Below are 57,671 nucleotides of genomic sequence, written 5' to 3'. Positions count from 1 at the left end.
TGCATCAATTTCATAGTCGGCAACCATTCCATGCCAAACAGGTTCCTGATCAAAAAATTTATTACTGCCTTCTAAAATTAGCTCTTGCAGTATAACTTGATCGGCAGGACGAGTCGTTCCAGCAGTCCTGATATAGGTACCGTTAATCATTCCTTTGCTTTTAATAAAATATGGCCGTTCCATTCCCGACATTATCTCCATGATAATAATTTGCTTTTCATCTATTTCTCTAACCATTATATTAGGTATAATCATGGGTTCACAACTATCCGTTACGGCATTCGTCAACGCATCCATCGTTTGAAATAAGGTCTCGGCAGGTACACCAATAACCTTTTCGGTATTATCCTCAACGCCAAAGATAATTTGTCCGCCGTCACCATTAGCAAACGCTACAACAGATTTCATGTATTTTAAACTATCTTTCGGAACTTCCCGCTTATATTCTATGTACCGAGACTCGCCAAAAAACATAGCCATTTCACTCAAAACAATCGCCTCCTCTCATTCTTTTGCTATGGCAAACAAAATTCTATTCATTTATATTATACCATCAAAACATGGCAGGCATAACAACTATCTGCTTATCGCCAATCGTATCGCCAGCTTATATTCTCGCCAGAAGTTCCGACATGTCTTTTTCACTGCAAATGCACAATATCCGACAGCGCATAGCAAAGGCGGGGCAGATTCCCACTGCATCATGGAATCTGCCCCGCCGCGTTTATATATTAAAGAGGGGATATGAATATGTCAATCGAAGACGTACGTTTCGCCGTCGTCGGGGATATATACGTTGTCTAAGCCCTTAGCCTCCAAGACCAGGCGCAGGGAATACCTCGTCAAAGCCGCGTGGGCTACTGTGTCCATATGGCTGGCAATAATCCAGGCGTCGGGGCAAACCCGGCGAATCAGCTCAATGTCGTCGGCATTCATGATGAGGCGGCCGTTCTTTTTGAGGTACGCCGCGCAGGCGTTGACGACGATGACGGCGGGCCTATAGGTCCGAAGAGCCTGCTCTACGGCGTCAAACCAGACCGTGTCGCCGACGAGGTATACCGTCGGTTCGCCTTCGGCTTCCAAGACGACGCCGCACGACGGGCCGCAGGGCTCGATGGTGCCGTGCCGACCTTCGATCTTCGTCAACTTAACGCCCTGTACCGTCGTCCCTTGTTCCGATAGCAGGCGAACATCGGCAAACCCGGATGCCTTCATGACAGCGGCGTCGCCTTCATTCTGCACCCATATAGGCATATCATGGCAGAGCGGTTCGCCGCAGGTTCCGTCGGGGCCCATATCGATATGGTCCGGGTGCACGTGCGTCACGATATAGGCGTCGACGCCTTTTAATACTTCGTTGGCCGCCATGGGCAATCCGCACATAGGCATGGGAATATCGAGCTGTTCGTCCAGCATTGGGGAAAAGTCAGGATTATTGATCTGGCGAAACGAGCCCATAGCACCGGTATCAGCCAGCCACGGATCGACGAGGAACGTCGTTCCCCCGTACTCCAGCTTGGTCGTCGCATTGCGAATCTGTTGAAATTTCATAGTCTGTTCCTCCTAGGTTGTGTACGAATAACGCCCGGATGGCGTTGAGGACGGCAAGGATCATGACGCCGACGTCGGCGAAGATGGCCAGCCACATGTTGGCCAGGCCCACAGCTCCCAAGGCAAGGCAGAGGAGCTTGACGCCGATGGCAAAGACGATGTTTTGGTATACGATGCCCAGGCATTTGCGGGAAATGCGGATAGCCTTGGCGATTTTCAGCGGGTCGTCGTCCATGAGGACTACGTCGGCCGCCTCGATGGCCGCGTCGGAGCCCATGGCCCCCATGGCGATGCCGATATCAGCCCGGCGCAGGACCGGCGCGTCGTTGATGCCGTCGCCGACAAAGGCCAGCTTTTCCTTCTTCCCTTTCCGGCTCAGCAGCTCTTCTACCTTTGTCACCTTATCGGCCGGCAGGAGCTGGCTGAATACTTCGTCGATGCCTAAGAACGAGGCAACCTGTGCGGCCACAGCCTTGGCGTCGCCCGTCAGCATGACGGTCTTGCGAACGCCGGCGTCCTTCAAGGCCGCGATGGCTCGGCGGGACGTGGGCTTTACGACATCGGAAATGACGATATGGCCGGCATAGACCCCGTCGACGGCCATGTGGATAATCGTGCCGGCCTGATGGCAGGGAATGGCTTTGACGCCGAGCTTGGCCATGAGCTTGTCGTTGCCGGCGGCGACCTGCCGGCCGTCTACCATGGCTATGACGCCGTGGCCGCTGATTTCCTGAATATCCGTCGCGCGGCTTCTGTCGATCGGCTTGCCGTAAGCCTTTTGGAGGCTCTTGCTGATAGGATGGGACGAAGCGCTTTCAGCCAGGGCCGCCAGCTCGATGAGTTCGGCCTCATCCATGCCGCTGTGGTGAATGCCGTTGACTTCAAAGACGCCCTGGGTCAAGGTGCCCGTCTTATCAAAGACGACGATGTTCGTCTGGGACAGGGTTTCCAAATAGTTGGAGCCCTTGACGAGAACGCCTTCCTTGCTGGCCCCGCCGATACCGGCGAAGAAGCTCAGGGGAATGCTGATGACCAGCGCGCAGGGGCAGCTGATGACCAGGAAGGTCAGAGCCCGGTAAATCCACGTGCCCCATTCAGGCGCAAGGCCCATGGCGGCCATGCGGACGACAGGCGGCGCAATAGCCAGGACGAGGGCGCTGATGCAGACCGCCGGCGTATAGACGCGGGCGAACTTGGAAATGAAGTCTTCCGACTTGGACTTGCGGGAGCTGGCGTTTTCGACCAAATCCAAAATCTTCGATACTGTCGATTCGCCGAAGTCCTTCGTCGTCCGAATGCGCAGGACGCCGGTCATGTTGATGCAGCCGCTGATGATTTCGTCTCCTGGTGCGACGTCTCTCGGCAGGCTTTCGCCGGTCAGGGCGCTCGTATTCAAATTCGACATCCCTTCTGTGACAACGCCGTCGATGGGTACCTTTTCGCCGGGCTGGACGACGATGATGCTGCCGATTTCCACTTCGTCAGGATCGACCTGTTCCAGCTGGCCGTCTCTTTCTATATTGGCGTAATCGGGGCGGATATCCATAAGCTCGCTGATGTTGCGGCGGCTCTTGCCGACGGCGTAGCTCTGGAAGAGTTCGCCGATCTGATAAAAGAGCATGACGGCGACGGCTTCCGTATAGTCGCCGCTGCCGCTATATACAGCCAGCACGATGGCTCCGACCGTCGCTACGGCCATGAGGAAGTTTTCGTCGAAGACCTGACGGTTCTTGATGCCCTTCAGAGCCTTCCATAAAATATCATAGCCGACGAGCAGGTACGGCACGGTATACGCCACGAACCGGGCCGCTCCGTCGACAGGCGCAAAGGCCAAGGCCACCATGAGTATGGCCGCGGCGACGATGCGCAGGAGCATTTTTTTCTGTTTCTTATTCATAGTATGTCACCTCGTAAAGCAAACGCCGCCTTATCCCAGGCGGCTTCTGTGCATCAGATGAAAACTTCGCAGTCGTCTTCGACCTTTTTGCAGTTCTTGCGGACTTCCTCCATGACGGCCTTTACGTCGGCCCCTTCTTCGAATTCGACGATCATCTTCAAGGTCATGAAGTTTACCGTCGCCGCCGCGACACCTGCCGTATGGCGGGCCGCATCTTCCATCTTATTGGCGCAGTTCGCGCAGTCTACGTCGATTTTATAGGTCTTTTTCATGTGTAAGCTCTCCTCTCGTTGTATAGGTGTTTACGATTAAATAATTGTTTAATCGTTTTCTTGACTACATCATACCATAGAGGCGGCGAAAGTCAACGCGGCGCAGCCAGTCCGTTCCGTTTGGGCAAAAACCATTTCCAATCGGGCAAAATCGTCCGGCGTCGCCGCTTCCGCAACCTATCTTCCCGTTTTCTTCGGCAGCCCCCTATGATACAATAAGGGCGAAAGGAGACCCGATTCTATGGAACCGATTACGTTGCCGCACCATCACGGCCAGTCTATCGAGCATCTGGAGCACATGCCGGCCGTACAGGATTTTGAAACCGTATCGAATATATTTAAATTATTGGGCGACGCCAGCCGCCTGCGCATTTTCTGGCTGCTGTGCCACTGCGAAGAATGCGTCATCAATATTTCCGCCCTCGTCGGCATGAGCAGCCCCGCCGTATCCCATCACTTAAAGCTGCTGAAGGCCGGCGGCCTCATTACCAGCCGCCGCGACGGCAAAGAAGTATACTATCAGGCCGTACGAACCCGGCAAGCCGAAGCACTGCACGCCATGACGGAGCAACTCGTCGACATCGCCTGCCCGATGCCGGACAAGGAAGGTGATTCCTATGAATGACCGCCGGGCTCAGTTAGAAGACGCGCTGCGCTCTATTCCGGACGGCGTCTGCTCCATTCAGATACTGGAAACGGGCCTGCCGCCTATCCGCAGCGTGACCGTCCGCACAGAGGGCAAGGGATGCATGACGGCGGCGACGATATTTCCCGGCATCGAGCTGTCCTATTGGCAAATCCTCGCGCCGACCGTATCGTTCCGCCATGAAGCGCTGCACGACGCCATCGAAGTCACCTTCTGCCGCAGCGGCCGGGCCGGCTGGAACCTGACGAAGGGCTTCGTCTCTTACGTCGGCGCGGGAGCGACGGCAGCTCACATGATGGACTGCTGCGCCGATTCGGCCATGTCCCTGCCTTTAGGCTATTTTGAAGGGGCGGGACTGGCCGTCGATTTCCGCGCTCTGAATGGCACGCCGGCCGACATCATCGCCAGCGCCGGCACGACGGCGGAGAAACTCATCGAAAAATACGGTGCGGCGCCCGTCGTTTTCCCGCCGAATCAGGAGCTGGAACGTCTCTTTTCCTCCCTGTACGACACGCCGGAGCCCTTCCGCCCGGCGGCCTGCAAGATCGCCGCCCTGGAGCTGCTCCTGTATCTCGTCCGCGCCGACATCGACGCTCCCGCGGCCCAGCAAAGCTGCGACGCCCAGCTGGCGTCGGTCGTACAGGACATCCACGCCCTCATGACGGCGAATTTGGACAAGCGGTACACCATCGACGAATTAGCCAAGACGTATTTCATCAACACGTCGTCCCTGAAAACGACCTTCAAAGCCGTCTACGGCCAGCCCATCGCCGCCTACATGCGATCCTACCGAATCCGCCGGGCTATGGAGCTCCTGCAGCAGACGGACGACTCCATCGCCGCGATTGCCGCCGCCGTAGGCTACGAAACGCAGGGAAAATTCACCAAGGCCTTCAAGGAAGCGACGCAGCTTCTTCCCCGCGACTACAGAAAAACATACCGAAAGGCTCCTCGCTGAAGCCGTTTCGGAAACAAAGAAGACCATGCCTCGTTCGGCCGTTACGAACCGACGCTGCATGGTCTTTTACTATATTCTACAGAACACAGTTTACAAATAATTCATTTTCAATTTTGTTTCTACAATATGCATTACTTTTTCATCAACCATTTGGCGAAATTCCGGATTTGCCTTATATTCCCTTACTATGCCGTCATGTGTCTCTTGTTCATGACCGTAATCATGACAAACCAGCACCATATCGGCACCAGCTTTCAAGGCCATGACACCCATGTCGGAAAAGGCATAATGCTTGGCCATGGCGCCCATTTCCATATCGTCCGATACGATAAGGCCCTTGTAGCCATATGTCTCCCGCAACAAATCCGTCATAACCGTCTGCGATACGCATGCCGGATATTCCGCATCCAAAGAGGGAAAGGTAACATTCGACACCATAATGAGCATGGCATCAGCAGGTATTTGCCGTATAATCACTGCAAAGGGCTTCAGATCCTGCTGCATCAGCTCGTCTTTAGAAGCCGCAACGCTGTCTCCGTCTATATGCGGATCTGTCTGAACCTTGCCGATTCCGGGAAAGTGTTTAATAGCACACCAAATACCCGCCTCTGCATAGCCTTGACAAGCCTGTACTGCATATGCCGATACCATTTCCGGATCGCTGCCGTATGAGCGCTCTGCCGAAGAACCTAAATCGACAACGGGCGCAAAATTGACGTTAATCCCCATAGACTTCAATTCACGTCCTGTATCGGCAGCCCATTGTCTGGCTTTCCCAGGGCTGCCGCCGCGGCCGATTTCTTCCTGACTGGGAACAGGAAGAAACTGATCCCGCATGCGCAGTACCTGTCCGCCTTCTTGGTCAACAGCAATAAATGGCGCTATGCCGCATTGCCTTTCAATCGTTTGTTTCACTTCGCCGGACAAAGCCCGGACTTGCGCCGGCGACTGCATATTGCGGTCAAACAAAATGACGTTGCCGGCCCGGCAGATTGCCAGCTGCCGCAGGTCTTCAGGCTGCAGCTTCTCATTCATTAAACCGACCATCATCACCTGTCCGGCCTTATCTTCCGGCGACATGGCCGCAACGATGCGCGCAGCTCGTTCTTCCACTGTTTCGCTGCCAGATACATTTGCCTTTGTTTCCGGGGCCGGCTGACAGGCCGTAAGCAGCGCTGCTGCTACGAGAAAACCGACCCCGATTGTGATCCATCGATTTAACCTATTTTGCCAATTCATCATACACAAGCTCGCCGGCGATGACCGTCTGCTTCACGTGGAAATCGTTGCTGTCCAATACGACAACGTCGGCCTGCTTTCCTTCTTCCAGCGAGCCCAGGCGGTCGTACAGGCCCAAGTCCTTTGCCGGATTAGCTGAAGCCATGGCCACGACGTCGGGCAGGGACGCGCCGCTGTTGATGAGGAAGTTGAGCACGACCTGATTCATGACGGCTGTGCTTCCGGCCAGCGTACCGTCGGCCAGACGGGCCTGTCCGTCCTTGACGTATACGGCCTGGCCTCCCAATTCCGATTCGCCGTCGCCCTGCAGGCAGGCACGCATCGAATCGGTTATGAGAATAATGCCGTCGCGGCCTTTCAGCTGATAGGCCAGCTTCTGCGCCGCCGGATGAACATGCAGGTTGTCGCAGATCAACTCGCAGTGTACCTTCGGCGACAGCAGGGCCGCGCCGACGAGGCCGGGCTGCCGATGGTGGAAGGGAGCCATGGCGTTGTACAGGTGCGTCGCATGGCACAGTCCGCCGGCGTCGACGATTTCCATGACCTCTTCATACGTCGCCGCGCTGTGTCCCAGCGACACGAGAATCTGATGGTCCCGGCAATCCTTCAAAAAGTCTTTGTTCTTCAATACTTCCGGCGCTACGGTGACGATCTTCACGACGTCAGCATAGGGCGCAATCCAGGAAAAATCGGGAGCCGCGAGGTGCCCCGCCGCCTGGGCCCCCTTATAGGCTTCGCTCACGAAGGGTCCTTCCAGATGGGCGCCGAGAACCTGAGCGCCGCCCTGCTTGCCCATGGCCTGGCGAATGCGTTCCAGCGCCCCGGCCATCGCTTCCTTCGACTGGGTCATAGTCGTCGCCACAAAGGACGTGACGCCCGTAGCCGGCAGGGCCTTCCGCATCGTTTCCAAGGCCTGCCCGTCTTCGTCCATCACGTCGGCGCCGGCGCAGCCGTGGATGTGCTCGTTAATAAAGCCCGGCACGACAAAGCCGCCGTTGGCGTCAATCAATTCCGTGCACATGCCGGCGCGGAACTGGTGCCGCGGTACGATTTTCCATATGTCCTTTTCATACATCAGAATATGTCCCGTTACGATTTCATTAGACAATACGAGTAATCCGTCAATAATCGCTTTCATTTGTCTACTCCACTCCTACATATCAAATTCACTGCACACATTGTGGATAACTGGAAAATTTCACAGCCGGGAAACTCCCATACAGCCCGTATTTACCTGATTTTTTCCCTTTTCTTCAGATGTCCACAGGCTGTGCGTAAAAATTATCCACAATTCATCGTCAGTTATGCACATTGTAAACAAGTCTTTACATATCCCCAAGAACGGCGTAATCATGCGGTTTTTATGTTAACGCAAACGCTTGTTTTCATAGCCTGGCGTCCAGTTATACACATTTTGCCCGCTTCATCCGCCAAGTTATGCACCGCCGCGGACGGCGTATTTTCGCCGTTTGCAAAAAACATCCACATTCTAGCCACACCGCAGGGCACAGAATGTGGATATCTTGTGGACATGTCGTTTTCCCTCTCGTTTCGCCTTACCCTTCGACAGGGCGGCTCCAGTCGACGTGGACACCCAGAGCCAGCCAGATATAGCACAAGGCTAATTTCAGCGACTCTACGTCGTCCGTCGGCACGACGCTGACCGTTTCGTAGTACGATAAATCCGTAAAACGGTGCAGGGGCCGTTCCGTCGTCAAGTACTCCCGGACCTTGGCATTGATGTCTTCGTCGTTCAGATGGACGCCCAGCTCCTTCGTTTCCGTATCGTATTCGATGTATCCGTTGTTGTTGTCTCCCGTATGGGCTGCTACTTTAAAAATCGCCATGATATACACTCCTCGTTTATAGTATATGGTGCTTTAGTCTTTTTCATGAGACATTTCCCATAAAAATCCCTTCATGATAGCCTGGCGGCCAAACCGCTTCTGCAGCTTGTCGATGGCCTCGGCTACCTTGGCCTTCGTTTCCGAATCGTCGGAAAATAAATCGCACTGTACCTGCAGGGGCTGCAGCTGGCTGACGGACAATCCCAGCAGCCGGATAGGCTCTGCACCGCTACATTTATTGTACAGCCGCTTGGCCGAGAAATACAGCTGCTCTTCCGAGCAGGTCCCCATGCCGTCGATCGTCAGGGACCGCGTAATGGTGCGGAACGAGGCGAAGCGCACTTTGATCGTAATCGTCCGCCCCATCAGATGATTCTGCCGCAGCCGCCACGACACCTCGTTGGCCAGCAGGCGGAACTGCTCGTCCACTTCGTCGTCGCTGACCAAATCGTGGGCGTAGGTATGCTCGTTGCCGACAGATTGGGGACGGCGACTGACCTCCAGGGGCCGGTTGTCCTTGCCTAACGCCAGGTCGTGCAGCCGATGAGCCTGATTGCCGACAATGGGCATCAGCGCCTCCGGGCCGGCATCGGCAACGTCGCCGATGGTATGAAATCCAGCCCGCCGCAGGGCCTGCTCCGTCACCTTGCCGACGCCCCACAGGCGGCTCACCGGCAGGGGCGCCAGGATGGCCCGTTCCTCGCCGTAGGGAATCCACATCAGTCCATCGGGCTTTTTCAAATCCGACGCCAGCTTGGCCAAAAACTTATTCGGCCCGATGCCGGCCGAGGCGACGAGGCCCGTCGTCCGCCGGATATCCTGCTTGACCGCCTTGGCGATGTCGACGATGTTCGGATATTTCAGTCCCATGCCCGACACATCCAGAAAAGCTTCATCCAGCGCCAGGGGCTCTACGAAGGGCGAGTAATGGGACAGGATGAGCCGAATCTGGTGGGAAATACGCCGGTAATGGGACATGCGCACCGGCAGGAACACGCCGTTCGGGCACAGCCTGCGGGCCAGCTTCATGCTCATAGCCGAATGCACGCCGAACTGCCGCGCCTCGTACGACGCCGTCGCGACGACGCCGCGCCCCGTCAGTCCGCCGACGATGACCGGCATCCCCTGCAGGGCCGGATTGTCCCGCTGCTCGATAGACGCGTAAAACGCATCCATATCGACGTGCATGATCCAACGTACCGTCGTCATAGGCTCCTCCTTTTCGTCTCGTCTCTGTAAGTATTATACATCCTTTTGTCTCAGTAAAACAGAATCGTATCCATATTAAATTTTCCCACAAAAACCTGCGCCTGTCCACAGCCTGCGCTTAAAATCTCAGCATATCCCGCCGAAGTGATGAAATTCGGAAGGAATCGAAGGCAATTGTATTCTATTCTCTTTTGAAATATGGTACTATTAAGGATATTAATGCGAGGTGATATATAACTATGGATTTATTCCAGCTGACCTACTTCGTCGAAGTAGCCCAAAAAAAAAGCTTTACCAAAGCGTCCAAAGCGCTTCATATCAGTCAGCCTTCCATCAGCAAAGGCATCAAGGCGCTGGAAGAACATTGGAACATACGCCTCTTTGACCGCAAGGGAAAAAACGTCGAGCTGACGGAAATGGGCGCGTATCTCCTTCCCCGCATCGAAGGCATTTTAAACGACTTCACGGCCCTGAAGGAAGAAATGGAATCTCCGCAGCTGCTGAACGCCGGAAAACTGACCGTCGGCGTCCCGCCGATGATCGCGTCGTCTCTCATTTCGCCGTTTATCGGCCATTTCATCACGTCCTATCCGCAAATCGAGCTGGAGCTGACAGAGGTCGGCTCACTGGACATCGTCTCGGCCATCGACGACGGCCTCGTGCAGGTCGGCTTCGTCGCCTTGCCGATTACGACGGAAATGCCCTACGATTTCTTCATCTTCCACCGGGAACCGCTGGAAATCGTCATGCCTCCCGACCACCGGCTGGCGAAGGCCCGCGAGCTGACCCTCGACGACATCAAAGACGAGCCCCTCGTATACTATGCGCCGTCCTTTGCCCTCAATCCATACATACACTCGTTCTACCAGAACATCATGGCCCATCCCAAGATCATCTGCCAGAGCAACAACTGGGATTTGCAGATAGAAATGGTCATCGCCCGCATGGGCATCGCCCTGCTGCCGCGGAGCATCTGCCAACGCATCCCTTCCGGCAAAGCCGTCCATATCCCCCTCGTCGACCCGTCGATCTACTGGACCCTGGCCTTGATATGGAAGAGCAAGGGCTTCCTGTCTCATCCGGCCCGCACGTGGGTCCAATCCTTTAAAGACTATTTCAAAGACGTAAAAATTACTATCGACGACGAATCTCGCCATAAGGAGCATGATATCTAATGGCCCAGTCCTTATCGAAAGACGATATATCGGAAATATTTTCACGCCAGCAGGCTAACGGCCTGTTCAGCGCCTTAGCCGTGGAAACGGCCTGCCTGAACCGCATGGAACGGCTGAACCGGAGGCGCCTCGACCCATCCCTGCGGCCGGCGGAACGAAGCGCGGCCCGCCGGCGCCTCATCGACCTGGAAGGCAAGCTCGTCCGCTACATACGGGAAGAAACGCCGCTGAGCTACTTTGACGCCGACTTCCGCGACGAAGCGGAACGATACGTCATGATGCGCGAGATCTTCCTCAAGGCCGTGTCCTTCACCTTCAAGCGCCACCGCTTGGCCTTCCTGCTGGATTTGCTCCGGCTGTACGGCGATGACCCGTGCAGCCTCTTTCCCGAACGGGAATTCCTCAGGGAAAAGTGGGAGCACATCCTCCTCTACGATTACCTGCTCCTGGATATGGGCCTGAAAAACACGGAAGACATCGGCCGCGAAGCCGTGTCCAACGGCTATCACGAATGCGACTATACCCTGGAAATCGAAGACGTATGGAAGCAGCCCATGAAATCGGTGCCGCGGACCAATTTCCGCTACGTCGTCCAAAGCCTGCCCTGCAGCGTGGCGGCCCGCAGCACAGCCCGGTACATCCAGTCCCACGGCAAAGATATGAAGAAAACCCGCTGGACCGTCGATGCCAAGGCCATCGAACAGGCCATGACAACGGAGCTTCCCGGTCTTACCAAAGAAGAAGTGACATCCATCGAAACGACCTGTTATCGTTTCCGTCAATAAAATTCATATTTCATCAAATGAACGCAATCTGCGGCGATAAAGGGATACGCTTATTCCGTTTATCGCCGCGGCCTTTTCTTTGTCAGAAAAATTCCTACAACAAAATCAGACTTTTTCCGATACCGCATGGTTACTATGTTTTATTATAATAAATTCAACAAATAAGAACGACCAAACACAGGCAGTATGAAGAAAGGAGTTTTTCTGTATGTTGAATTTATTGTGGCAGTTCTTCAAAACCGGTCCGGATATCGCGCAGATCGCCGATTCGGAAGTCGTCAAGCGGAAGTTCAACAGCGTCCGCTGGCGCGTATTCGCCTCCATCACCATTGGCTATGCCTTTTACTACATCATCCGCCAGAGCTATTCGGTCATCAAAAAGCCGCTCCTGGCGTCGGGCATCGTCACGCCGACGGAAATCGGTATTATCGGTTCTATCTTCTTCGTCACGTACGGCTTAGGGAAATTTACCAACAGCTTCCTCGCCGACCGAATGAACAACAAGCGTTTCTTCTCCTTCGGTCTTTTCATTTCATCTCTTACGATGGTCGGCATGGGCCTGGTAAACTCCTTCGTCCCCTTAGCCGTATTATGGGGCCTCAACGGCTGGTTCCAGTCCTACGGCGCAGGCCCGTCCATCGTCGCCCTGAACCAGTGGTTCAGCAACAAGCAGCGCGGCACCTTGTACGGCGTATGGTTTACGAGCCATAACCTCGGTTCTTCCTTCGCCTATTTCGCCATCGCCGCCATCGTATCGGCCTACAACTGGTCCATGGGCTTCGTCGCCGCCGGTATCATTTCCCTGATCGGCACGATCTTCATTTACTTCGGCATGAGCGACCGTCCTGAAACGATGGGTCTTCCCAACGGCGCCGTCTACTACGGCGAAAAGACGCAGGAACAGGTCGACGCGGAAAAGAAAAAATCCGTCAGCTCCCAGCAGTGGAACGCCGTCGTCAAAAACCCGGCCGTCTGGATTCTCGGCTTGTCTTCCCTTTGCGTATACATCGCCCGCTACGCCGTCGAAAGCTGGGGCGTCATCTATCTCACGACGGAAAAGGGCTACGACATCATGGGCGCAGCCGGCGTCATGGCCTACATGCAGGTTGCCGGTATCTTCGGCGCTCTCCTGTGCGGCCTCATTTCCGACAAGTTCTTCAACCACAAGCGCAATAAACCGGCCCTGCTGTACGGCATCTTGTACTCCCTGTCCATCGCCGGCTTCGTCTGGGCTCCCCATTCCTTTACAGTCGACATGCTCTGCATGACCTTCTACGGATTTACGATGGGCGCTCTGGTCTGCTACATGGGCGGCCTCATGGCTGTCGACATCGTGCCGAAGCGCGTTACCGGCGCGGCTATGGGCATGATCGGCCTCCTGAGCTATGCCGGCGCGGCCATTCAGGAATTCGTCACAGGCAAGCTCATGACCATCACCGTCGTTGGCGGCGAAAAGGTATACGACTTCGGCTACGCTACGGAATTCTGGGTAGGCGCAGCTGTCGCCTCGACGCTCCTGGCTCTCCTCGTTTGGAACGCCAAACCGCAGGAAGATTAATCCCCCTTGCTTTCTCTCTTTCATATACATCTCAAAACTCTTCTAGGGAACTGCTCCGGCAGTTAGAAAAAGAAGCGAAGACATGGTTCTTTGCTTCTTTTTTTATACGGCGCCGTCAGTTTCTCTCTCTGTCATTTCATGATATGATACATATAAAGACTACGTATCATTCTGTGAAGGAGCTATGCTATGAAACGGAGCAAAACCTGGCTTCGCCTGCTCGCTGCGGCGGCGGCAGCCGTCCTGATGTGCTGCGCCGGCTGCGACCGGCCGGCGGGAAACATCGACTTTACCCAGACTCAGCCGCAGACGGCCCCGGCGGCGACGGCGTCGTCCGTCCAGCCCCTGCGCATCGCCTTCGCCTCGGTCATGTCGCCTAAGGAAACGCGCCAGTCGTACCAGCAGTTTGTCAACCACATTTCCCAGGAGCGGCAGAAGCCGGCAGTCCTCCTGCAGAAGCGCACCTATGAGGAATTGAACAAGCTCATGGACAACGGCGGCGCCGACATCGCCTTTTTCTCCACCGGGGCCTACTCGGCCTACCGGGGCAAAACGCCGATCGAGCTGCTGGCCATGACCCAGACCAACGGGTCCGTACTGTACCAGACCTATCTCATCGCCGCCTCGGACAGCGACATTACCGACTTCAGCCAGCTGCAGGGCCGGGTCTTCGCCTTTACGGATCCCCTCAGCTATTCGGGCCGGCAGGCCATCGACTTTCTTCTGCTGGACATGAATACGTCGGCTTCGGCCTATTTCAAATCGACCTTTTACACCTATAACCACGATAAATCCATTTGGGCCGTCGCCAACCACCTGGCCGACGCGGCCAGCGTCGACAGCCAGATTTACGACTTCGTAAACCGGCGGAATCCCCAGCTGTGCGAAAAGGTCCGGGTCTTCGCCGTCCTGCCGGCAGCTCCGACAGGGCCCGTCGTGATGCGCAGCGATTTGCCCGATGCCGAAAAGGCCGAGCTGCGCCGCATCTTCTACAGCATGGACCAGGACCCGGCGCTGCACGAGGCCATGCAGCGCACCCTCATCGACAAGTTCGTGCCGCCTGAGCCGGAATTGTACGCCGCCCTCCGCCATAAATACAGTATCCGCAACAACGTACCTGGAGAATAACCATGAGAAATTACAGCTTGTACGTAAAATTTAACGCCCTCATCGTCGGCACCATCTTCATCTGCGGCCTGCTCATCGGCAGCCTCCTGCTGTACACGACGAGCTCCGAAATGGAGCGGGAGCTCGACAAGTCGGGCGTCGAAATCGGCCAGACCATGAGCGCCGTCATCAGCAGCGACATTCTCCTGGACGACCGGTTTTCCATGACGGAGCGGCTCATGCAGATCCAGTCCCTGAACGACCAGATCCGCTACATCATCGTCTTTCATCCTAACGGACAGATTTTAGCCAGCACCTTCACGAACGGCATCCCCAAGGGCCTGCCCCTGGTGCGGGAGCCGAAGCCCGGCGTCGCCGTAGATACAGTGACCTTCGACAGCAACGAAGGGTATATCCGCGAAGTGCTCTGCCCCATCGACAACGGCCTGGTCGGCTATTTCCGCATCGGCCTGTCGGAAAAGACGATGATGCAGGTCATGCAGCGCCGCTTTCTGGAAATGATCATCCTCATCATCCTCATCTGCCTCGCCTCTTCGTGGCTGGCCACGCGCTACGCCCGCAGCTTCCTCAAGCCCATCCAGCAGATGGCCGCCGCCGTGCGCCAGCTGGGACGGGGCAATTATCAGGTAAAGGTGCCGGAAAAGACGCCTGATGACGTAGGCCGCCTGGCCCGGGCCTTCAACACCTTGTCGTCGCGCCTGTCCGCCCGCGAGCAGGAAAACTCGCGCCTGCTCCAGGCCCTGCAGGAAAAGGAAAAGATGCGGATGTGGCTCATCAGCCAGCTCTTTTCGGCCCGCGAAGACGAGCGGCGGCGCATTTCCCGGGAGCTCCACGATGAGACGAGCCAGTCCATGGTCACCATGCTGGCCTACCTGCGCATCATCATGGACAAGACGAGCGACGCCGATGCCAAAGAGCTCCTGTGCGGCGTCCGCGACCTGATGAAGGATACTCTGGAAGGGCTGCGCCACCTGGCCGTCAACCTGCACCCGCCCCTGCTCGACGACCTGGGACTCATCGTCGCTATGGAAAAATACCTCGACACGTTCCGCCGCGCCCAGCCGCACATTCACATTTCCTTTTCCCAAAGCGGCGATTTTTCCCACCTGTCCCATCCGATTTCCCTGCTGTGCTACCGCCTGATGCAGGAAGCCCTGACCAACATCGTCCGCCATTCCCAGGCCGATACGGTAGATATTACGATCAAAACCGACGACGATACCCTGACCCTGTCCATTACGGACAACGGCGTCGGCTTCAGCAAAGACACGCTGGAGCAGGCCCGCCTCGACAATCACCTGGGCATCGTCAGCATGCGCGAGCGGGCGGAGCTGCTCAACGGCCATTTTTATATCGACAGCTACCCCAACGACGGCACGTGCATCGTCATCACCTTGCCGCTGAAAGATTCATCTGACGAAGGAGGCGTCTCCCATGACCAAACCGATTAACATACTGCTCGCCGACGACCACCGCATCCTGCGCACGGGCCTCAAGCTGCTCCTGTCGTCCCAAGGCGATTTTCACGTCGCCGCCGAGGCCTCCAACGGCCGCGAGGTACTGGACATCTTAAAAACGACGCCTGTCGACGTCGTCCTGCTCGATCTGTCCATGCCGGTCATGAGCGGCCTCGACTGCCTGAAGGAAATCAAACGGCGCGGCCTGGCCGTCAAAATCCTGGTCCTCACCATGTACAGCGAGCAGCAGTACATCAAGGAGGTCATGACCCAGGGCGCCGACGGCTACATCTGCAAGGACGCCATCGACACGGAGCTGTTCCAGGCCCTGCGCACCGTCATGGACGGCCGCCGTTACCTCAGCGACGAAGACGCCCATACCCTCTTGAACAGCCTCATCGACCCGCCGAAGGACCCCGTCGACCTGTCGGCCCGCGAGCGGGAAGTCCTGACCTACCTCGTCCACGGCTATTCCCTGGCAGCCATCGCCGATACGCTCCACATTTCCATCAAGACCGTATCGACGTACAAGTCGCGACTCATGCAGAAACTGGGCTGCACGACGAAATCAGAGCTCGTCGACTACGCCTTAGCCCATAAACTGCTGAAATGACAAAACGCGCCCTTCTGTACCAGATAACTCTATCTGGCGCAGAAGGGCGCGCTGTATGTTGCCATATGAAATTCGTGCGGTTTATCCGTTGATGACCCGTTTGGCTCCTACGTAGCGGGACGCCCAGTAGCGGCTGTTGAGGTCGGCTACGCTGACGCCGTCGTTGGAGGCGTTGATGAACTGGCTGTCGCCGATGTAGATGCCTACGTGGGAAATGCCCGGTTCGTACGTCGAGAAGAATACCAGGTCGCCGGGCTGGAGGTTGGACATAGATACGTCGCTGCCGACGCTGTACTGTTCGTCGGCGCAGCGGGGCAGGCTGATGCCTACGGCCGAATAGACGTAGCGCGTAAAGCCTGAGCAGTCGAAGCCCGACGGCGTAGAGCCGCCGAAGACGTAGGGCACGCCCTTATACTGGTTGGCGATACCCAGGAGCTGCTTGGCGAGGCGGGAGTTGGCCGTGCCCGTCGCGCTGCCGTAGCCGCCGTTTCCGAAGCGGCGCAGGGGGCCGCCGGGCAGCGCTTCCCCTGTCAGGGCATAGAACGTCGCCTTGCCGACGACGCCGTCTACGTCGAGGCCGTTGTCAGCCTGGAATTTGCGGACGGCCTGTTCCGTGCCGACGCCGAAGACGCCGTCTACGTCGAGGTTATAGCCCTTATTGGCCAAGGCCTGCTGGACGACGCTGATGGCGTTATCCGCCGTGACCAGAGGAAACATGAGGTTTTCTTTCCCCTTGTTTTTAATCGCTTTTTTTTCAATAAAGTGGCTGCTCACGTTTTCCGGCATAGCCGCTCCCATGAGCGCTTCGTAGGTCTGGGCGCCGACAATGCCGTCTACGTCCAGGCCGTGCCGTTCCTGAAAGGCCTTGACGGCTTCCTGCGTCCCCGTGCCGTAATCGCCGTCGACGGCGATGTCGCTGCCGTTGCGGACTAAGGCGTTTTGAATCGCCACGATCTGATCGCCCCGGTCACCGGGATGAAACGTCGCGCCGACAACCGATACAGAAGTCATCATCATGAAACATATCATAGCTGCAATTTTTTTTCTCGTCTTCATCGAATACCCCATTTCACTACTACGTCATTACCGTTTACATCTTGTCTTATTAGCAGGTTATATATGATTTCACAAGAAACAAGCTATCCGCAACAGACCGAAACGCATCTTGCCGGATAGCCTTTTGTCGCTTTGTATATTTTTGTCGGGATATATTATATCACAATACTACAGGAGCGTCAAAAAACGCAGCTTCCCGATTGGGAAACTGCGTTTTGCACTTTGCGAATACGAAGCAATGCCGAATTAGAATTTGCCTTCCTTAGCCGCGCCTTCTACGGCTACGGCGACAGCGACGGACGCGCCGACCATGGGGTTGTTGCCCATGCCGAGGAAGCCCATCATTTCTACGTGAGCCGGTACGGAAGACGAGCCGGCAAACTGGGCGTCAGAGTGCATGCGGCCCATCGTGTCGGTCATGCCGTACGAAGCCGGGCCGGCGGCCATGTTGTCCGGATGGAGCGTGCGGCCCGTGCCGCCGCCGGAAGCGACGGAGAAGTACTTCTTGCCCATTTCGACGCATTCTTTCTTGTACGTGCCGGCAACGGGATGCTGGAAGCGGGTCGGGTTCGTCGAGTTGCCCGTAATGGATACGTCGACGCCTTCGTGATGCATGATGGCTACGCCTTCGCGGACGTCGTCGGCGCCGAAGCAGCGGACGTTGGCCCGTTCACCCTTGGAATAGGGGATTTCGCGGACGATGTGGAGTTCGCCCGTTCCGTAATCAAACTGGGTCTGTACGTACGTAAAGCCGTTGATGCGGGAAATAATCTGGGCGGCGTCCTTGCCGAGGCCGTTCAGGATAACGCGCAGGGGCACCTTGCGGGCCTTGTTGGCGTTGCGGACGATGCCGATAGCGCCTTCAGCGGCGGCGAAGGATTCGTGGCCGGCAAGGAAGCAGAAGCACTGCGTTTCGTCCTGGAGCAGCATAGCCGCCAGGTTGCCGTGGCCGAGGCCTACCTTGCGGTCGTCGGCGACGGAGCCGGGGATGCAGAAGGCCTGCAGGCCTTCGCCGATGGCTTTCGCCGCTTCTACAGCCGTGCGGGCGTTCTTCTTGATGGCGATGGCCGCGCCTACCGTATAGGCCCAGCCGGCGTTTTCAAAGGCGATGGGCTGAACGGTCTTTACGATCTGGTACGGGTCAATGCCTGCGGCGGCGCAGATGTCGCGGCATTCTTCCACGCTGCCGATGCCGTATTCTTTCAGCACGCCGAGGATTTTATCTATTCTTCTGTCGTAGCTTTCAAACAATTCCATGATGAGCCCTCCTTATTCTTTTCTCGGATCGATATACGAAGCTGCTTCGTCAAAGCGGCCGTAATGGCCTTTGGCGTCTTCCATGGCCTGCGCCGGTTCTACGCCTTTTTTGATAGCGTCCATCATCTTGCCGAGGTGGATGAATTCATAGCCGATGACCTGGTTTTCTTCGTCGAGAGCCATGCGGGTGACATAGCCTTCGGTCATTTCCAGATAGCGCGTGCCCTTGGCTTTCGTGCCGAGCATCGTGCCGACCTGGCTGCGCAGGCCCTTGCCCAAATCTTCCAGGCTGGCGCCGATGGGAAGGCCGCCTTCGGAGAAGGCCGTCTGCGTGCGGCCGTATACGATCTGCAGGAAGAGCTGGCGCATAGCTACGTTGATAGCGTCGCATACCAAGTCGGTATTCAGCGCTTCGAGGAGCGTCTTGCCCGGCAGGATTTCCGAAGCCATCGCTGCCGAATGGGTCATGCCGGAGCAACCGAGGGTTTCTACGAGGGCTTCTTCGATGATGCCGTCCTTTACGTTCAGCGTCAGCTTGCAGGCGCCCTGCTGAGGAGCGCACCAGCCTACGCCGTGAGTCAGACCGCTGATATCCTTAATTTCTTTGACCTGCACCCATTTGCCTTCTTCAGGAATCGGTGCCGGGCCGTGATACGCGCCCTTTTTTACGGGACACATATTCTTTACTTCTGTCGAATATAACATGATATTTCACCCTTTCAGAAAACATAACTACTACATCATGAATCAGCGACGCGTCCCTCAGCCTTTGAGCTGATTGTACATCTGCCGGAACATCGCGCTGTACATACTGCCTTTACGCCACAAAAACGTCACGGCGTGGGTAACGGAAAAATCGCGGATGGCGATTTCTTTGAGCCGTCCGTCGTTTACTTCCTGCCGCACGGACTTTTCATATAAAAAGGCGACGCCGCAGTTGCGGCACGTCAGTCCCTTTACGGCCTGGGGGCTCCCTACTTCATGGCGAAGGGGGAAATCGGAAATCGTCAGGCTGTGCTCGGCCAGGCTCCGTTCCAGAAGCTCCCGGGTACCGGCGCTTTTTTCCCTGACGATGAGCCGATAACGCATCAAGTCGGCCAAAGACATTTCCGACGGCGCGTCGTAATCGGGCCCGCATACGGCGATGAGCGGCTCGTTGGAAAACAGCAGCGTTTCGTACTGGTCCTGGTCGAAGAACCCTTCGACGATGGCAAAATCAATAATCCCCTCGTCGACGGCTTTCAGCAGCTTGTCCGTATCGGCGATCTTCATCCGGATGTTCACGTCGGCGTGCTCGTGGAGGAAGTCGGCCAGGCGGTCGATAATCTCGAATTCGCCGATCGTGTGGGTCGCCCCAAAGGCGACGGATTTATTGTTTTGCTGCAGGTCCTGCAGGCGCTGCTTGAGCATGACGTTGTCATGGCTGATCGTCGTCGCCGCGTTGAGCAGAATTTGACCGGCCTGGGTCAGTTCCAGCCGCTTGCCCGTGTAGTCGAACAATTTAGTCTGATACTCTTTTTCCAGATGCCGGATATGCTGCGATACGGCAGGCTGCGTAATCTGCAGTTCGGCGGCAGCCTTCGTATAATTCATGTGGCGGCAGACGCATAAAAATGTATGGATACGAAAATCTAACATATGAACCAATCCTTTCCCGTATACTACAATATGGTCATCAAGAACTCCATTCAACATTACGGATTTACGTTTTCCATAGGAGTATTTTATGATATTTTCCTTGATTCCGCAAGTGGAATACGGCTGAAAACGCCTTAGTTATCGGGACTGATGCGTTCCCACGCAGACGTTTACAATACCTTGTCATTATATCTATTCTTTATATATTTTTCAATATATTTCTTCCATTTTCCCGCCGGGCGCTGCCATGCCCCGACCGTTTCCGACGTTGCGTTTCTTCTGGAGTATGGTACAATATGTACAATTCTCTTATACTATACGCTCTGAAGAAAGGATGAAGCCCTATGAAAAAACTTCTCTCCCTCTTATCCCTGTCGTTCCTGCTCCTAGCTGGTTCCGCTGCGTCCCAGGCTATGGATTCGGACACGCTGCTCCAGTCGCCCGACCGCTACCGCGTCGTCAGCGCCCAGAACGACAGCGTCGTCTACGTCGATATCAATACCATTCAGGCCATTCAGACCATGGATTATCCCAACAGCCTCGAAAACCTGTCCTGCACCCTCTACGTCGAAACGTATGCCGACCCCTTAGACGCCGAAGCCTATCAATCAGGCCGGCTGATTCGCCAGATCAACGAATACAAGGCGTCGTTCCACGCCAATAAGCGGGAGCAGTCCTATTCCTTCGACAGCACCCTGACCGGCGTATACGCGCCGGACGGCCAATCTTTTTACGTCAATACATCGGCCGATCCCCTCCGCCTCCGCGACGTCATGGGAACGTTCATCAACATCCATCGCGCAGCGGCGCTGATACGGAAATAAGCCGCCCTTGACAGCAGGCCCAACGCATTTTTCAAAATGTAGTTGCAGGCCTGTTTTTTTTTGTTTAATATAATCATGTATGGGCCTTACCATACGCCCATTGTATTGTTTTATAGTATATGAAGAAAAGGAAGCGTTCTATGGAAACTGAAAAATACATGAAGATGATACGGAACAACCCGTACGTCATCGCTCGCATAGAAAACCCGACCGACGCTATGAAGCTCCTCGCCGTCCAGACCAACGGCCTGGCCCTCCAGTACATCGACAATCCGACGAGGGAGATGGAAGAAGCGGCCATCGCCAATACGGCGCGGGCTATCCAGTTCATCGACAATCCGCCGGAAGACCTGCTGCTCCATGCCGTGCAGAGCGGCTGGAACAACCTGGCCTACGTGGAAAACCCGTCGCCGGCCCTCATTCAGGCGGCTCTCTCCCAGTCGGGATGGGCTATCCGCTACATCCCCAATCCCAGCGAAGAGCTGCAGCTGCAGGCCGTGCGCAAGAATTACGACGCCGTAAAATACATCAAGAACCCCAGCGCAGCTGTTCAGGAAGCAGCCGTCGCCGAAAACTACGAGGCCCTGCGCTATATCGACGCCCCGGCCCCGTCGGCAGTCTTCGCCGCCGTGCAGAAGGCCGAGCAGGCCGTCCTGCTCCTCTCCCATCCGACGAAGGAGCAAATGCTGTCCTTCTTCGCCCTCAACCCGATGGTCATGAAATACGTGCCCAAGGACTGCATCATCAGTCGGGACGAGCTCAAGGAGGTGCTGCGGCGCGTCCTGTCTCAGGACGACGTATCGGAGCCGTACGTCCGCGCCTTCATCAACTGCAGCGCCCTGGACATGAGCCCTGTCGACAAGGTCCTATTCGTCGACCAGTGGGGCAGCGCCAAGGCCAAAAAAATCACCGTAGACGAAAAATTAACCATAAAATAGGAGACTATCATGAATTTTATCGACACCTTACGAAGCGTAGAATTAGTCCTGGCCGCCGGCGAAGTGCCCCTTCTCGTCGGCGAGACCGGCATCGGCAAGACCTCCCTGGCTCATCAGCTGGCGGAGAAACACGGCTGGACCCTCATCAATATCGATGGCAACCTCCTGAAGGAAGGGGAAATCGGCGGCCTGCCGACGATTGAAACCTACACGCGCCGCGACGACGCGGGACAGGCCGTCGAAGAAAAGACGACGGTCTACGCCGTCCATCATAAGCTGCGGGCCATCGACGAAGTCATCGCCGGCGGCGGCACCGTACTGCTGTTTATCGACGAAATCAACCGCTGCGAGCACGCCGTGCAGCAGGAATTGATGAACCTCATCCTCAACAGGGAAATCAACGGCTACGTCCTGTCGAAGGACGTGCGCATCGTCGCCGCCATGAATCCGGCCGACTCATACGACTACGAAGCCGTCGCCATGGATGCCGCCCAGGAAAACCGCTTCGTCTGGCTGTATATGGAAGCGGACTACCTGCAGTGGCTGGACTGGGCCGCCGACGCCGGCATCGACCCGAAGGTCATGGAATTTATTTCCACCTTCCCGGAATACCTGGATAAACACAACGACGGCGACATCAACGCCACGCCGCGCAGCTACGAGCGCATTTCCGACCTGTACAAGCTCTACACCCAGCAGGGCGACGTGCCGAAGGCCGTATTCTTCAACGTCATCCGCGGCAACGTAGGCAAGCTCATCGCCGAAGAATTCGTAAACTTCATCGAATCGGACGCCCAGCCCCTCATCAGCTACGACGACGTGTTCTCCGGCCCGGCCCTGAACCCATCCCTGGCAGAGCGCGTCGCCGGCGAAAGCCACACGCGCCTGTACCTGGCGGCCAAGAATATCCTCCGCCGCCTGGACGATGTCATAGACGACGGCCGGGCCGACGAAGCCGTCGACCGCCTCATGGAATATCTGTCCCTCTATCCCGTCGATCTCCTCATCGGCATCATGAAGGACATCAAGGCGACGAACGAGCAGGTCTACGCCTACGCTATCGAAAACGCCAATTTTGTAGACGCCTACTTCAAGGCGTACCGCCCTATCAGGTGATCCTATGGAACACAATCTGACCGTCGAAGCCATCCTGCTGTACCAAAAGGCCTCCCTCGTCGCCGACGACCTGCGGAAGCAGCAAAACCAGGGAAACAGGCCTCCCGTCCCAACAGCCTTCGCCAGGGAATTTTTCACCTTCATCGACAGGCTGAACCTGCGCCTCATGGAGGACAAGGACAATTTCTTCGGCTATTTCCTGTTTCAAATGGGCAAGGAAATCCGCTTCAGCATCGCCGACGCCACCAGCGTCACCTTCAAAGGCACGCGATATATCCTCTATTTCAACCCCCTTATCTTCCTCGCCCTGTCGCCGGAGCAGATGGAAACGGCCATCAAGCATCAAATTCTGCACGTCGTCTCCATGCACCTCGTCCGGGCCAAAGAGCTGAAGGGCAGCTACAGCAAGCAGGCCATCAACCTGGCCATGGATGTCGTCGTCAATACCTATTTGGACCATTTGCCGCCCTTTTCCACGACCATCGACTGGGTCAACATCAACTTCGACCTCCTGCTGACGCCGTTCGAGTCTTTCGAATACTACGTGGAAAAAATACAGACGGCCCTGGACCTGCGGACGGATAAAAAGGACGCCCTCGAAGAAGGGAGCCGCCGCGACGAAACCATCGCCGTGTCCTACAGCCCCGACCAAACCCACGACGCCTGGGACGAATCGGACGACATAGACGAACAAACCCTGCGGAAGTTCACGGCCAAATACATCGACTCCGCCCACAAGGGCCAGCTCTCCAACTACTTGGAAAGCATGATTTCCGCCCTGAAAGCCGAAGACGAAGACCTGCCCTGGCACTGGTACCTGAAAAAGCTGGTCGGCTCCATCGCCAGCGGCAAGAAAAAGACGACGGCCCGGCGCAACCGCCGCCAGCCGGAACGGCTGGACCTGCCCGGCCACCTGCGGGCCCACGTGGCCAGGCTCATCGTCGCCGTCGACATCAGCGGCAGCATCAGCGACAGCGAATTCAAGCAGGCCATGCAGGAAGTCTTCCACATCGTCCGCAACTATAAGCACGACATCACCCTCATCGAATGCGACGACGAAATCCGCCGCGTCTATCAGGTCCGCGAGCTGGCCGACATCAAAAACCGCCTCGACGTCCGCGGCGGCACGTCCTACTCGCCGGTCTTCCAGTACGCCAACGAGGCTAAGGACACCGACCTCCTCATCTACTTCACCGACGGCAAAGGCGAAACCAAGCTCGCCGAACCGCCGCGAGGCTATAAAGTCCTGTGGGTCCTCTCCGGCCGCGGCGAAACCCTGTCCGTCCAGGAACCCTGGGGCCTTGTAAAAAAATTAAAAGCCATCAAAATAGAATACGACCCGGCCCTGGACTTCGACAACGTAGAACGGGGCGGCTTCTCCATGAACAATCAGGAGAGCATGCATTTGTAACAAAAAAACAGGCAGCTTTTTATATTACTAATTAGCTGCCTGTTTTTTATTATCATGGAATACTAAAAAATAATTAGGTATTGGCAAAGTTTTTTCCTAAATCCAAGGCGTACAGCATGCTTTCTTCGTTGGCGATTCCCTTTCCGGCAATATCGAAGGCCGTGCCGTGGTCGACGGACGTGCGGATGATCGGCAGGCCCAGGGTGACGTTGACGCCCGAATCAAAGGCCATCATCTTCATGGGGATATGTCCCTGGTCATGGTACATGGCCACGACGATGTCGTACACGCCCTTATGGGCCTTCAAGAATACCGTGTCCGGCGATACGGGGCCGTCTACGCAAAGGCCTTCCTGCTTCGCCGCTTCAATGGCCGGCGTGATTTCTTCAATTTCTTCCCGGCCGAAGATACCTGCTTCCCCGCTGTGCGGATTGAGCCCGGCGACGGCAATTCGCGGCGACGGTTTTCCCAGCCGCTTCATGGCGTCGTCGGCTAAATGGATGCATTCGAGGACGCGGGCCTTCGTCGCCCTGTCGCAGGCTTCCCGCAGGGAACAGTGCGTCGAAACGTGGACGACGGACATCGTTTCGCACCAGAGCATCATCGTATACGTCTGAGTGCCGGTCAGCGTCGCGAATATTTCCGTGTGGCCGTCGAAGTTATGGCCGCCCTTGTGAAGGGCTTCCTTATTGAGCGGCGCCGTCGTGACGACGCTGATATCGCCTTTCATGGCGTCGTCGATAGCCCGGGCGATATACTGATACGCGCCGTCGCCGGCGGCGGCGGAAACCTGGCCGATTTCAAAATCCTTTCCCACTTCCAGCTCTGCGACGGAAATGACGTTGATGCAGCCCGGTTTAAAATCTCCCACATTGTCGATGCGCGCCAAGGGCGTCTTCATCTTCAGCGCGTCATGATAGTATTTCAACACGCCGTAGCTGCCGTAAATCACCGTAGATTGCTGATATTCATGATGATATTCCAGAGCTTTTAACGATATTTCAGGGCCGATACCGGCAGGATCGCCCATCGTAATGCCGACAAATTTTGCTGCCAAGACAGCTCCTCCTTCCACAAAGCAACAGATATGCAAGTTTTATGTTGTTTTGTTTTGTTTATTTTTGTTGCTTTTATTATAAATTTCAACGCCCTATAAGTCAATACAAAAGTCATATCGACAACATGCTTTTTTATCATGTGCTGTAACGACTGATACTCTGCAATATTTCTGCTCGCACGACGATTTTAGTTCACGATATTGAACCAGCGAGGATAGCCGCGTTATGCGATTTCAACATGATTAAAACAGAATAAAACATATTCAAACAAAAAGGACTGCAGAATGAAGATCGTCTCCCCATTCCGCAGCCCGTTCCGTTTAGGCGTTATATTCTTTTACAGAATTCGCAAGCGCTGCATGCAGGCCCATATGTCCGCCTTGCTGCCGAAGGCCCCGGCTTTCGTGACGACGGCCATGCCGTCGTGCGGGCCGTCGCAAAGGCGTCCCTGCACAAATCCCGGCAGGATTTCCTGCTGAATCTGCGAGCCTGCGCACTGCAGGGCCTGAATGACGGCGATCGCCGTATCTCCGCCGGTCAGGAACAATCCCGCCGCGTCGGCCTCCTGCAAGAGCTGCGGGACGGCCTCGCTCAGGGTGCGCTTCGTAAACTCGGCCAAGGCATCTGTCGATAAGCCAATCTGCTGTCCATAGGCGACGAAGTCTTCATAATCCTGCCGGCAGGCTGCCGCCGTAACGACGACATCCGTACCGCTCTGCAGGAACGCCGCCGCCTGGGCAATCTCTTCCCGTATGCTGCCGGTCTGATGAGCCTTCGCCATGTCGATGCGAACGACAGGCACGCCCTGGGCCCGGCAATAGGCGATTTGCTCCATCGTCTTGCCGCTGATGCTGCCGACGACGGCGACGGCCGGTTTCGGCGGATACAGGACGTTCAGCAGGGCTTCTGCCAAGCCGGCGGAACCAATCCACAAAATCTTACGGCCCGAATCTACGGCCTGCCGGGCGATGTACGTCAAATGCTCCGGCGACACGGCGTCAAACGTATAGGCTCCTGCGCCAATGCGCACGGTCTCTCCTTCTAAATCGGACACGGCATAATGACGAACCGGTCCCGTACAGGGCTCCAGCAGCTCGGCAATATTATCGCACTCCAGCGGATTGCGCGGGTCCTTGGCGATTTCCGTATCCAGCAGCGCCGTTCCCTGCACATACAGCCGCTTTCCCTGTACCCATCGTCCCTGAGCCGGATAGGACGGCGCGAAAAGAATCGTTTCCGGCTCATAGGCGTCTATAGCCGCTTGGACTTCTTCCCGTATATGGCCGCGCAAGGTAGAATCCACCTTTTTATACAAATAGCGGCAGCCGCCGGAGGCCAGGACGGCCTTTACAGCGCCAAAGACCTTGTCGTACGCTTCCTGGGGCGATACGACGCGGCTCTCCGTATCGACGACGATGCTGTCTGCGCTGCCGGCAACCTGCGCCGCATCCAATAGCACTCGCACGGGAATCCCCTTCTTGCAGATCTGGACGCCCGTATCGTTCGCGCCGGTAAAATCGTCGGCAATTACAACAAATTCATGCATGCTATCCCTCCGTTACACGTGTATAAACGTCACGTTATGCTCTTGAAACAGCTTTTCTTCCTCCGGCTCTAGGACGTAATCGCTGATGACCACATCCATGGCCCAGATATCAAAAATATAATGCAGCTTGTGCTTTTTGAACTTGGAATGATCCGCCGCCAGCACGGTCTTGTCAGCGGCTTCCACGCAGGCCCGCTTCAAATCAATTTTCTGGGCGTTGGCCGTCATGACCCGCCAATCAGGCGTCACAGCCTGGGTCCCCAGGAAGTTCAAGTCGAAATGCATCTGCCGGACCATGTTCGTAGCCAAGGCGCCGCAGGTCGAACCCGATTCTTCATCGACGTAGCCGCCCAGCATAATCACGTCCAGCCCCGCCGCCGGCATCAATACCTGGGCGATGGCCAGGTCGTTCGTGACGACGGTCAGCCCGTCCCAGCGCTTCTTGGCAATCAATTCAGCCAATTCATAATTCGTCGTCCCGGCGTCCAGGTAAATGCTCATGGACGATTCGATGAGCGGCAGAGCAGCTTCTGCAATCTGCCGCTTTTCTTGTATCCGCACCAGCTTGCGGTTGTGATACGTCGCTTCCTTGATCAGCGATTCCGTCAGCACGGCTCCGCCGTGACTCTTTTCCACCAATCCGTTGTCTTCCAGCAGCTGCAAGTCCCTTCGTATGGTCATCGTCGTGACGCCGAGCTGCTGCGCCAGCTCGTTTACTGCCACGGCCTTGTTCTTATACAGTTCGTCCAGGATGAACTGCCGTCGTTCTACAGGCAGCATAGGTACTCCTCCTTTAAGGCATATATCATAGATTTCCAAATTTTATGTTTTTATTTGTTCTTTTATGTTACTCATTATAGCAAAGTATTCTTTTTTCGGTCAACTAGTTCACACAGAAAAAACCTGCCCCCGGCAATACGAGGGCAGGTCTGCACAACATTCTATGAAATTACAGAGCCGACTTGCTCTGCGGCTTCCCCGTTTCAAAGTTCCATGGGTCTTTCTTGATAAAGCCGTCAGAAAAGGGAATGAAAACCGAAACGATAGCTGAAATGGCTAAGAGGTAAATGAACCAGGCGTAGGGAATGACTTCCAGCGGCGAAACTCTGCCGGCGGCGAAGCTGGTCACAATAAGCATCTGGGCGCCGTAGGGGATGAGGCCCTGGAAGATGGAGGAAAAGGTGCTGAGCAGGGCGGCGCTGCGGCGCGGGTCGACGTGGAAGGTATAGCAGATTCCCTTGGCGACTTCGCCGTTGATGATGATGGCCACGGTATTGTTGGCCAGGGCGATGTCCGTAATGGACACGAGGGCCGAAATCCCCAGCTCGGCCGAATTCTTCCCGTGGATAAAGCGCTGCACCCGGTCCAGCAGGAAGGCGATGCCGCCGGCACGGCTGACCATTTCCGCCAAGCCGCCGGTAAATAAGGACAGGAGGAAAATGTCGCTCATGCTGAGGAAGCCCTTATAAATGGCCTGGGCGAAGGACAAGGGAGCCAGTGCGCCGTACCACAGGCCGATGGCTCCGGCCAGGAAAATGCCGCCTACGAGGACGACGAACACGTTCACGCCCATGACGGCCGTCACCAGCACGGCGATATACGGCAAGACCTTGATCCAGTCGAATTCGTAAGGCCCCGACGTCGCACCGGCTCCCGATTCGCCAAAGGCGATGAGCAAGATGACCGTAATGACTGCCGGCGCCAAGGTCAGCCAGAAATTCAGCTTGAATTTGTCCTTCATTTCGCAGCCCTGGGTCCGTGTCGACGCGATGGTCGTGTCGGAAATGATAGATAAGTTGTCGCCCAGCATGATGCCACCGATGACGCAGCCCATGATAAAGGGCAGGGAAATGCCCGCCTTGTCGGCGACGGCAATGGCGATGGGCCCGACGGCAGCGGCGCTGCCGCAGGACGTGCCTGTAGCCGTCGCGATGAAGCCGGAAATGATGAAAATCCCTGCAGCCAGGTATTCTGCCGGAATATAGGTCAACCCCAGGTTGACCGTCGAGTCCAGACAGCCGCTGGCGCCGCACACGGCGGCAAAGCCCCCGGCCAGCAGGTAGATAATGCACATGATGAGGATGTTCGAATCGCCGCAGCCCCGGACGAAGGTCTCAAACTTCTCGTCAAAGCTCCCCGTCAGCAAGACGAAGGCGGCCATGACGCCGATAATCGCCGCCAGCGGCGCCGGGAACTGATAAAAGGCCATTTCCGCCCCTTGATATTCCAAGATGACACCGCATCCTAAATACACGATGACAAAGATGGCGAAGGGAATCAGTGCCTTTCCGCTCGGCTCGACGGCGGATTGGCGAAGCAGCTTTTTCCCCGTTTTGATTTCTTCCTTAATATCCATGTATTCGCTCCTTCCTGTATAAAAATAATCAAACTCTTCACGCAAGATATACATACGTCCGCGGCATATGTATTTTTCCTTCATGATACCATGAACGGCGGCAAACAAAAAATATATATCCGTAACAGTATTCCATAGATATTTTATATGGATAGGAAATCCATCCAAGGATATATCCTATGTCCTGACATGGGCTACCTGGCACAGCGATTCCCGCAGGAGGCGGATGTATTCTTCCATTTCCGCGCTGAGGGACATGTTCTTGAGCTGTATCCAGCCGATAGTCATGCCGCCGAATTCCCCCTTGAGGGGAATGGCCGTAATGTCGTCGCTGGCAACGGAAGGAATCAGGCATCCCGTGCCCAGATTGTAGGCGTCCGTATGGGACAAGATGCTGAACATGGTCGAGCGGTCCGTCACGTAGACGACCTTTTGGGAGCAGATTTCCGGTATGACGAATTCTTCGGAAAACTGATAGGGATCGCCTCCCTGCTCATACCGCACATAGGGATAGCGGGCCAGCTTCTGCACGGTCAGCGATTTCTGCCCCGCCAGGGGATGACGCTTGCTGAGATAGACGTAGGGCGGGAATTTATAAAAGGGGATAAACTCCAAGTTGTTTTTCTCAAACAGCCGGTGCATATACGAGGCAATGAGGTCGGACACATATAAAATCCCGATCTGGCTGTCCTGCACGAGGACGTCCTGTACGACCTGCAGCGTCTTGACCTCCCGAATGCGCGCGACGTAGCCCGCCGCGCCGGCCTTCCGCTGCATAAACCGTATCAGCGCGTCGACGGGGAACATGTAGTGCTGCGACGATACAGACAGATAGATATCCTTTTCCTTGGGCTGGTCCTGGGAGAAATACTCGTAGATGTCGTCGGACGCGTCCAGGACCCGGTGGGCAAACTGGAGAAATTTCATGCCGTCCTCCGTAAACGACGCGCCGTGGCGGCCGCGCTTCAAAATCGTAATGTGAAATTCGTCCTCTACGTCCTTAATGGCCTTGCTCAGACTCGGCTGGGCAATAAACAGCCGGTGAGCCGCCTCCGTAATGGACCCGCACTTATACACCTCTACGATGTACCTAAGCTGCTGCAGCGTCATATCTTGTCGCCTCCTCGTTATTCCATAGTTTTTATCTATGGTTTATTGGCATTACCCGATATTATTCAAGTCAAAGTATAGCTGATATACTTTGAGATAGCAAGAGGGCCCGATAAGCCCTCGCCATTCGGATTTATATACATGCCGATAGTATGACAAGGAGGCTGGTACTTATGAAACGAGAGGAATTGATGAATTTAGGATTTGCCACGCGGGCCATTCACGGCGGAGCCGCGCCCAATACGTTCGGAGCCTTATCCGCCCCGATCTATCAGACGTCGACCTTCGTGTTCGACTCGGCCGCCCAGGGCGGCAGCCGCTTCGCCCTGCAGGAGGACGGCTACATTTACAGCCGCCTGGGAAACCCGACCTGCGCCGTCGCCGAAGAAAAAATCGCCCTGCTGGAAGGCACGGAAGCCTGCGTGTCCGCTGGCTCGGGCATGGGCGCTATTTCCTCGGCCCTGTGGACCCTTCTGGAGCAGGGCGGCCACCTCGTAGCCAGCGAAACGCTGTACGGCTGCACCTTCGCCCTCATGAACCACGGCCTGACCCGCTACGGCGTCGACGTGACCTTCGTCGACATGACCGATCTGGACGCCGTGCAGAAGGCCCTGCGCCCTGACACGAAGGCCGTCTACCTGGAAACGCCGGCCAATCCGACGCTGAAGATCATGGACATTGAAAGCATCAGCGCCATGGCCCACCAAATCGAGGGCTGCCAGGTCGTCGTCGACAACACCTTCTGTACGCCTTACATCCAGCGGCCCGTCGAATTGGGCGCCGATATCGTCGTCCACTCGGCGACGAAGTACCTGAACGGCCACGGCGACGTCATCGCCGGCTTCGTCTGCGGCCGCAAGGACTACATCGACCAGGTCCGCCTCTTCGGCATTAAGGATATGACGGGCTCCGTCCTGAGCCCCTTCGACGCCTTCCTCATCGCCCGCGGCCTGAAAACGCTGGAAATCCGCATGGAACGGCACTGCGCCAACGCCATGAAGGTAGCAGAATTCCTGGAAGGCCACCCGGCCGTAGCCTCCGTCAGCTATCCCGGCCTCAAGAGCTTCCCTCAGTACGACCTGGCTAAGAAGCAGATGTCCCTGCCCGGCGGCATGATTTCCTTTGAGCTCAAGGGCGGCAAGGCCGAAGGAGCCGTCGTCATGGACAACGTCAAGCTCTGCAAGCTGGCCGTGTCCTTAGGCGACGCCGAAACCCTCATCGAACACGCCGCGTCCATGACCCATTCGACCTACACGCCGGACGAATTAAAAATGGCCGGCATCAGCGAAGGGCTGGTCCGCCTGTCTGTAGGGCTGGAAAATGCAGAAGACATCATCGCCGACCTGGAACAAGCCCTGAACTTGATTGCAAAATAAGTGTCCCCTCTTCATAAAAAGACTCGTACGCTTCCGTGCAGTACGAGTCTTTTTGCATTCCCTTATACGGGATAATAGCGGAACAATCCGCCCTGCTCTTCCCGGCGCAGCTGGCCGTGATGGAGCAGGTATTCGATGTGGGCCAGGGTCTCGCCCATGGCGAACCATTTCTGCGTCGGCGGGAATTCATGCCACTTCTTGCCGCGCATGGACCAGGTCATATGAGGGGCGATGTCGTAGGCCGTCGAGCCCGGCCGGGCGGCGGCGATGGACAGGACCTCGTTCAGGCGGCGGCGGTGATGTTCCTTGATTTCGTCGATGCGCCCGACGATGGACGTATTCCCCTTGCGGTGTCCCGGCAGGGCCAGCTTGACCGGCAGGCTCCGCACCTTTTCCAGGCTTTCCAGATAATGATCCAGGGAATCGCTCATGTTGGGCCACACCTGGATGTTCGGCGTAATGTCGAAGAGGATGTGGTCGCTGGTGAAGAAGATTTCCTGCTCCGGCAGGTAGAGGCAGCAGATGCCCTTCGTGTGTCCCGGCGTGTGAATGATGTGAAAGTCGATGTCGGCCAGGCGCACGACGTCGCCGTCGGCTACGGCATGGATGGGGAAATCGATGCGCGGCGAGTAGCGGCGGGCCTGATTGGTGAACTGGCTCTTGATGTCCTCCGGCGGCATGCCTTCCTTCATGTACGTGTCTTCGATGAACTGCCAGGCCTGGCCGGCGTATTCGTCGCACAGATAGGTGTAGTCGATTTCGTTCATGTACACGGGGCAGCCGGCGGCGGTAAACAGGCCGACAAGGCCGCTGTGGTCGCCGTGGAGGTGGGTCAGAAACAAGTCTGTCCGGCTCAGGTCGACGTCCAGCTCGCGCAGGCCGCCGCACAAGGCGGCCTGGCATTCGGGCCTGTTGAACCCCGTGTCGATGACCAGGTGGCGCGTCGGCCCCTTGACGACGTACGAGTTCAGGTATTTCAGGGGATTGTCCGGCAAATCTACGTGAATCTGGTAGATGTCGGGGTTGTGGTACAGCTGTTGGATCATGCCGATTCGCTCCTTCGCAGCAAATAATATCACAGGATATAGCAAGCAGCAGGCTACCCCGCGGGACCGGCCTGCTGCTTCGTTGTTATTCCGTTACGATTTCCGCTTTGAATACGTTGATGACGTCGGCGTCGGGACAGCAGAACACAGCCGTGCCCTCGGGCTGTCCCGGAATGGCGCCGCCGTAGCGCAGGATATCGACGTAGGGAAAGGCGACGTGCATCGCCATGGGGCAGAGCTTGCCCCGCTCCGCATCGTAGTCAAAGGTATCGCCGACGCGGTGGCCCCGATGGCATCCGCAGGGGCCTTTCTTATCGATGAGCGTCAGCCTGATCTTCGGCCGCGTCATCCTTCGTCACCGGTAATGCCGAAGATGCGCTTGCCGTTTTCCAGGGTAATCTGCCGTACTTCTTCCGTCGTCATGCCCCGCAGGCGGGCGATTTCGTCGGCTACGTACTGGACGTAGGCCGGTTCGTTCCGCTTGCCCCGGTACGGCGGCGGCGTAAGGTACGGGCAGTCCGTTTCGATGAGGATGCGGTCGATGGGCAGTTCGGCGGCGATGCGCTTGAGCTTCGTCGACTTCGGGAAGACCATAGTACCTGTAAAGCCGATGTAATAGCCCATCTTGATGAGCTCCTCGGCCATTTCGAGGCTCCCCGAATAGCAGTGGAAGACGCCTCGCGTCCCCTTGCCGTATTTGCGCAGGAGGTCCATCGTGTCGCCGTGGGCTTCCCGGTCATGAATATCCAGGGGCATGTCGAATTCGAGGGCCATCTTGATCTGCTCGATAAATACTTCCTGCTGGATTTCATGGGACGGCTCGGGCCAGTAATAATCGAGGCCGACTTCGCCAATAGCCACGACCTTCGGCTCCGTCTTGAGCCACTGGCGAATCTGCTCGAAGCCTTCGGGAGTCGCCGACGCCGCGTCTTCGGGATGGATGCCAACGGCGGCGTAGACTTCCTTGTACTGATGGCTCAGGGCGACGGCCGCCGCAGACGACGGCACGTCCGTACCGGGGCACATCATATATTTCATGCCGGCGTCAAAGGCCCGCTGGATCACGTCTTCCCGGTCTTTGGTATACGAGCCCGACGTAATGTGGCAGTGCGTATCGAACAGCATCAGCGCACCCGGCTTCCCGGCGCCATGCCGTCGGCGAAGACGACCTGCAGGTTGCCGTTGCCGTCGGAGGCTGCCAAAATCATGCCCTTCGATTCGACGCCGCACAGCTTCACGGGCTTCAAGTTCGTCACGACGACGACGCTCTTGCCGACGAGGTCCTGCGGTTCGTAGTATTGGGAAATGCCGCTGACGACTTGGCGCGTTTCCGTGCCGAGGTCGATCTGCAGCTTCAGGAGTTTTTTCGCCTTGGGAATCTTATCGCAGGCGACGACCTTGCCGACGCGCAGATCTACGGCGCCGAAATCGTCGATGGAGATTTCCGGCTTCGTCGGTTCCTGCGCTGCCGGGCAGGCCTGGGCCGCCTTCTTGGCCGCTTCGTCTTCAGCGATTTCTTCCTTCAAGTCGTACCGCGGGAAGAGGGCATTGCCCTTGCAGACCTTCGTACCGGCCGGATAGCCGCCCCAGGTCTGGCCGTCGGAAAGGAGGGCCTTGTCGAAGTCAGCCAGGCCGAGCTGTTTCCACATGTCGGCGGCGCTGACAGGGATGAAGGGGCTGACGAGGAGGGCGATGACCCGCAGCGATTCGAGGAGGTTGTACAAGACGGTCTGGAGGCGTTCGGCCTTGGCTTCGTCTTTGGCCAGGACCCACGGCGTCGTTTCGTCGATGTATTTATTGCTGCGGCGGATGAGGCCCCAGACGTCGTTGATGGCGTCGTTGATCTTCATGTCGTCCATGAGGGCTTCAAACTGCTTGGCCGTTTCGACGGCGCAGGCTGCCAGTTCGTCGTCGACAGGTTCTTTGACCGTCGGGCCGGCGGCGACGCCGCCTTCGTATTTTTCAACCATGGCCAGGGTGCGCTGCAGGAGGTTGCCCAGGTCGTTGGCCAGATCGGAATTGATGCGGTTGATGAACGACGGCAGGGAGAAATTGCCGTCCTGACCGAGGCGCACTTCCTTGAGCAGGTAGTAGCGCAGGGCGTCGGCCCCGTACCGTTCGATGAGGGGAATGGGGTCGACGACGTTGCCCAAAGATTTGCTCATCTTCGTGCCGTCGACGATGAGCCAGCCGTGGCCAAAGACCTTCTTCGGCAGGGGCAGGCCGCAGCTCATGAGCATGATCGGCCAGATGATCGTATGGAAGCGGACGATTTCCTTGCCGACGAGGTGCAGGTTGGCCGGCCAGAATTTTTCAAATTTTTCCGGGTCGTCGATGTAGCCCGCCGCCGTCAGGTAGTTTGCCAGGGCGTCGAACCAGACGTATACGACGTGCTTCGGGTCCCAGGGTACCTTGATGCCCCAGTCGAAGGACGTGCGGGATACGCACAGGTCTTCGAGGCCGCTCTTGACGAAGGCGATCATTTCGTTGCGCCGCGATTCGGGCTGGATGAAATCGGGATTTTCTTCGATGAATTTCAGCCAGCGGTCGGCGTATTTATTCATTTTCAGGAAGTAGGCTTCTTCCTTGACCAGCTCAAGGGGACGGCCGCAGTCCGGGCAGATGTGCTGTCCTTCTGGCAGCTTGTTTTCCGGCCAGAAGGATTCGCAGGGCGTGCAGTACCAGCCAGCGTATTCGCCCTTGTAGATGTCGCCGTTGTCGTAGGAAATCTGCATGAGCTTCTGTACGACCTTTTCGTGCCGTTCTTCCGTCGTGCGGATGAAGTCGTCGTTGGAAATGTTGAGCTTCTTCCAGAGCTGCTGGAAGAGGGCGACGATTTCGTCGACGTATTCGATAGGTTTGACGCCTTTGGCTTCGGCGGCACGCTGGATTTTCTGGCCGTGTTCGTCCGAGCCGGTCAGGAAAAAGACGTCGTCGCCGCGGAGGCGGTGAAAACGGGCCAGCGAGTCGGCGATGGTCGTGCAGTACGTATGCCCGATGTGCAGCTTGGCGCTGGGGTAGTAGATGGGAGTCGTAATGTAATAGGTCTTCTTTTCAGCCATGAGTTCTTTTCCTCCTATGCCGGCAAATGAGCCGGCTTATGATAACGTGAGCGCAGCCTGATAGACGCTGCGTTTCGGCGCGCCGCAGCGCTTGGCTACGATGCGGACAGCTTCTTTTTTATCGACGCCCTGATCCATGAGCTTCCGGACCTGGGCGGCGTAATCGCCGTCGCCGGCAGGCGTATCTTCCGAATCGGCCGCCCCGGCGACGAGAATGACAAATTCTCCGCGCGCGCCCTGTTCGGCCAGCTCCTGCGTCACCTGGCTCAGGGGGCCGCGCATATATTGTTCGTACCGTTTAGTCAGTTCCCGGCAGATGACGGCCTGCCGGTCTCCCAGGACGTCGATGAGCTCCCGGAGCACCGTCTGGATGCGATGGGGCGCTTCGTAAAAGATGAGCGTCCCGCCGTAGCTCTTCACGCGCTCCAGCACAGGCCGGCGATGCTTCTGCGTCTTGGGCAGAAAGCCGATAAAGGTAAACTGCGTCGTGTCCATGCCCGACGCGATGAGGCCCGTCAGGCCGGCGTTGGCCCCGGGCAGGGGCACGATGGGGATATCGGCCTCGATAGCCAGCCGCACGAGGTCGCTGCCGGGGTCGCAGATGGCCGGCATGCCGGCGTCGCTGACCAGGGCCACCATCTGCCCCTGGCGGAGCAGGTCGATGAGCTGGGGCCCCTTTTCAGCCTTGTTATGCTCATGATAGCTCGTCAGGGGCGTATCGATACCGTAGGCCGCCAGAAGCTGCTTCGTATGGCGCGTGTCTTCGGCGGCGACGACGTCGGCCTCGCGCAGGCAGCGGACGACGCGGTACGTAATATCTTCCAAATTTCCTATGGGCGTCGCGCACAAATAGAGCGTTCCCTTTTGAAAAACTTCAGCCATCGTATCTCCTTTCCCCTATTCCTTTCCGTACATATCCAATACGGCCCGGCTGTACGAGCCGTCTGCTTCGTGGACGATGAGGGGCGGCCATATTTCTAAGCCGGCGCTGCCGCCGCGGACGCCTTCGACGAGAAAGAGCTTGGCCTTCTTGTCGGGCCGGCCGTGAATCATCTGCAGCACCTTAGGCTCTACGTCGTGGCGGCGCATGGATTCCAGTATGTCCGTCAGCCGTTCCGTAATGTGGACCATGCGGAACCGCCCCCGGTATTTCAAGGCGTATTTGACGGCTTCCATCACGTCGTCCAGGGTAGCCGTCTCTTCGTGGCGGGCCCGGCGGATGCCGTCAGCCTCGCTGTAGGCGCCGCGGCTCTTTTCCCGGTACGGCGGATTGGCGTAGACGACGCTGTAATAGCCGCTGGGCGACCATTCCTTAATGCGGCGGTAGTCGCCTTCGACGATGCGTATCCTGTCGTCCCGCCCGTTGAGGGCCGCGTTGCGGCGGGCGATGTCGGCCATGACCGGATTGAGCTCTACGCCCGTCACGTCCGTCGCCCCGCGGGCCGTCAGGATGAGGGGAATGGCCGCCGTCCCCGTCCCCAGGTCCAGGGCCGGGCCGCGCAGGACCGGACCGAAATGGGCCAGGAGCACCGTATCGATGGAAAAGCAGAATTGGTCATCCCGCTGGATGAGCTTCATGCCGTCCAATACGAGGTCGTCGAGGCGCTCGTGGGGCCGCAGTATATCAGTCATGTTCCACTTCCGCTACGTCGGACCAGGACACGTTGATGGTATGGCCGTTTTCCAGCTGTACCTTGACGGTGTGGTCCTTCATGTGGACCCGCAGGACCGTGCCCGTCCCTTCGTCGGTAATGACCTTGCGGCCTACGGCCGGCGGCTTCTGCTGCTCCGCTTTCTGCTGGCAGCTTGCGCATTTCAGCTCGCCCGACGTGTAAAGGGAGTTTTCATAGCGCAGGCAGCACATGAGGCGGCCGCAGATACCGGAAATCTTCGTCGGGTTCAGGCTCATGCCCTGGCTCTTGGCCATGCGGATCGACACGGGCTTGAAATCGCCCAGGAAGGTGGCGCAGCACAGGGGCCGGCCGCAGCAGCCGATGCCGCCGACCATCTTCGCTTCGTCGCGCAGGCCTATCTGGCGCAGCTCGATGCGGGTGCGGAACACGGCGGCCAAATCGCGGACCAGCTCGCGGAAGTCGATGCGCCCGTCGGCCGTAAAAAAGAATATGATCTTGCCCATGTCGAAGGTGTAGTCCACGTCGATGAGCTTCATGGGCAGCTTATGCTTGGCAATTTTTTCCTGGCAGATGCCGAAGGCTTTCTTTTCCCGCTCTTTGTTGCGTTCTACCTGGCGCAGGTCCTTGGCCGTGGCCTTCCGGATGATCGGCTTCAAGGGCTGCACCACCTCGGCCGAGTCGACGCTGCGCGGGGCGATGACGACGGAGCCGTATTCCATGCCCCGGGCCGTCTCGACGATGACGCCGTCTTCCAAATCCAGGGGGATGCCCGTCGGATCGAAATAATATATCTTACCAGCAGGTTTAAATCGTATACCTACTACTATCAACTAAATACCTCCTTTGGCCTGTATGCACTGTATACAGACGTAATCCCATACAAGGCGCGTATTGACGTGGCGGCCCGCCGCTTCCATGCCTTCGTCGAAGGCCCGCAGCATGGCGAATATGGCTTCGTCCGTCCAATAGGTCATGAGCTTCATCATGTCTTCGGTATGCCGTTTCAGCCGCAGCAAGGACGGCTCGGCGCCGCTGCGCAGCACAGCCATATCCCGCAGGAACATGCCGGCCCAACGCAGCGTTTCTATCGTTTCCGTTTCGGTCATATCGGCGCAGACGGACAGCCACTTGGCGTAGGGGCAGCGGTGCGTCGCCGCGATGCGGAGAAATTCCAGGGCCCGCGCCGCCTCCTCACCCCCGCCGCCGTCCAGATGGGCCAGGACGGACTGGACGATGCCGCCGCCCCAGGCCACGGCCTGCTCGTAGTCGGCAGGCCGGCCGCCGCGCAGGCGAAGGAGCCCTTCCGTCAGCTCCGCGTCGCCGACGGGCTCGAAGGCGATCTCGGCGCAGCGGGACACGATCGTCGGCAGCAGCAGAGACGGCTGGTCCGTCACGAGGATGAAGCAGACGCCCTGCGGTGGTTCTTCCAATATTTTCAGCATGCGGTTGGCAAACTCGGCGTTCATCGTCTCTACGTGGTCGATGATGCAGACCCGCATATGACCGGCCCGTCCCTGCAGTATCAAGCGGCTCTGGAGCTGGCGGAACTGGTCCACCTTCAGCATCGCGCCCTGCGGCGCTACGTAATAGGCCTCGTCTCCGTCGGCCGCAAAGGGCCCGTCTCCCTTCATATCCTGACCGGCAAAGACACGGCGGCCGGCCAGGGCCGACGCGACGGCAAAGGCCATCATCGTCTTGCCGACGCCGGACGGACCGGCAAAAATCATGGCGTGAGGCAGGCGGTCCTTTTCCATCAGGCGGATCAGCCGCTCCTTGATGGCGCCGTGGCCGATAATATCCTGAAAATACAGCTCGTACATGGCCTCCTCCTGTCGCCGGAAAAATCATCTTAACTAATTTATTATAAAAAAAAATGGCGGTAAAGTCTAGGTTCACCGCCAAATTCAGCCGTTTCCGGCCCTTATTTCCACAAGGCCCGGACGGCCTCGTACACGTCGTCGCAAATCGCCTCAGGCGTGCGCATCGCAAGGCCGTCGGCGCAGGCAATGCGCTGCCAGCCGTACCGCTTCGCCAGCATGTCGTAGGCGTCGTGGCATTTCCGCAGAAAGCCTTCGTTTTTCTCATGAATGTCGCCCGTGCGGCCGCCGGTCTTTCCCGTCCGGCCGGCCATGAGCCGTTCCGTCACCGCCAGGGGCACGTCCAGGAGGACGACCATGTCCGGCTCGGGCAGGCCCAGCTTACCGAACTCGAAATCCCACAGCCAGTCCAGGTAGGCCTCCTGCGCCGCCGCGTCGTCTATTTTAATCATCTGATACAGCATGTTGCTCGTCGTATAGCGGTCGGCGACGACGATGCCGCCGTCCTGCAGAAACGATTTCCACTGCGTCTGATACGACGCGAAGCGGTCGACGGCGTAAAAGGCCGACGCCGCATAGGGGTTGACCCCGTCGGCGTCGCCGCCGAAGTCGCCGCGCAGGTACATCTTGACCAGGGCGCTGGAATCACTGTCGTAATCGGGAAAGCTGACGGACCGCACCGGCCGGCCTTCCGCCGCCAGCCGCTCGACGAGCATAGCCGTCTGCGTCGCCTTGCCGCTGCCGTCGCCGCCTTCGATGATAATCAATTTTCCTCTCATATCTATTATCCTTCTTTGATCACGCGAATCGTGCCGAGGATCCCGTCGGCCGGGCCGTTGGGGCTGTAGCCTCGCGCTAATTTTTCCTTTATATATATCATGACGTCGTCCGTAATTTCTTCTCCCAGTCCAACGGCGGGAATGCCCGGCGGATAGAAGGTCACCGTCTCGGCGGCGACGCGTCCCAAAGACTCGGCAAAGGGCACGGCCTCCGTCTCGGCATTCCAGGCCTCCTGGGGCGGCACGACGACGCGGGGGACCGGCAGGGGCAGCTCCGCCATCCGATGACTGGTTCCTGCCGTCCGTCCCGCTTGTCCTTCGGCGACGCGGCGGCACGCCCGGCACAGCGTCCGGGCCGTCTCTTCGTCGTCGCCCATCGTGATAAGGGCCAGCACGTGATTCCCTGCCGTCAGCTCCGCCTCGACGCCCTCCTGCCGCAACAGTTTTTCAGCCTGCCTGCCGTCCATCCCCAGGCCGGAGAAATCGATAGTCACCTTCGTCTCGTCGAAGGCCCCGACGGCGTCGTAGGCGGTGATTTCTGTCCCGAAGGAATACAGGCCGTCTATGCCGTTGAGTTCCGAACGCACCTTGCGGGCCAGTGACACCGCCTGCCCGATGAGTTCCGTCCCATGGAGGGCCAGCTGCCGGCGGGCGCTGTCCAGGGAGGCCAAAAACCAGTAATGGGGGCTCGTGGACTGGACGAGGGCCATGGCCGCGGCAACCTTATCCGTCAGGGGAAAGGCACGGCGGCAGTGGAGCATAGACGTCTGCGTCAGGGAGCCCGTCAGCTTATGGGTGCTCTGAGCCGTGCAGTCGGCGCCGCAGGATAAGGCATCCTTCGGCAAATCATCGCAAAAGGGCAAGTGAGCCCCGTGGGCTTCGTCGACGAGGACGAACATCCCCTGTTCATGGGCATAGCGGGCCATTTCCTCCAGATTTCCGGCAACGCCGTCGTACGTCGGGTAGGTGAACAAGACGGCCTTGGCCTGCGGACAGGCGGCAATGGCGGCCTGCAAGCTTTCCAAGTCGGGTCCCAAAGAAATTTGCTCTTTTTCTGCAAAGCGGCTCTCCATGTACACCGGTATGGCGCCGCTCAGTATGAGGCCGCCCATGACCGACCGGTGAGCCTCCCGCGGAATGATGATATAATCGCCGCGTCGGCAGACAGCCAGTATCATGGCTTCGATGCAGGCCGTCGTGCCGTTGACGGAAAAGAAGGTCCGTCCCGCACCGTATAGGTCCGCCGCCAGCTCCATGGCCTCCTTCAGCGGCCCTTCGGGCTGGAACAAATCGTCCAGCGCGTACATCAGCCCCAAATCGCGGCGCAGGGCGTCGCCGAACAGGCCGCGCTGATAGGTTGAGCTGCTCCGCCCGCCCTTGTGCCCCGGTGTGTGAAAGGGCGTCATGCCCAGCCGGCAGTAGGCTTCCAGCGCCTCGACAAAGGGAGCCCGTTCCTGTCTCTGTATATCCATTTTCATATCCTCAATCTATCGCTAAAAAATCGCGCAGCAGCTCATAGCTCCGCTCGTAGGCAAAGCCCTTCATCTGCCGCAGGGACCGCCGCAGGGAGCCGTGAATCCGGTAGGTATGAAACTCTTCCGGCGACACCCAGCGATACGCCAGGTGCTCGTCCGACAAGACGACGTCGCCGCTGTCGGCCAAAGCCGAAAAGATGACGCCGTTTAAAAACTGGCCGTCCCGCTTCTGGTAGCTCCAAATGCCGACAGGCGCTTCGAGATCCACAGTCAGTCCCGTTTCCTCCTGCACCTCCCGGCGCAGGCCGGCTTCGAAATCCTCCGTAAAGTGCAGTCCGCCGCCGGGAAATTCCCAATGGTGGAGCCCTTCGGCGTCGTTTTTCTGCAGCAGCAGCAACCGCCCTTCAAAAAATACCATGGCTTTTACGCTCAGTCCCATAATTACCCGTTCCTCTTGGGCCATCCTAATTCCTCCATCTCCATGCCAACAGATTTTCTGTTATTATACCATAGGACAGACGCCGCGAGTAGATTGGCCGCGAAGAATACAGAATCGCCGCCATCTGTCTCATTTACTCATGCTATATAATGCGGTAAAATAGGTGTACAGTTTACGCGAGGAGGCGCGATATTTATGGCAACCAAACGAGTACTTGCAATTCACGACATGTGTTCCTTCGGCCGCTGTTCCCTGACTGCCGCCATTCCCGTCATTTCCGCCATGGGAATCCAGGTATGTCCCTTTCCGACGGCCATGTTCAGCAATAACCTTACCTACGGAAACTACACCTTTTCCGATTTTACGCCCCATATGAACGGCTTTATGGATAAATGGCAGGAGCTGGGCCTTTCCTACGACGCCATCTACAGCGGCTTTCTGGCTGACGCCGGCCAAATCGCCATCGTAACCGACGCCATCCGCCGCTTCGCCAGCGAAGATACGCTGATCGTCGTCGACCCAGCCATGGCCGACAACGGCGTCTTGTACCCCGTCTTTACGCCGGATATCATCACGGAAATGAAAAAGCTCGTCAGCCGCGCGACTATCATCACGCCGAACTATACGGAAGCCTGCCTGCTGCTGGGCACGTCCTTCGACGAAACAGTTCCCAATACCCAGCGCATCCGGGAAGTATGCAGCGGACTGGCCGAGCTGGGCCCGCAGAAAATCGTCGTCACCAGCGTGCCCGCTCCGAACGAAGAAATCAAAGTCGCCAGCTACGACGCGGCTACGGCCACCTTCGACGAAAGCACAACGCCCCGCATCCCCTTCAGCACCTGCGGCACCGGCGACCTCTTCGCCAGCGTCCTGACCGGCGCGACGATGAACGGCGCGTCGCTCCACGAAGCCGTGCTGCAGGCCATGGATTTCGTCAGCTGCGCCATCGAGTACACCTACCGCTCCGGCTCGGACTACCGCGAAGGCGTCCAGTTCGAACCCTGCCTGTCCCGCCTGATACGATAAGGTCGTCCCTGTTTAAGACGGCCAGTCGAGACGTAGGCAGGCAGCGAATTTCCTTGACGAGGATTTCCATACCCGATATAATAAAGGTGAAATAAAAAATGAGGCATTACACCGACAAATGGGTATAGCCCCTACAATGGAAGTAGAAATATACCGCCAACGTTTAGCGACTATGATATGTACCCTCTTTACTGGACACCCTAGTGAGGAGGGTAATTTTTATGCGTTATTCCTATAAATTTAAGAGAACCAATAAGTGAACAGCAAAACCAGATAAGCTCCTTCTCCGCTTTGCAGCATGGCGGGGAGGGAGCTTATCTAGTTTACGCCGCAGGTATGCCGATTTTATATACGCATAGGGGGTATTTTGCAAATATGCAGGGGGTATATGGAAAACGCCGCCATTTCATGTTGAAGGGCAACTACCAACGCAGAAAAGGGGCGTCGGCCCTGCGAAGGAAAGGAGGAGGCACGATGACGAAGTTCGCCCCTGTATAGCAGCGGCAATACACAAAACGAGCAGCGAAGTGCACAAAAGCATCGGGCTCAGATACATATACATACCTGAACCCGATGCTTTTGCGTTGTTAGTATCCTAAGAGATGGTTCCCTGTCACACGGAGTTAGTTCTTATCGTTCGCTTCCGTATCTTTATTCTTCAACTGTTCGAGTTCTGCCTTCAGCATTTCGATTTCCTGCTTCATCGCATCCATCTGCTGTTTTGTTTCATTATCCTGTACAGCCGGAGCTTCCGACGCGCCTTCGCCGACGCGGAAGGTGAGGCCGATCACCATTGAAAGTCAAGTCGCCGGTCACGTTCAAATCGCCTGTTACCGTCGTTCCGTCTGCTCCGACAGATGCGCTGTTATCTCCATGGCTAAGCGACACCGCCGTATCATCGACGTTCAGGCCGCTGTCTCTGCCCCCTCCCTTACCACAGCATAGGGTTCCATCATTCTGATGAATCCATACACGGCTATTGCCCAGCCCCGCCTTCTTCCCTTTCCCTAATTTTACACTTCAAGTTCTACGCCCAAACTAAAACCGACCTTTCGCTGTACTTGCTCTTATCATATCATATATATCCACGCTGAAGTTACGGTAAACCGCCTCGCGGCAGGTTTTAGGTACGATAGTCCCATTTCGCAGCCGAAAGTTGCACAACAAAAAAAAACACGAGCGGGAAATATCCCGAGCTCGTGTTTCTTTGTTATGTATTATGAAGGGTGTAAGGTATCAGTTACTCTGCCAAATTAGCAGCCTTTGTTTTTGTGGAGCATGATGTTGAGGATTTCGTCGTCCGTCACCTTCATGCCCTGGCAGGCCAGGCAGCCTACGTTGCGGACGCATTCGTCTACGTCGTGGGCTACAAGGCCGTCGTCGCCGCCGACGCGGATGTTGTCGAGGGCCAGCATGACGGAGCGGTATGCCGACGATACGGCCGTGACGACCTTCATGGAGCAGCTGTTGGCCGCGCCGTCGCAGACCATGCCGATGGCGTCGCCGGTCATGCTGCAGATGGCGTTGCTGATGGTCTGTTCAGCGTGTTCTCTGTCGAGGAGCCAGGCCATACCCGACGCCGAGCCCATCGATGCCGTCAGGGTCGCGCACAGGGCGGACAGCTTCGGCAGGAAGGAATGGGTGTAAATGGCCATCATGTGGGACAAGACCATGGCGCGGAGGCGGTCTTCGTCGTTGGCTTTCACGTAGTCCGCTACGACGACGACAGGTTCCGTCGCCGAAATGCCCTGGTTGCCCGAGCCGGAGTTGGTCATGGCCGGCAGGGGAGCGCCGCCCATGCGGGCGTCCGATGCAGCAACCGTACGGATGACGACTTCGTTCATCAGGTCTTTGCCGACGAGGCCTTTTTCCTGCTTGCGCTGGAGAGCGCAGCCGATGGCCAGGCCGTATTTGCCCGTCAGGCCTTCTTTGGACAAGGCGTCATTCAGGGCTTCGGCTTGTTTCATGAAGTCAACCTGTTCCAAGGGAACGTTTTCAGCAAATTCGATGATTTCTTTGACCGACAAGCCGTTGAGGAAGGCGTTCTTTTCTTCCAGGCTGTTGTCTTCTTCTTGTTCTGCGTTGAAAATGACTTCGCCGTCTTTTTCAATGCGGATGACGTTGGTGTGGGAGTCGGCGATGCAGGCTTTGACCGTGTGTTCCTTGCCTTTGACCAAGGCTTCCGAATAGAGGACGTTGGGAACTTCGCGGGCAATGCCGACCGTAACAAGACCCGTATCTACCATTTGCTTGCCGGCTTCTACGATGTCTTCGGCAATGCCGTTGAGGACCTGCAGGCCCTTTTCCGGGTCGCCGCCCAAGGCGCCGACAGCTGCGGCGATATATAAGCCGGGACGGCCTGTACCGGGCACCATGACGCCCATACCGTTTTTCATAAGGTTCGCCGATACGCGGGCTTCGATGGACTGAACCGGTTCGCCCAGTTCGCGGGCAGCCGTAGCCGCAGCGAAGGCCAACGATACGGGCTCCGTACATCCCGTTGCCGGAACGACGTCCGTCTTCATAATTTCAATCATTCTTTCCCATTTTGCGTTTGTCATACTATCATGCGCTCCTTTTTACGAAAATGCCAAGAACGGAGAAATAACTAACAAGATGCCGGTGAAGATGATGATCTTCAGACTGAGATCCTTAAACTGATGCAGCATCGGCACTTTGTAAACTAAGTAAGCCGGAATCAGGCAGCCGACGAGGCCGAAGATGGGGCTGCAGATAGACGTAAAGCTGAGGACCGGCGCGTTGAGCACGATAGCGCCCCAGGATACGAGAACGGCGAAGATGAGGATGCCGAATTTCAGAGCGCCCTTATTGATGCGTTCTTCCGGCATCATGCGGCGCAGGCAGTTGAGGGCGATGCCGTGGCAGGCTTCGCGGAAGCCGAGGAATACGCTGAAGTATGCCGTCATAACGGCGAAGATGTTCAGAACCAGGCTCATGATGCGGACGGAGTTGCCTTCAAAGCCCTGTGCGGCCATAGCCAGGGAGGAAATATTCTTGGAGTACGCTTCAACGGCCTGGTCGTGACCCATGGCGAGGTTGAAGGAAATGGCATAGAAGAATACGACGACGAAGAGGATGCCGAAGGCGATGTTCATCGCGCGGATCGCCTTGTAGCGGGCGACTTCGATGGACTTGTTGTGGGCCCGGTAGGAAATAACCATGGGGCTCAGACTCTGGATGAACAGGATAGACGTAAGCGTAAAGGGCAGCATGATGATCGTCTGCTTGATGAGGTATTCAAAGTCGGGGAAGGAGCCGAAGTTGGCCAAATCCCAGTGCTGTACCATGATGACGCCCAGGATGGCGATAACGCCGATTTTCGTCAGAACCATGCCCGTAGACAGCTTGAAGAGCAGCTTTTCACCGCGGGAAGCCAGGGCTACGAGGATGCAGATAATGGCCAAGCCATAGAAGGGGTTATCCGAAAGGACCGTGTCCGTCACGCCGAAGGTATGGAGGAAGGACGCGCTGTCGTTGGTAATCGCCGTAGAGTATACGAATACCCAGATAACCAGCATGATGAAATACAATACGCCGAGGAAAAAGCCCCAGTTCTTGCCAAGATAGCCGGCGATAATGCTGGGATAGTCTTCTGCTTTTTCCGCAGCCGCTAAGGTATTAATAAATAATTTCTGGAACAAATACATGGCCGGATAGCCGATAACAGAAGACAATAAATAAATCCAAATCCCGGCGATACCTACCTGTACGGGGAGAAATACGATACCGGCGCCGATAGCCATGCCGATACTCATAATGACCCAGCCCCAGTCGGTGCCGTCAAACTTAATCGCTTCTTTCCATTCCGCTTCCGTCATGCCAGCTTTCTGGGCGTGAGTCAACTTCGTTGCTGCCATATTAAAAATCCATCTCCTTTACAAAATAACTATATGACATATGACAAAAAATATAATGAATATCGGCTTCGTCCCCTATTCCAAATCCGATACATCAACCAAAATTCAATCAGCTTGTCCGCTTATTCTTCCCGGCGGATACGCTGCAAATACCGATATACCGTCGGCTCCGACACCTCCAGCCGCTCGGCGAGGGCTGAAATCCCGCCTTTGAGCAGGAACAGGCCGTCTTCATTCAAATCATGGCTGACCTGAATGCGTTCTTTCATAGACAGGCGCTTCGGCTCTACGGGATACTCTGCCAGCCGCTTGTCGATCATGCTCTCGATGGCGTCGCCGGCGTTTTTATACAAATTCTCGACGGCGTCGGCAGGCACGGCGTCTTCGTGGCTTGCCGGAAGGAATTCTTCCAGCTTCAGGCCTTTAAGGATTTCCTTATCGATGATCTCCCGGGCCGTGATGTAAGGCTGCACGTCGTAGTTGAGGCACAGCACGCCGATGATCGAGCCTTCGTCGCCTCGGATAAAATAAGAAGATGAGCGAAACAGATGACCCGTACTTCCCTTGCCGTGGTAATTGACGACGTACTGCGTTTGTTCCTTGTCGCCCTGGCGAAGAAGCTTCAGCACCATATCGGTCAGCGAGCCGCCGATACTGCGTCCGCTGAGATGTCCATTCGCAATAGCCACGATAGAATGTTCCGGATCGCTCACATCATGTAATACGACTTCACAATGTTCCCCTAAGGCTTTTCCCAAAAATTCTACTAACGGTATATAGGTCTCTAATTTTCTCATGTCGTCCCCTCCTTTCTTATTTCGATAAGATTTTATCATCGCAATAAAATTTTTGCAATGTCTTTTGCAAAAAATATTCGCCATATACTAAAATCGCAATTACAGGCCATAAGTAATGCATTTATAGTATATTTTGTCCTTTCAGGACATGACAAAAAGACTGACAGCGTACGCAGGCGCCGTATGCTGTCAGTCTTGCCAAAGAAATGTTATGCCTAATTTTTTATTGTCATGCAAAAAATTTGTCTGTGAAAAACGGTACAAACAAGGCCTTGTTTCCCATCGAAAGGGCTGGGACAGGCTCGCTGGCTCCGTCCCTTACCAGGCGGCGACGACGCCGTCAGCCCGGGGTTCTGTCGCTCCCATGAGGACGCCTTCGTCATTTCTCCAGATGATCTGGCCCCGTCCGTACGAAATGATGTTGGGATTGACGACGACGTCGTGTCCCCTGGCCCGCAGGCCTTCTACGATTTCAGACGGAACGGCCGGCTCTACTTCGATGCGCTTGCCGCCGACCCACTGCCAGCGCGGCGCGTCGAGGGCCGCCTGGGGGTTGAGGTGGTAATCGATGGTGTTCATGAGGACCTGCACCTGTCCCTGCGGCTGCATGAAGCCGCCCATGACGCCAAAGGGGCCTACGGGCTGCCCGTCCTTGGTCAGGAAGCCGGGGATGATCGTATGGTACGATTTCTTGCGCGGGCCGACGCAGTTGTCGCTGCTGCGGTCCATGCTGAAATTGCTGCCCCGGTCGTTCAGGGCGATGCCCCGGCCGGGAATGACGATGCCCGATCCGAAGCCGTCGAAGTTGCTCTGAATATACGATACCATATTGCCTTCTTCGTCGGCGGCGCACAGGTAGACCGTGCCGCCGTTATTGGCGTCTGTCGGCGTCGGCAGCACCGCTTCTTCGCCGATGAGGCTGCGGCGCATGTCGGCGTATTCGTCGGACAGCCAGTAGGACACGTCGGTCTGCATGAACCGAGGGTCGGCGATGTACTGGCGGCCGTCCGTAAAGGCCAGCTTCATGGCTTCGATCTGCCGGTGGAAGGACTCGACCGTATCCCGCTCAGCAAAATCAAAGCCCTTGGCGATGTTCATGGCCATCAGCACGACCAGACCGTGGCCATTAGGCGGAATCTCCCACACGTCGTAGCCCCGGTAGTTCGTATGGATGGGCTCGACCCATTGGGGCTTGTATTCTGCCAAATCGTCCTTGCTGATGTAGCCGCCGGTCTTGCGCGACCAGGCGTCGATGGCCTCGGCCAGCTCGCCGTCGTACAGGGCCCGGCAGCGCGTGTCGCGGAGCAGGCGCAGCGACGCGGCGTGGTCGGGCAGGCGCAGGATTTCCCCGGCCTTGGCAGGCCGTCCCTCTGGGAAAAAGGTAGAAAACAGGCCGGAAAAGGCTTCCTCCTCCCGGTAAGGCGCGAAGCTTTCCCAGCTTTCGGCCAGCATAGCCGCCAAGTTCGGCATGACGGCGTAGCCGTGCTCGGCATAGTAGATAGCCGGCTCGAAGAGGGCCTCGAAGGGCAGCTTGCCGAACTGCTCGTGGATTTCAGCCCACGCCGCCGGCGCGCCCGGCACCATGACCGGCGTCCAGCCCCGGTGCGGCACGGCGGCGCAGCCTTTGTCATGCAGGTCCTCCCACGTCAGCCCCTGAGGCGACCAGCCGCTGCCGTTCAGGCCGTGGAGCTTGCCTTTCGTCCAGATGAGGGCAAAGGCATCGCTGCCCAGGCCGTTGCTCGTCGGCTCCAGGACGACTAAGCTGATTGCCGTCGCCAAGGCGGCGTCCACGGCGTTGCCTCCCTGCTTGAGCATATCGAGGCCCGCCTGGGCGGCCAGCGTCTGAGACGTGCATACCATGCCGCGGCGGCCGTATACGACCTCCCGGCGCGAAGCGTAGGGATACCAGGCCGCGTCAAATTGTATATCCATTGTCATTCCTCCCCTGCTATGTTTGTTTATTTTGCTATATTTTATTTTACTATATTATGTATTATGTTCGACAACAGCAGGTCAACTCCTTTTCCGTCGCCGTGATGAGTCTGCTGTAAAAATTTTTTTACAAATCCCCCCTTCCCGTCTTCACTTGCGAATCGTTTCTGGCTATAATAATAGTACATTATTACAGCCTACAGCTACGGCGTATTTTAACAGCATGGAGGGATATGTACTTTGGAACGGTGTATGCTGATTATCAACCCGACAGCCGGCCGGGAACGGGCCAAATATCATAAGGACGCACTGAAAGCGCAGCTGGAGACTATGTTTGATTCCGTAGAGCTGAGACAGACGGAGAAAGCCGGCGACGCCACGGCCTGGGCGAAGGAAGCGTCCCTGGCCGGATTCCACGCCGTATTTTCCATGGGCGGCGACGGCACGCTGAACGAAACGATCAACGGCCTGGCCCAGGCCAACCGCCCGATCAATTTCGGGTTCATCCCCCTGGGGACGGTCAACGACCTGGCCCGGGCCCTGCGCATCCCCCTGCACCCCGAAGCGGCCATCGCCATGCTCAAGCACTGCAAGACGACGAAGGTCGACATCGCCCGGGCCAACGACTGCTATTTCGTCAACACCATCGCCGCCGGCATCATGCCCGAAGCCGTCGGCCACGTCTCCATCGAGCAGAAAACCCGCCTCGGCCCGCTGGCCTATTTCCTCACGGGCATCAAGGCCCTGCAGAACCACCAGACGTCGCTGTTTAAAATCGAAACGGACGATGGCAAAATGATTTACCGCTCGCCTCTGCTCGTCGCCATGCTGACCAGCTCCGTCGGCAGTTTCCGCAACATCGCCCCCCAGGCCCGCGTAGACGACGGCAAGATCTGGCTGGCCGTATTCAAGGATTTTACCTATTTGGACCTGCTCAAGCTCGTGCCGGAATTTCTCGCCGGCGCGCCCCTGAGCAGCGAATACATGACCCTCATAACGACGACCCGGGCCAAGATCTCCATCGTAGACGACCATCCCCTGTCGACCAATATGGACGGCGACGAAGGGCCGGCCTTCCCCCTCGATTTGGAAGTGCTGCCGTCGTTTTTGACGGTCTACGTACCGGACACGCCGGACGCAGCCCGTCCTCACGTATTTCCCCTCAACATACCGGGCATCCCATAAGACTTATACAAAACCAATGAAAGTAAAAAAACAGACCGAAAGACGACCCATGTTCCTCGTCCTTCGGTCTGTTTCGTATGTCCTGCGCTGGGGTATGGCGTATGCTCTGAGAAAAGAATCACGCAGCCCTTCGCCGTCACCTTCCCACGGATGCCAGCCGCACGTGTCCTCAGCATCCGGCACAATAGTCCCGATGAAATATCGCCCCATTCCCGAGCCATTGAGACGGCTCTCAATTGCTGCGTCGCCTCGCCGTCTACGTACCGCAAAACACCTGCATAGCCTTCGCGCTGTCGCTTTTACAAAAGGCCTGCACAAACGCCCCTTCCGCCGCTTTTCCATCGACGTACCGCAGGAACGCCCGTATATCCGGGTCCAAGGCCTCGCTGTCGTCTGTGCAAAAACGAAATTCTATCTTACAACATAAGGCGTCTACTCCCGCAGGCACCTTGCCTAAATCACAACAAATGATTCTTCTTCCCTAATTCCAGGATATATTCCACTGAGGTTTGCGCACATTCTGCAATGCTCTCTACGGAAAATCCCTTCCGCAGCATCGCTAGTATCATTTTTAACCGTTCTTCTTGCCGCCCTTCTTCTCGCCCCTCTTCTCGGCCTTCTTCTCGGCCGAATTGTCTTTGTCTCTTTAACTCCATCGCCAACGTCATATATTCTCGCCTCGTTTCCTTGTGTTCCTTTACCCTCATGACTTCGTCTTCTACGGCTTTCATAAACTTCCCCTCCGCCGCCTTTCCGTCTACGTATCTCAAAAACGCCCGTACATCCGGGTCCAGCGTCTCGCTGTCTCCCTTGCAAAAACGAGGCCCTGCCTCACAACATAAGGCGTCCACTCCCGCAGATGCCTTATTCAGATTACAATAAGTGATTCTTTTTTCCTAGCTCTGTAACATATTCCACAGAAACACGTACATATTTTGCTATGATTTCTTTAGCAACACCGTCTTTCAGCATGTTCAAAATAATCGACGACCGCTCTTCTTCTCGGCCTTCTTTAAACTTCGCCAACTCGCGCCGTTTAATTTCCATTGCGTACGTCATATATTCTCGCCTCGTTTCCTTGTGCTCCTTCACTCTCATGACTTCGTCTTCTACGGCTTTCATAAAGCTCCCCTCCGCCGCCTTTCCGTCTACGTATCTCAAAAACGCCCGTACATCCGGGTCCAAGGCCTCGCTGTCGCCTTTGCTGTTCAGGAAGATTTTCGTCGCCTCGTCCCCTAGCTCCAACCCGTCCTTTTCCACGCAGCGGTTCCGAAAGGTATACATGGGCCGGCCCTTGGCAAAGGCGTCGAAGGTACAAATAAATATAATATACGATGGCTTTAAGTTATCATATACGTCGCCTTTATTCAAGAGCTCCATGTCGATCATTCCCTGATAATACCGCGTCCGCTTAGCCAGGCCGTTGTTCGCCTCGTTTTCGCACTGCATTTCGATGTCGTAGACCCGGCCCGTTTCGTCCTTGACGTATACGTCGAGGCGCACGCTCTTGCTGTCCCAGCGGACGTCGATGCTCTTTTCCGTATCGGGGTACGTAATCTCGACGATCTTGATTTGCAGTATTTTCTCGATCAGATGCTGGCACAGCCTTTTATTCTGCATGACCTTTAAAAACAGGAAATTGTCCTGTATAGTCAGCTCTTCCCAGTCCTTGATTCGCTTCACGGCCTCGCCGCCTTCTACTTATAGCATACTAAACATATGTACGATTCGGCAACAACGCAGCTATGCCAAAAACGGCACCTTCCCCCTGTTCCGGGCACAAAAAAAGAGCCTCTCAGCTCCCCCGTCTTCGCCACGTTCGCTCTGATGCCGGACGCACGAGCCCGCATCATCCGGCACAGCTGTCATGGCGAAATATCCTTGTATTCCTGGGCCGTCATGGCCGATTTTAATTTATGTTCCGCCGCCTTGATGACCTTGCAGACCTGCGAGGCCGACAAGCCGTGCAGGGCGGCGATGGCTGCCAGCGTCATATCGGCGGCGTAGCGCAGATGCAAAAACCGCCGTTCCCGTTCGCTGAGGCGGCTCAGGTGCAGCTCCAGGGCGTCCCGCAGGCCGACGAAATCCATGTAGTGATGCGGGTCCGGAGCCAGCTCGTCAATAATAGGCGGCAAATCCGTGGCCTCGTCCTCACCGACGATGTTCTTCTCCACCCTCGCCCAGTACACCTGGTTCTGGCGGCTTTCCCGGCGAAACCGGCTCTGAATCGTGCGGTTGAAGGCCCGCGGCGCGTCCTCGTCGCTGTTCAGGTCAAAGGCGTGGATGCAGTCGATAATCGCCAAATGAGCCGTCGAACGGGCCTCGTCCATCGAGTCGTAGTGGTGGCGGTTCTTCCGCGAATGCTTGCAGATGAGGGGGTGAAACTGCTCTAAAATAAATTCGACAGCTTCGGTGCTGCCATTTTGGGCCTCGCGAATCCAAGGCCGCAGCGCTTCGGTCATTTCGAACTCCTCCAATCTATTCACATACTATGCACCGGCAGGCGGCCTCAGGCACTGGGCCCGAGACATGCCGCCCGGCGCGTTTTTTTACTCGTCGATGGTCTCGACGCTGCGGGTCACGATCTGGCCCTGCTTCAGCGACGCCAAGTCGCCGTCAGCCGTCGCGAAGACCTTCTTCTCGACGATCGTCCGGGCCGCCGCTTCGACCGTCGCCTTGTCCAGACCCTCTTTCGGGTCCTTCAGGGAGTAGACGACGCTGTTGCCGCCCCCGTCGAGAAATTCGAGCTGGAGCGTTCTCGTTTTCGTCACAGCCATAGCCGGTACCTCCTTTCCCTAGTATGGTCGGGCCCTTAGGCCGAAATCTCGTGTTCCACCACTTCGCGGATCGCCGTAAACGGGTCGTCCTGCAGCGTGCCGAGAGCCGTCACGACGTCGACGATATTGGCCGGCTCTGCGCCGGACTTCAAATGAGCCAACGTGACCTGACGGGTCTTCTGCGCGCCGCTGCCGTCCTGATACGACACGGTCAGCTTCAGCTTGCTGGAAACAGGCGTACGTTCTGCCATCGGTCCTTCCTCCTTTCCCTTTCTTAGGATACGGTATACTTCCGGTGAGGCGCGCCGTCTTCCTTGCTCGCCCCTCTACTGTATATGGGACATCAAGAAATATATTTATTTCCTTAAAAATCTGAATTTCTGCAAAAATCCGAAAAGAAATAGAAAGAAACAGAAGGAAATTCTTAGCATACATACAAAACAAAGGCCAGGATATCAAAAAGATTAAATACTACGCAGGTATATTCCTTATATTTTATGAACTTTTTATATTTTGGAAATTATTTTTGCCCAGAAAAAACGGGCCGGAGGACATCCCCCGACCCGTATTCTCTTGCCTTTGGTCAGCCTGTCGCGGCTGTCCAAAAAGTCTTACTGCTGCGGCTGTGCCGCCTGGGCGTCGCCGTCCTTCGGCTGCGCCTGGCCGTTCTGTTCCATGAGGAGCTCGACCATCGCCGTCAGCTTGTCGATCTGTTCGCGCTGCTGCGCCAGCTGGGCGTCCTGGGAAGCCACGACTTCCTGCATGGACTTGAGCGACTTGGCCATAGCCGTCCGCGACGTCGTCGCGCTGCCCGAGCCTGCGCCGACCTTGAAGGATACGCCGGCGTTCACCATGTCTTCGCCGCCGCCGAATGCGCCGCCGACGCTGAACATGACGTTTTCGCTGGGCCGATAGAAAGCGCCTACAGCGACTGCGCTCGCGCCGCGGTAGTTACCAAAGCCCGCCGCGAAGTCCAGCTTGTTGTCCGGATCGAAATCCAGCGGATGCAAGGCCGCCAACGCCGCTGCCCCTGCGCCGACACGCTCGATGCGGTCGCCCAGCTTGTTGACTGCGCTGCCTAAGATGCCGATGTTTTCCGTATTAGCCGCAACCTGCTGATTGGTCTGCCACAGCTGGCTGCCGTTCACGGCGTCCGTCGAATCGGCGGAAATATCGCCGTCTTTTACGCCAGTGATCTTATTGTCGTTCATGTTGAGCGTACCGTGCATGTTTGTTTCGCCCTGAACGTCCAGGTTGCCGCCGACGCTGACGTCGCTGCCGAAAGTAGCCTTGCCCGTCACATCCAGCGTGCCGCCGACGCTGACATTACCCGTTACAGCCAAGTTGTGATCCATCACCTGCGTGTTTCCGTCGTGGGTCGAAGAATCTTCCGAACCGCTGCTCGGCCCTCTGCCCGGTCTGCTGTTCGGATCGCTGTTGGCTGCCGGAACGCTGCCGTCTTCGGACAGCGTAGAAATCGCCGCAAGGTCGTCAGCACTCAACGACGAAAGCGTATTGACTGCGCTCATATCCATGTTGCTGAGAGCGCTGAGGGTGCTGATGTTGGACGTGGAGAATGTGGAAAGGGCGTTGCCCGCTGTTTCCAAGGTCGTAACGCGGCCGTCAATGTTCTTAATCGCCCCTACAACAGTTTCTCCCTCTGAAATACTGGAATCTCCCCAATCAATAGTAGTCGACAGACCACCCTCCGCACTGGGACGAACACCTACTGCATTTGCTACTGCTGAAAGTGTTGTATCAAGTGTCCGTGCAGCTTGGGTCAAATCAGAACCTGAAGCTATATAATTCATTCCGGTCTTAAAATCTAATGAACCAATAGCCCCATTTAGCGTACTGAGTGCCGCTGTTACAGATGGTTGTTTACCCTTTAACACATTTTGTTCATCAAAGGTAAGATTACCAATTTTTAAATCTAGCGCTGAAACAGCATCTGTTATACTGTCATAATTTTGTCCTGTGGTGTTAGTTTCTAACACGCCGCTTCCAGTGTAATGGTTATTACCAATAGCCTTATCCAACGCACTAGCAGCTTTCGTTAAATCCATACCGCCAGGAGCCGTGCTATCTATCAAGAAATTATTAGACGAATAGTCGCCATCGCCGACGATCTGATTGGTAGCATACAGCTGTCCGCCATTAACAGCTTCCATAGAAGTTGCCCTACTAATATCTCCAGCAGCTACGTTAGTAATCGTAGTACCATTACCGTTATTGTAGGATAAATCGACTGCTTGCTTATCTTTACTTCTGTACCTTACAGCCAAATCGGAAATACCTTGGATGTCTTGCTGAACTTTCCAAAGCTGGCCTCCATTAATAGCCTCGGTCGAATTTTCATTCACAACGCCGCCAGTCAAACCAGTAATCTTTCCACCGTTATTTGCATTGATAATAATATTACCGATAGTGGCGCTACCATTCGTCGTAGAAAAGCTTCCCGCTGTGACGGCTCCTGTCGCATTCAGTGTGCCCGTTTCTATGCTCTCAAGATCAGTCAAGGTTGTAGACAGACCCAATCCGTTTGTTCCATCCAGCGTCAGGTTGCTGCCGTTTACTTTGACCTGTACTTTATCGTCGGCAATTTCTAATCCCTTGCCGGTATTGACGGATATTTTATTGTCGTCTCCGGCAATCGTAATCCCGTCGCCATCCACATAAGTCTTGATAGACTGCTTCACATCATACAGCTGTCCGGCATTTACGGCATCTTTCGAACCAGAAACAAGATTGCCGTCTTTCACATTTGTAATCCTCTGGCTGTTTGCATTTAGTCCCGTACTCGAAATATAGGTTTTATCGTCTACTTTGAAGCTAGCCGCCGTAACGTCCCCCGTAGCCGTCAGAGCGCCCGTGCCAATGCTCGTCAATCCGCTGACCGTCTTCGACAGGCTGACTCCGTTAGTATCGACAACGATGTTTCCATCCTGTGCCGCTTTCACTTCTACGTTGCCGTTGCTGTCAAAAGCTATACCGTCTCCGTTCTTCACCGATATGACATCCGAACCATCAATAGCTATACCATCTCCGGCCGTATAAGTTTTTCCTGTGCCGTTTTCGCTCACATATTTTTTCAAATACTCTACGTTAACGGCATCCGTATTAGCATTAATCTTGCTCGTAGCTAATCCGGTAATTTCTCCGTCGGCAAGTTTAAGACCGCTCGCAGTATTTCCAATCGTCACAGACGTAGAAAACAGTCCTGTTTCAGCCGTCACGCTGCCGCCGCTGATACCTCCCGTAACGCCTAACGTGCCTTTTACGGTTGCATTATTGGTCACTGCCAACGCATCGGTGCTGAGACTCGTCAATCCGCTGACTGTCTTCGACAGGCTGACGCCGTTAGCACCTACAACTAGGTTTCCATCCTGTGCCGCTTTCACTGTCACGTTGCCGTTGCTGTCAAATTCAATGCCGTTGCCTTTCTTGATGGAAATCTTATTGTTATCTGCTTCGTCAATAGCGATGCCGTTTCCGGCCGTATAGGTCTTGCCCGTACCTTTTTTGCTCACGTAGTCTTCTAAATATTCTACGTTGACGGCATCTGTATCACTGTCAATTTTATTTGTAACTAATCCTGTAATTTCCCCATCAGCAAGTTTAAGACCGCTCGCAGTATTTCCAATCGTCACAGACGTAGAAAACAGTCCTGTTCCAGCCGTCACGCTGCCGCCGCTGATACCTCCCGTAACGCCTAACGTGCCTTTTACGGTTGCATTATTGGTCACTGCCAACGCATCGGTGCTGAGACTCGTCAATCCGCTGACTGTCTTCGACAGGCTGAC

Annotated in this window: 55 protein-coding genes (1 of these 55 cut by a window edge); 15 read left to right on the top strand and 40 right to left on the bottom strand. The window is 56.3% G+C overall.

The window, feature by feature from the left end:
• The 4 genes from CJ260_RS02770 to CJ260_RS02755 all read right to left on the bottom strand — a co-directional run.
• Window positions 1–480 carry the 5' end (the start) of an ATP-binding protein gene (locus tag CJ260_RS02770; protein WP_198947378.1) on the bottom strand. 993 nt of this gene lie to the left of the window's left edge, so the window shows 480 of its 1,473 coding nt (coding positions 1–480); it begins with the start codon at window positions 478–480; its stop codon lies off the left edge, out of view.
• A 273-nt stretch (window positions 481–753) separates the two neighbouring features.
• Complete coding sequence (locus CJ260_RS02765) at window positions 754–1,551, bottom strand: MBL fold metallo-hydrolase (protein ID WP_095629085.1); 798 nt, start codon at window positions 1,549–1,551, stop codon at window positions 754–756.
• Window positions 1,469–3,448 (bottom strand): heavy metal translocating P-type ATPase, encoded by a 1,980-nt coding sequence (locus CJ260_RS02760; protein ID WP_095629084.1) that lies wholly within the window; start codon window positions 3,446–3,448, stop codon window positions 1,469–1,471. The genes CJ260_RS02765 and CJ260_RS02760 overlap by 83 nt, the downstream gene beginning before the upstream one ends.
• Before the next feature lie 53 nt (window positions 3,449–3,501).
• Window positions 3,502–3,720 carry a cation transporter gene (locus CJ260_RS02755; RefSeq protein ID WP_095629083.1) on the bottom strand — a complete coding sequence of 73 codons (219 nt, stop codon included), beginning with the start codon at window positions 3,718–3,720 and terminating at the stop codon, window positions 3,502–3,504.
• Between the two features lie 241 nt (window positions 3,721–3,961).
• On the opposite strand from CJ260_RS02755, the gene CJ260_RS02750 reads away from it, so the two are divergent.
• Complete coding sequence (locus tag CJ260_RS02750) at window positions 3,962–4,345, top strand: helix-turn-helix transcriptional regulator (RefSeq protein ID WP_087477203.1); 384 nt, start codon at window positions 3,962–3,964, stop codon at window positions 4,343–4,345.
• Window positions 4,338–5,324 carry an AraC family transcriptional regulator gene (locus tag CJ260_RS02745; protein WP_095629082.1) on the top strand — a complete coding sequence of 329 codons (987 nt, stop codon included), beginning with the start codon at window positions 4,338–4,340 and terminating at the stop codon, window positions 5,322–5,324. The genes CJ260_RS02750 and CJ260_RS02745 overlap by 8 nt, the downstream gene beginning before the upstream one ends.
• A 90-nt stretch (window positions 5,325–5,414) precedes the next feature.
• Here CJ260_RS02745 and nagZ read toward each other — a convergent pair whose 3' ends face one another.
• The 4 genes from nagZ to CJ260_RS02725 all read right to left on the bottom strand — a co-directional run bounded on the left by nagZ (window position 5,415) and on the right by CJ260_RS02725 (window position 9,619).
• Complete coding sequence (nagZ, locus tag CJ260_RS02740; protein ID WP_232818729.1) at window positions 5,415–6,437, bottom strand: beta-N-acetylhexosaminidase; 1,023 nt, start codon at window positions 6,435–6,437, stop codon at window positions 5,415–5,417.
• Window positions 6,438–6,546: 109 nt separating this feature from the next.
• A complete protein-coding gene (gene nagA, locus CJ260_RS02735) occupies window positions 6,547–7,701 on the bottom strand; it encodes an N-acetylglucosamine-6-phosphate deacetylase (protein ID WP_087477200.1) in 1,155 nt (384 codons plus the stop codon).
• Between the two features lie 418 nt (window positions 7,702–8,119).
• Window positions 8,120–8,410: a hypothetical protein gene (locus tag CJ260_RS02730; protein WP_087477199.1), complete on the bottom strand. Its 291-nt coding sequence runs from the start codon at window positions 8,408–8,410 to the stop codon at window positions 8,120–8,122.
• A 33-nt stretch (window positions 8,411–8,443) separates the two neighbouring features.
• A complete protein-coding gene (locus tag CJ260_RS02725; RefSeq protein WP_095629080.1) occupies window positions 8,444–9,619 on the bottom strand; it encodes a DNA polymerase IV in 1,176 nt (391 codons plus the stop codon).
• A 239-nt stretch (window positions 9,620–9,858) separates the two neighbouring features.
• Here CJ260_RS02725 and CJ260_RS02720 point away from each other — a divergent pair, with 239 nt between their 5' ends.
• The 6 genes from CJ260_RS02720 (at window position 9,859) to CJ260_RS02695 (ending at window position 16,335) form a co-directional block, all read left to right on the top strand.
• Complete coding sequence (locus tag CJ260_RS02720; protein WP_095629079.1) at window positions 9,859–10,794, top strand: LysR family transcriptional regulator; 936 nt, start codon at window positions 9,859–9,861, stop codon at window positions 10,792–10,794.
• Window positions 10,794–11,579: a hypothetical protein gene (locus CJ260_RS02715; RefSeq protein ID WP_095629078.1), complete on the top strand. Its 786-nt coding sequence runs from the start codon at window positions 10,794–10,796 to the stop codon at window positions 11,577–11,579. Before CJ260_RS02720 ends, CJ260_RS02715 begins: the two co-directional genes overlap by 1 nt.
• Before the next feature lie 208 nt (window positions 11,580–11,787).
• A complete protein-coding gene (locus CJ260_RS02710; RefSeq protein WP_095629077.1) occupies window positions 11,788–13,137 on the top strand; it encodes an MFS transporter in 1,350 nt (449 codons plus the stop codon).
• Window positions 13,138–13,326: 189 nt separating this feature from the next.
• Window positions 13,327–14,265: a phosphate/phosphite/phosphonate ABC transporter substrate-binding protein gene (gene phnD / locus CJ260_RS02705; protein ID WP_095629076.1), complete on the top strand. Its 939-nt coding sequence runs from the start codon at window positions 13,327–13,329 to the stop codon at window positions 14,263–14,265.
• A 2-nt stretch (window positions 14,266–14,267) separates the two neighbouring features.
• A complete protein-coding gene (locus CJ260_RS02700; RefSeq protein ID WP_095629075.1) occupies window positions 14,268–15,716 on the top strand; it encodes an ATP-binding protein in 1,449 nt (482 codons plus the stop codon).
• The gene (locus CJ260_RS02695) at window positions 15,700–16,335 is read left to right on the top strand and encodes a response regulator transcription factor (protein ID WP_233127872.1); all 636 of its coding nucleotides are present in this window, start codon (window positions 15,700–15,702) and stop codon (window positions 16,333–16,335) included. Before CJ260_RS02700 ends, CJ260_RS02695 begins: the two co-directional genes overlap by 17 nt.
• Before the next feature lie 81 nt (window positions 16,336–16,416).
• Here the strand turns inward: CJ260_RS02695 and CJ260_RS02690 are convergent, their stop codons facing one another.
• The 4 genes from CJ260_RS02690 to CJ260_RS02675 form a co-directional block, all read right to left on the bottom strand.
• Window positions 16,417–17,352, bottom strand: coding sequence for a peptidoglycan-binding protein (locus CJ260_RS02690; protein ID WP_233127871.1), 936 nt, complete (start codon window positions 17,350–17,352; stop codon window positions 16,417–16,419).
• A 285-nt stretch (window positions 17,353–17,637) separates the two neighbouring features.
• Entirely contained in the window at window positions 17,638–18,648 is a 1,011-nt protein-coding gene (locus CJ260_RS02685) for a GGGtGRT protein (RefSeq protein WP_087478588.1), read from the bottom strand.
• 12 nt (window positions 18,649–18,660) lie between these two features.
• Window positions 18,661–19,353 (bottom strand): iron-sulfur cluster assembly scaffold protein, encoded by a 693-nt coding sequence (locus CJ260_RS02680; RefSeq protein ID WP_095629074.1) that lies wholly within the window; start codon window positions 19,351–19,353, stop codon window positions 18,661–18,663.
• A 57-nt stretch (window positions 19,354–19,410) separates the two neighbouring features.
• Window positions 19,411–20,286, bottom strand: coding sequence for a LysR family transcriptional regulator (locus tag CJ260_RS02675; RefSeq protein WP_087478586.1), 876 nt, complete (start codon window positions 20,284–20,286; stop codon window positions 19,411–19,413).
• Window positions 20,287–20,630: 344 nt separating this feature from the next.
• Between CJ260_RS02675 and CJ260_RS02670 the strand changes: the two genes are divergently transcribed.
• The 4 genes from CJ260_RS02670 to CJ260_RS02655 all read left to right on the top strand — a co-directional run bounded on the left by CJ260_RS02670 (window position 20,631) and on the right by CJ260_RS02655 (window position 24,575).
• Window positions 20,631–21,110: a hypothetical protein gene (locus CJ260_RS02670; protein WP_087478585.1), complete on the top strand. Its 480-nt coding sequence runs from the start codon at window positions 20,631–20,633 to the stop codon at window positions 21,108–21,110.
• A gap of 140 nt (window positions 21,111–21,250) precedes the next feature.
• Window positions 21,251–22,048, top strand: coding sequence for a hypothetical protein (locus CJ260_RS02665; protein ID WP_095629073.1), 798 nt, complete (start codon window positions 21,251–21,253; stop codon window positions 22,046–22,048).
• Window positions 22,049–22,057: 9 nt separating this feature from the next.
• Window positions 22,058–23,164, top strand: a complete 1,107-nt coding sequence (locus CJ260_RS02660; protein WP_095629072.1) for an ATP-binding protein — start codon at window positions 22,058–22,060, stop codon at window positions 23,162–23,164.
• Window positions 23,165–23,168: 4 nt separating this feature from the next.
• On the top strand, window positions 23,169–24,575 hold the full coding sequence (locus CJ260_RS02655) for a VWA-like domain-containing protein (protein WP_095629071.1): 1,407 nt from the start codon (window positions 23,169–23,171) through the stop codon (window positions 24,573–24,575).
• 73 nt (window positions 24,576–24,648) lie between these two features.
• Here CJ260_RS02655 and pdxA read toward each other — a convergent pair whose 3' ends face one another.
• The 5 genes from pdxA to CJ260_RS02630 all read right to left on the bottom strand — a co-directional run bounded on the left by pdxA (window position 24,649) and on the right by CJ260_RS02630 (window position 30,645).
• Complete coding sequence (gene pdxA, locus CJ260_RS02650; RefSeq protein WP_095629070.1) at window positions 24,649–25,632, bottom strand: 4-hydroxythreonine-4-phosphate dehydrogenase PdxA; 984 nt, start codon at window positions 25,630–25,632, stop codon at window positions 24,649–24,651.
• A gap of 338 nt (window positions 25,633–25,970) precedes the next feature.
• Entirely contained in the window at window positions 25,971–27,179 is a 1,209-nt protein-coding gene (locus tag CJ260_RS02645; protein WP_095629069.1) for a four-carbon acid sugar kinase family protein, read from the bottom strand.
• A gap of 12 nt (window positions 27,180–27,191) precedes the next feature.
• Entirely contained in the window at window positions 27,192–27,959 is a 768-nt protein-coding gene (locus tag CJ260_RS02640) for a DeoR/GlpR family DNA-binding transcription regulator (RefSeq protein ID WP_095629068.1), read from the bottom strand.
• A 169-nt stretch (window positions 27,960–28,128) separates the two neighbouring features.
• Window positions 28,129–29,535: a Na+/H+ antiporter NhaC family protein gene (locus CJ260_RS02635; RefSeq protein WP_095629124.1), complete on the bottom strand. Its 1,407-nt coding sequence runs from the start codon at window positions 29,533–29,535 to the stop codon at window positions 28,129–28,131.
• A 177-nt stretch (window positions 29,536–29,712) separates the two neighbouring features.
• Window positions 29,713–30,645 carry a LysR family transcriptional regulator gene (locus CJ260_RS02630; RefSeq protein ID WP_095629067.1) on the bottom strand — a complete coding sequence of 311 codons (933 nt, stop codon included), beginning with the start codon at window positions 30,643–30,645 and terminating at the stop codon, window positions 29,713–29,715.
• Between the two features lie 173 nt (window positions 30,646–30,818).
• Between CJ260_RS02630 and megL the strand changes: the two genes are divergently transcribed.
• Entirely contained in the window at window positions 30,819–32,021 is a 1,203-nt protein-coding gene (gene megL / locus CJ260_RS02625; RefSeq protein ID WP_095629066.1) for a methionine gamma-lyase, read from the top strand.
• Between the two features lie 62 nt (window positions 32,022–32,083).
• Here the strand turns inward: megL and CJ260_RS02620 are convergent, their stop codons facing one another.
• The 11 genes from CJ260_RS02620 to CJ260_RS02570 form a co-directional block, all read right to left on the bottom strand.
• Window positions 32,084–33,067: an MBL fold metallo-hydrolase gene (locus tag CJ260_RS02620; protein WP_095629065.1), complete on the bottom strand. Its 984-nt coding sequence runs from the start codon at window positions 33,065–33,067 to the stop codon at window positions 32,084–32,086.
• Window positions 33,068–33,152: 85 nt separating this feature from the next.
• Window positions 33,153–33,416 (bottom strand): TIGR04076 family protein, encoded by a 264-nt coding sequence (locus tag CJ260_RS02615; protein ID WP_095629064.1) that lies wholly within the window; start codon window positions 33,414–33,416, stop codon window positions 33,153–33,155.
• On the bottom strand, window positions 33,413–34,192 hold the full coding sequence (locus tag CJ260_RS02610) for a TatD family hydrolase (RefSeq protein WP_095629063.1): 780 nt from the start codon (window positions 34,190–34,192) through the stop codon (window positions 33,413–33,415). The genes CJ260_RS02615 and CJ260_RS02610 overlap by 4 nt, the downstream gene beginning before the upstream one ends.
• Entirely contained in the window at window positions 34,192–36,129 is a 1,938-nt protein-coding gene (metG, locus tag CJ260_RS02605; protein ID WP_095629062.1) for a methionine--tRNA ligase, read from the bottom strand. The genes CJ260_RS02610 and metG overlap by 1 nt, the downstream gene beginning before the upstream one ends.
• Before the next feature lie 36 nt (window positions 36,130–36,165).
• Complete coding sequence (rsmI, locus tag CJ260_RS02600) at window positions 36,166–37,011, bottom strand: 16S rRNA (cytidine(1402)-2'-O)-methyltransferase (RefSeq protein WP_095629061.1); 846 nt, start codon at window positions 37,009–37,011, stop codon at window positions 36,166–36,168.
• 15 nt (window positions 37,012–37,026) lie between these two features.
• Complete coding sequence (locus tag CJ260_RS02595; protein WP_095629060.1) at window positions 37,027–37,761, bottom strand: tRNA1(Val) (adenine(37)-N6)-methyltransferase; 735 nt, start codon at window positions 37,759–37,761, stop codon at window positions 37,027–37,029.
• Window positions 37,754–38,593, bottom strand: a complete 840-nt coding sequence (locus CJ260_RS02590) for a stage 0 sporulation family protein (protein WP_087478570.1) — start codon at window positions 38,591–38,593, stop codon at window positions 37,754–37,756. The genes CJ260_RS02595 and CJ260_RS02590 overlap by 8 nt, the downstream gene beginning before the upstream one ends.
• Window positions 38,594–39,583 (bottom strand): AAA family ATPase, encoded by a 990-nt coding sequence (locus tag CJ260_RS02585; protein WP_095629059.1) that lies wholly within the window; start codon window positions 39,581–39,583, stop codon window positions 38,594–38,596.
• A 101-nt stretch (window positions 39,584–39,684) separates the two neighbouring features.
• Window positions 39,685–40,359 (bottom strand): thymidylate kinase, encoded by a 675-nt coding sequence (locus CJ260_RS02580; protein ID WP_095629058.1) that lies wholly within the window; start codon window positions 40,357–40,359, stop codon window positions 39,685–39,687.
• Between the two features lie 5 nt (window positions 40,360–40,364).
• Window positions 40,365–41,831, bottom strand: a complete 1,467-nt coding sequence (locus CJ260_RS02575; RefSeq protein WP_095629057.1) for an aminotransferase class I/II-fold pyridoxal phosphate-dependent enzyme — start codon at window positions 41,829–41,831, stop codon at window positions 40,365–40,367.
• 10 nt (window positions 41,832–41,841) lie between these two features.
• A complete protein-coding gene (locus tag CJ260_RS02570) occupies window positions 41,842–42,273 on the bottom strand; it encodes an NUDIX domain-containing protein (protein ID WP_233127870.1) in 432 nt (143 codons plus the stop codon).
• A 195-nt stretch (window positions 42,274–42,468) separates the two neighbouring features.
• Between CJ260_RS02570 and CJ260_RS02565 the strand changes: the two genes are divergently transcribed.
• Complete coding sequence (locus CJ260_RS02565; protein WP_095629056.1) at window positions 42,469–43,299, top strand: pyridoxamine kinase; 831 nt, start codon at window positions 42,469–42,471, stop codon at window positions 43,297–43,299.
• A gap of 623 nt (window positions 43,300–43,922) precedes the next feature.
• Here the strand turns inward: CJ260_RS02565 and CJ260_RS12795 are convergent.
• From CJ260_RS12795 to CJ260_RS02545, 5 genes are all read right to left on the bottom strand, one after another.
• Window positions 43,923–44,093 (bottom strand): DUF5320 domain-containing protein, encoded by a 171-nt coding sequence (locus tag CJ260_RS12795; protein WP_158221362.1) that lies wholly within the window; start codon window positions 44,091–44,093, stop codon window positions 43,923–43,925.
• A 459-nt stretch (window positions 44,094–44,552) separates the two neighbouring features.
• Window positions 44,553–45,860, bottom strand: coding sequence for a serine dehydratase subunit alpha family protein (locus tag CJ260_RS02560; RefSeq protein ID WP_095629055.1), 1,308 nt, complete (start codon window positions 45,858–45,860; stop codon window positions 44,553–44,555).
• Between the two features lie 18 nt (window positions 45,861–45,878).
• Window positions 45,879–47,138 carry an amino acid permease gene (locus CJ260_RS02555; protein WP_087478592.1) on the bottom strand — a complete coding sequence of 420 codons (1,260 nt, stop codon included), beginning with the start codon at window positions 47,136–47,138 and terminating at the stop codon, window positions 45,879–45,881.
• A 161-nt stretch (window positions 47,139–47,299) separates the two neighbouring features.
• Window positions 47,300–47,974, bottom strand: coding sequence for a transcriptional regulator (locus tag CJ260_RS02550; protein WP_095629054.1), 675 nt, complete (start codon window positions 47,972–47,974; stop codon window positions 47,300–47,302).
• Window positions 47,975–48,292: 318 nt separating this feature from the next.
• Window positions 48,293–49,906: a gamma-glutamyltransferase family protein gene (locus CJ260_RS02545; RefSeq protein ID WP_233127869.1), complete on the bottom strand. Its 1,614-nt coding sequence runs from the start codon at window positions 49,904–49,906 to the stop codon at window positions 48,293–48,295.
• A gap of 252 nt (window positions 49,907–50,158) precedes the next feature.
• On the opposite strand from CJ260_RS02545, the gene CJ260_RS02540 reads away from it, so the two are divergent.
• Window positions 50,159–51,091, top strand: coding sequence for a diacylglycerol kinase family protein (locus CJ260_RS02540; RefSeq protein WP_198947377.1), 933 nt, complete (start codon window positions 50,159–50,161; stop codon window positions 51,089–51,091).
• A gap of 256 nt (window positions 51,092–51,347) precedes the next feature.
• On the opposite strand, the gene CJ260_RS13300 is transcribed toward CJ260_RS02540, so the two are convergent.
• From CJ260_RS13300 to CJ260_RS02510, 7 genes are all read right to left on the bottom strand, one after another.
• Window positions 51,348–51,470, bottom strand: coding sequence for a hypothetical protein (locus CJ260_RS13300; protein WP_255378461.1), 123 nt, complete (start codon window positions 51,468–51,470; stop codon window positions 51,348–51,350).
• A gap of 79 nt (window positions 51,471–51,549) precedes the next feature.
• Window positions 51,550–51,822, bottom strand: coding sequence for a hypothetical protein (locus CJ260_RS02535; protein WP_095629052.1), 273 nt, complete (start codon window positions 51,820–51,822; stop codon window positions 51,550–51,552).
• 142 nt (window positions 51,823–51,964) lie between these two features.
• Window positions 51,965–52,774 (bottom strand): Rpn family recombination-promoting nuclease/putative transposase, encoded by an 810-nt coding sequence (locus tag CJ260_RS02530; protein WP_095629051.1) that lies wholly within the window; start codon window positions 52,772–52,774, stop codon window positions 51,965–51,967.
• Between the two features lie 182 nt (window positions 52,775–52,956).
• Window positions 52,957–53,553, bottom strand: coding sequence for an RNA polymerase sigma factor (locus CJ260_RS02525; protein ID WP_095629050.1), 597 nt, complete (start codon window positions 53,551–53,553; stop codon window positions 52,957–52,959).
• 87 nt (window positions 53,554–53,640) lie between these two features.
• Window positions 53,641–53,868, bottom strand: coding sequence for a DUF2922 domain-containing protein (locus CJ260_RS02520; protein ID WP_087478558.1), 228 nt, complete (start codon window positions 53,866–53,868; stop codon window positions 53,641–53,643).
• 35 nt (window positions 53,869–53,903) lie between these two features.
• On the bottom strand, window positions 53,904–54,119 hold the full coding sequence (locus CJ260_RS02515) for a DUF1659 domain-containing protein (RefSeq protein ID WP_087478557.1): 216 nt from the start codon (window positions 54,117–54,119) through the stop codon (window positions 53,904–53,906).
• A gap of 360 nt (window positions 54,120–54,479) precedes the next feature.
• Window positions 54,480–57,671, bottom strand: a 3,192-nt coding sequence (locus CJ260_RS02510) for a YadA-like family protein (RefSeq protein ID WP_158221361.1), incomplete at its 5' end; no start/stop codon positions are given.

It is taken from the genome of Megasphaera sp. ASD88, assembly GCF_002287425.1.
Classification (GTDB): Bacteria; Bacillota; Negativicutes; order Veillonellales; family Megasphaeraceae; genus Megasphaera; species Megasphaera stantonii.
This window is presented reverse-complemented; position numbering and strand designations above follow the sequence as displayed.

Bases quoted from the DNA above. Each gene is read 5' to 3' on its own strand.
- CJ260_RS02765 (WP_095629085.1), bottom strand. From the start codon at position 1,551: ATGAAATTTCAACAGATTCGCAATGCGACGACCAAGCTGGAGTACGGG.
- CJ260_RS02760 (WP_095629084.1), bottom strand. From the start codon at position 3,448: ATGAATAAGAAACAGAAAAAAATGCTCCTGCGCATCGTCGCCGCGGCC.
- CJ260_RS02755 (WP_095629083.1), bottom strand. From the start codon at position 3,720: ATGAAAAAGACCTATAAAATCGACGTAGACTGCGCGAACTGCGCCAAT.
- CJ260_RS02750 (WP_087477203.1), top strand. From the start codon at position 3,962: ATGGAACCGATTACGTTGCCGCACCATCACGGCCAGTCTATCGAGCAT.
- CJ260_RS02745 (WP_095629082.1), top strand. From the start codon at position 4,338: ATGAATGACCGCCGGGCTCAGTTAGAAGACGCGCTGCGCTCTATTCCG.
- nagA (WP_087477200.1), bottom strand. From the start codon at position 7,701: ATGAAAGCGATTATTGACGGATTACTCGTATTGTCTAATGAAATCGTA.
- CJ260_RS02730 (WP_087477199.1), bottom strand. From the start codon at position 8,410: ATGGCGATTTTTAAAGTAGCAGCCCATACGGGAGACAACAACAACGGA.
- CJ260_RS02725 (WP_095629080.1), bottom strand. From the start codon at position 9,619: ATGACGACGGTACGTTGGATCATGCACGTCGATATGGATGCGTTTTAC.
- CJ260_RS02720 (WP_095629079.1), top strand. From the start codon at position 9,859: ATGGATTTATTCCAGCTGACCTACTTCGTCGAAGTAGCCCAAAAAAAA.
- CJ260_RS02715 (WP_095629078.1), top strand. From the start codon at position 10,794: ATGGCCCAGTCCTTATCGAAAGACGATATATCGGAAATATTTTCACGC.
- CJ260_RS02710 (WP_095629077.1), top strand. From the start codon at position 11,788: ATGTTGAATTTATTGTGGCAGTTCTTCAAAACCGGTCCGGATATCGCG.
- phnD (WP_095629076.1), top strand. From the start codon at position 13,327: ATGAAACGGAGCAAAACCTGGCTTCGCCTGCTCGCTGCGGCGGCGGCA.
- CJ260_RS02700 (WP_095629075.1), top strand. From the start codon at position 14,268: ATGAGAAATTACAGCTTGTACGTAAAATTTAACGCCCTCATCGTCGGC.
- CJ260_RS02695 (WP_233127872.1), top strand. From the start codon at position 15,700: ATGACCAAACCGATTAACATACTGCTCGCCGACGACCACCGCATCCTG.
- CJ260_RS02690 (WP_233127871.1), bottom strand. From the start codon at position 17,352: ATGATGATGACTTCTGTATCGGTTGTCGGCGCGACGTTTCATCCCGGT.
- CJ260_RS02685 (WP_087478588.1), bottom strand. From the start codon at position 18,648: ATGGAATTGTTTGAAAGCTACGACAGAAGAATAGATAAAATCCTCGGC.
- CJ260_RS02680 (WP_095629074.1), bottom strand. From the start codon at position 19,353: ATGTTATATTCGACAGAAGTAAAGAATATGTGTCCCGTAAAAAAGGGC.
- CJ260_RS02675 (WP_087478586.1), bottom strand. From the start codon at position 20,286: ATGTTAGATTTTCGTATCCATACATTTTTATGCGTCTGCCGCCACATG.
- CJ260_RS02670 (WP_087478585.1), top strand. From the start codon at position 20,631: ATGAAAAAACTTCTCTCCCTCTTATCCCTGTCGTTCCTGCTCCTAGCT.
- CJ260_RS02665 (WP_095629073.1), top strand. From the start codon at position 21,251: ATGGAAACTGAAAAATACATGAAGATGATACGGAACAACCCGTACGTC.
- CJ260_RS02660 (WP_095629072.1), top strand. From the start codon at position 22,058: ATGAATTTTATCGACACCTTACGAAGCGTAGAATTAGTCCTGGCCGCC.
- CJ260_RS02655 (WP_095629071.1), top strand. From the start codon at position 23,169: ATGGAACACAATCTGACCGTCGAAGCCATCCTGCTGTACCAAAAGGCC.
- CJ260_RS02645 (WP_095629069.1), bottom strand. From the start codon at position 27,179: ATGCATGAATTTGTTGTAATTGCCGACGATTTTACCGGCGCGAACGAT.
- CJ260_RS02640 (WP_095629068.1), bottom strand. From the start codon at position 27,959: ATGCTGCCTGTAGAACGACGGCAGTTCATCCTGGACGAACTGTATAAG.
- CJ260_RS02635 (WP_095629124.1), bottom strand. From the start codon at position 29,535: ATGGATATTAAGGAAGAAATCAAAACGGGGAAAAAGCTGCTTCGCCAA.
- CJ260_RS02630 (WP_095629067.1), bottom strand. From the start codon at position 30,645: ATGACGCTGCAGCAGCTTAGGTACATCGTAGAGGTGTATAAGTGCGGG.
- megL (WP_095629066.1), top strand. From the start codon at position 30,819: ATGAAACGAGAGGAATTGATGAATTTAGGATTTGCCACGCGGGCCATT.
- CJ260_RS02620 (WP_095629065.1), bottom strand. From the start codon at position 33,067: ATGATCCAACAGCTGTACCACAACCCCGACATCTACCAGATTCACGTA.
- CJ260_RS02615 (WP_095629064.1), bottom strand. From the start codon at position 33,416: ATGACGCGGCCGAAGATCAGGCTGACGCTCATCGATAAGAAAGGCCCC.
- CJ260_RS02610 (WP_095629063.1), bottom strand. From the start codon at position 34,192: ATGCTGTTCGATACGCACTGCCACATTACGTCGGGCTCGTATACCAAA.
- metG (WP_095629062.1), bottom strand. From the start codon at position 36,129: ATGGCTGAAAAGAAGACCTATTACATTACGACTCCCATCTACTACCCC.
- rsmI (WP_095629061.1), bottom strand. From the start codon at position 37,011: ATGGCTGAAGTTTTTCAAAAGGGAACGCTCTATTTGTGCGCGACGCCC.
- CJ260_RS02595 (WP_095629060.1), bottom strand. From the start codon at position 37,761: ATGACTGATATACTGCGGCCCCACGAGCGCCTCGACGACCTCGTATTG.
- CJ260_RS02585 (WP_095629059.1), bottom strand. From the start codon at position 39,583: ATGTACGAGCTGTATTTTCAGGATATTATCGGCCACGGCGCCATCAAG.
- CJ260_RS02580 (WP_095629058.1), bottom strand. From the start codon at position 40,359: ATGAGAGGAAAATTGATTATCATCGAAGGCGGCGACGGCAGCGGCAAG.
- CJ260_RS02575 (WP_095629057.1), bottom strand. From the start codon at position 41,831: ATGGATATACAGAGACAGGAACGGGCTCCCTTTGTCGAGGCGCTGGAA.
- CJ260_RS02570 (WP_233127870.1), bottom strand. From the start codon at position 42,273: ATGGGACTGAGCGTAAAAGCCATGGTATTTTTTGAAGGGCGGTTGCTG.
- CJ260_RS02565 (WP_095629056.1), top strand. From the start codon at position 42,469: ATGGCAACCAAACGAGTACTTGCAATTCACGACATGTGTTCCTTCGGC.
- CJ260_RS12795 (WP_158221362.1), bottom strand. From the start codon at position 44,093: ATGGTGATCGGCCTCACCTTCCGCGTCGGCGAAGGCGCGTCGGAAGCT.
- CJ260_RS02560 (WP_095629055.1), bottom strand. From the start codon at position 45,860: ATGACAAACGCAAAATGGGAAAGAATGATTGAAATTATGAAGACGGAC.
- CJ260_RS02555 (WP_087478592.1), bottom strand. From the start codon at position 47,138: ATGACGGAAGCGGAATGGAAAGAAGCGATTAAGTTTGACGGCACCGAC.
- CJ260_RS02550 (WP_095629054.1), bottom strand. From the start codon at position 47,974: ATGAGAAAATTAGAGACCTATATACCGTTAGTAGAATTTTTGGGAAAA.
- CJ260_RS02545 (WP_233127869.1), bottom strand. From the start codon at position 49,906: ATGGATATACAATTTGACGCGGCCTGGTATCCCTACGCTTCGCGCCGG.
- CJ260_RS02540 (WP_198947377.1), top strand. From the start codon at position 50,159: ATGCTGATTATCAACCCGACAGCCGGCCGGGAACGGGCCAAATATCAT.
- CJ260_RS02535 (WP_095629052.1), bottom strand. From the start codon at position 51,822: ATGAAAGCCGTAGAAGACGAAGTCATGAGGGTAAAGGAACACAAGGAA.
- CJ260_RS02525 (WP_095629050.1), bottom strand. From the start codon at position 53,553: ATGACCGAAGCGCTGCGGCCTTGGATTCGCGAGGCCCAAAATGGCAGC.
- CJ260_RS02520 (WP_087478558.1), bottom strand. From the start codon at position 53,868: ATGGCTGTGACGAAAACGAGAACGCTCCAGCTCGAATTTCTCGACGGG.
- CJ260_RS02515 (WP_087478557.1), bottom strand. From the start codon at position 54,119: ATGGCAGAACGTACGCCTGTTTCCAGCAAGCTGAAGCTGACCGTGTCG.